49 protein-coding genes, 2 tRNA genes and 1 riboswitch (1 of these 52 running past the window's edge) are annotated in these 57,671 nt (G+C 67.0%); of the genes, 23 read left to right on the forward strand and 28 right to left on the reverse strand.

The genetic code is table 11. From position 1 onward, the window contains the following. Positions 1-9: 9 nt before the first annotated feature. The 6 genes from ABD024_RS10850 to ABD024_RS10875 form a co-directional block, all read right to left on the reverse strand. Positions 10-921, reverse strand: coding sequence for a DUF1684 domain-containing protein (locus ABD024_RS10850; protein ID WP_343852471.1), 912 nt, complete (start codon positions 919-921; stop codon positions 10-12). Beyond that, entirely contained in the window at positions 905-1,813 is a 909-nt protein-coding gene (locus ABD024_RS10855) for a DUF1684 domain-containing protein (RefSeq protein ID WP_343852473.1), read from the reverse strand. The genes ABD024_RS10850 and ABD024_RS10855 overlap by 17 nt, the downstream gene beginning before the upstream one ends. A gap of 34 nt (positions 1,814-1,847) precedes the next feature. Beyond that, the gene (gene mutL / locus ABD024_RS10860; RefSeq protein ID WP_343852475.1) at positions 1,848-3,647 is read right to left on the reverse strand and encodes a DNA mismatch repair endonuclease MutL; all 1,800 of its coding nucleotides are present in this window, start codon (positions 3,645-3,647) and stop codon (positions 1,848-1,850) included. A gap of 55 nt (positions 3,648-3,702) precedes the next feature. Further along, entirely contained in the window at positions 3,703-5,187 is a 1,485-nt protein-coding gene (locus tag ABD024_RS10865) for an N-acetylmuramoyl-L-alanine amidase (protein WP_343852477.1), read from the reverse strand. Between the two features lie 164 nt (positions 5,188-5,351). Further along, positions 5,352-5,834, reverse strand: a complete 483-nt coding sequence (tsaE, locus tag ABD024_RS10870) for a tRNA (adenosine(37)-N6)-threonylcarbamoyltransferase complex ATPase subunit type 1 TsaE (RefSeq protein ID WP_343852479.1) — start codon at positions 5,832-5,834, stop codon at positions 5,352-5,354. After that, positions 5,827-7,326, reverse strand: coding sequence for an NAD(P)H-hydrate dehydratase (locus tag ABD024_RS10875; protein WP_343852481.1), 1,500 nt, complete (start codon positions 7,324-7,326; stop codon positions 5,827-5,829). Before ABD024_RS10875 ends, tsaE begins: the two co-directional genes overlap by 8 nt. A gap of 140 nt (positions 7,327-7,466) precedes the next feature. Between ABD024_RS10875 and mug the strand changes: the two genes are divergently transcribed. Next, complete coding sequence (gene mug, locus ABD024_RS10880; protein ID WP_343852483.1) at positions 7,467-8,069, forward strand: G/U mismatch-specific DNA glycosylase; 603 nt, start codon at positions 7,467-7,469, stop codon at positions 8,067-8,069. Positions 8,070-8,239: 170 nt separating this feature from the next. After that, positions 8,240-9,340 carry a tRNA epoxyqueuosine(34) reductase QueG gene (gene queG, locus ABD024_RS10885; protein WP_343852485.1) on the forward strand — a complete coding sequence of 367 codons (1,101 nt, stop codon included), beginning with the start codon at positions 8,240-8,242 and terminating at the stop codon, positions 9,338-9,340. A gap of 4 nt (positions 9,341-9,344) precedes the next feature. Here the strand turns inward: queG and panD are convergent, their stop codons facing one another. The 5 genes from panD to pcnB form a co-directional block, all read right to left on the reverse strand. Continuing rightward, positions 9,345-9,737 carry an aspartate 1-decarboxylase gene (panD, locus tag ABD024_RS10890; RefSeq protein WP_343852487.1) on the reverse strand — a complete coding sequence of 131 codons (393 nt, stop codon included), beginning with the start codon at positions 9,735-9,737 and terminating at the stop codon, positions 9,345-9,347. Positions 9,738-9,837: 100 nt separating this feature from the next. Further along, on the reverse strand, positions 9,838-10,683 hold the full coding sequence (gene panC / locus ABD024_RS10895) for a pantoate--beta-alanine ligase (protein WP_343852489.1): 846 nt from the start codon (positions 10,681-10,683) through the stop codon (positions 9,838-9,840). A 19-nt stretch (positions 10,684-10,702) separates the two neighbouring features. Then, on the reverse strand, positions 10,703-11,533 hold the full coding sequence (gene panB / locus ABD024_RS10900; protein ID WP_343852491.1) for a 3-methyl-2-oxobutanoate hydroxymethyltransferase: 831 nt from the start codon (positions 11,531-11,533) through the stop codon (positions 10,703-10,705). A 57-nt stretch (positions 11,534-11,590) separates the two neighbouring features. Then, positions 11,591-12,070 carry a 2-amino-4-hydroxy-6-hydroxymethyldihydropteridine diphosphokinase gene (gene folK, locus ABD024_RS10905; RefSeq protein ID WP_343852493.1) on the reverse strand — a complete coding sequence of 160 codons (480 nt, stop codon included), beginning with the start codon at positions 12,068-12,070 and terminating at the stop codon, positions 11,591-11,593. Next, positions 12,067-13,413, reverse strand: coding sequence for a polynucleotide adenylyltransferase PcnB (gene pcnB, locus ABD024_RS10910; protein ID WP_343852495.1), 1,347 nt, complete (start codon positions 13,411-13,413; stop codon positions 12,067-12,069). Before pcnB ends, folK begins: the two co-directional genes overlap by 4 nt. A gap of 192 nt (positions 13,414-13,605) precedes the next feature. Between pcnB and ABD024_RS10915 the strand changes: the two genes are divergently transcribed. After that, a tRNA-Glu gene (locus ABD024_RS10915) sits at positions 13,606-13,681 on the forward strand. Positions 13,682-13,831: 150 nt separating this feature from the next. Next, complete coding sequence (fdxA, locus tag ABD024_RS10920; protein ID WP_056384867.1) at positions 13,832-14,155, forward strand: ferredoxin FdxA; 324 nt, start codon at positions 13,832-13,834, stop codon at positions 14,153-14,155. A 69-nt stretch (positions 14,156-14,224) separates the two neighbouring features. On the opposite strand, the gene ABD024_RS10925 is transcribed toward fdxA, so the two are convergent. Together ABD024_RS10925 and dapA are read right to left on the reverse strand one after the other, a co-directional pair. Next, a complete protein-coding gene (locus ABD024_RS10925) occupies positions 14,225-14,815 on the reverse strand; it encodes a hypothetical protein (protein ID WP_343852497.1) in 591 nt (196 codons plus the stop codon). Between the two features lie 33 nt (positions 14,816-14,848). Then, entirely contained in the window at positions 14,849-15,745 is an 897-nt protein-coding gene (gene dapA / locus ABD024_RS10930; RefSeq protein ID WP_343852499.1) for a 4-hydroxy-tetrahydrodipicolinate synthase, read from the reverse strand. A 126-nt stretch (positions 15,746-15,871) separates the two neighbouring features. Between dapA and ABD024_RS10935 the strand changes: the two genes are divergently transcribed. From ABD024_RS10935 to ABD024_RS10965, 7 genes are all read left to right on the forward strand, one after another. Further along, positions 15,872-16,447, forward strand: coding sequence for a glycine cleavage system transcriptional repressor (locus tag ABD024_RS10935; protein ID WP_425543141.1), 576 nt, complete (start codon positions 15,872-15,874; stop codon positions 16,445-16,447). A 233-nt stretch (positions 16,448-16,680) separates the two neighbouring features. Continuing rightward, positions 16,681-17,142: a peroxiredoxin gene (locus ABD024_RS10940; RefSeq protein WP_343852503.1), complete on the forward strand. Its 462-nt coding sequence runs from the start codon at positions 16,681-16,683 to the stop codon at positions 17,140-17,142. Between the two features lie 64 nt (positions 17,143-17,206). Beyond that, positions 17,207-18,589 carry a PhoH family protein gene (locus ABD024_RS10945; protein WP_343852505.1) on the forward strand — a complete coding sequence of 461 codons (1,383 nt, stop codon included), beginning with the start codon at positions 17,207-17,209 and terminating at the stop codon, positions 18,587-18,589. A 97-nt stretch (positions 18,590-18,686) separates the two neighbouring features. Then, positions 18,687-19,784: a class I SAM-dependent methyltransferase gene (locus ABD024_RS10950; RefSeq protein WP_343852507.1), complete on the forward strand. Its 1,098-nt coding sequence runs from the start codon at positions 18,687-18,689 to the stop codon at positions 19,782-19,784. Between the two features lie 62 nt (positions 19,785-19,846). Then, on the forward strand, positions 19,847-20,800 hold the full coding sequence (locus ABD024_RS10955; RefSeq protein ID WP_343852509.1) for an aspartyl/asparaginyl beta-hydroxylase domain-containing protein: 954 nt from the start codon (positions 19,847-19,849) through the stop codon (positions 20,798-20,800). Positions 20,801-20,857: 57 nt separating this feature from the next. After that, on the forward strand, positions 20,858-21,763 hold the full coding sequence (sigJ, locus tag ABD024_RS10960; RefSeq protein ID WP_343852511.1) for an RNA polymerase sigma factor SigJ: 906 nt from the start codon (positions 20,858-20,860) through the stop codon (positions 21,761-21,763). Positions 21,764-21,797: 34 nt separating this feature from the next. After that, positions 21,798-22,253 carry a carboxymuconolactone decarboxylase family protein gene (locus tag ABD024_RS10965; RefSeq protein ID WP_343852513.1) on the forward strand — a complete coding sequence of 152 codons (456 nt, stop codon included), beginning with the start codon at positions 21,798-21,800 and terminating at the stop codon, positions 22,251-22,253. Between the two features lie 91 nt (positions 22,254-22,344). Here ABD024_RS10965 and ABD024_RS10970 read toward each other — a convergent pair whose 3' ends face one another. From ABD024_RS10970 to grxC, 3 genes are all read right to left on the reverse strand, one after another. Next, positions 22,345-23,358, reverse strand: a complete 1,014-nt coding sequence (locus ABD024_RS10970; protein WP_343852515.1) for an isocitrate dehydrogenase — start codon at positions 23,356-23,358, stop codon at positions 22,345-22,347. Between the two features lie 195 nt (positions 23,359-23,553). After that, entirely contained in the window at positions 23,554-23,934 is a 381-nt protein-coding gene (locus tag ABD024_RS10975) for a carboxymuconolactone decarboxylase family protein (protein ID WP_343852517.1), read from the reverse strand. Next, positions 23,931-24,194 carry a glutaredoxin 3 gene (gene grxC, locus ABD024_RS10980; protein ID WP_343852520.1) on the reverse strand — a complete coding sequence of 88 codons (264 nt, stop codon included), beginning with the start codon at positions 24,192-24,194 and terminating at the stop codon, positions 23,931-23,933. Before grxC ends, ABD024_RS10975 begins: the two co-directional genes overlap by 4 nt. Before the next feature lie 111 nt (positions 24,195-24,305). Here grxC and ABD024_RS10985 point away from each other — a divergent pair, with 111 nt between their 5' ends. Continuing rightward, positions 24,306-25,928 (forward strand): M48 family metalloprotease, encoded by a 1,623-nt coding sequence (locus tag ABD024_RS10985; protein ID WP_343852522.1) that lies wholly within the window; start codon positions 24,306-24,308, stop codon positions 25,926-25,928. Between the two features lie 116 nt (positions 25,929-26,044). On the opposite strand, the gene ABD024_RS10990 is transcribed toward ABD024_RS10985, so the two are convergent. Then, positions 26,045-27,727 carry a ShlB/FhaC/HecB family hemolysin secretion/activation protein gene (locus tag ABD024_RS10990; RefSeq protein WP_343852524.1) on the reverse strand — a complete coding sequence of 561 codons (1,683 nt, stop codon included), beginning with the start codon at positions 27,725-27,727 and terminating at the stop codon, positions 26,045-26,047. A gap of 44 nt (positions 27,728-27,771) precedes the next feature. After that, positions 27,772-32,961, reverse strand: coding sequence for a YDG domain-containing protein (locus tag ABD024_RS10995; protein WP_343852526.1), 5,190 nt, complete (start codon positions 32,959-32,961; stop codon positions 27,772-27,774). A gap of 711 nt (positions 32,962-33,672) precedes the next feature. On the opposite strand from ABD024_RS10995, the gene phoB reads away from it, so the two are divergent. From phoB to ABD024_RS11030, 7 genes are all read left to right on the forward strand, one after another. Continuing rightward, positions 33,673-34,362, forward strand: a complete 690-nt coding sequence (phoB, locus tag ABD024_RS11000; protein ID WP_343852528.1) for a phosphate regulon transcriptional regulator PhoB — start codon at positions 33,673-33,675, stop codon at positions 34,360-34,362. Positions 34,363-34,435: 73 nt separating this feature from the next. Then, positions 34,436-35,704, forward strand: coding sequence for a phosphate regulon sensor histidine kinase PhoR (phoR, locus tag ABD024_RS11005; RefSeq protein ID WP_343852529.1), 1,269 nt, complete (start codon positions 34,436-34,438; stop codon positions 35,702-35,704). A gap of 133 nt (positions 35,705-35,837) precedes the next feature. Next, complete coding sequence (gene ppk1, locus ABD024_RS11010) at positions 35,838-37,940, forward strand: polyphosphate kinase 1 (RefSeq protein ID WP_343852531.1); 2,103 nt, start codon at positions 35,838-35,840, stop codon at positions 37,938-37,940. 85 nt (positions 37,941-38,025) lie between these two features. Next, complete coding sequence (locus ABD024_RS11015) at positions 38,026-39,543, forward strand: Ppx/GppA phosphatase family protein (protein ID WP_343852533.1); 1,518 nt, start codon at positions 38,026-38,028, stop codon at positions 39,541-39,543. A gap of 69 nt (positions 39,544-39,612) precedes the next feature. Beyond that, positions 39,613-40,332: a peptidylprolyl isomerase gene (locus ABD024_RS11020; protein ID WP_343852535.1), complete on the forward strand. Its 720-nt coding sequence runs from the start codon at positions 39,613-39,615 to the stop codon at positions 40,330-40,332. A gap of 7 nt (positions 40,333-40,339) precedes the next feature. After that, the gene (locus ABD024_RS11025; RefSeq protein ID WP_343852537.1) at positions 40,340-41,068 is read left to right on the forward strand and encodes a UDP-2,3-diacylglucosamine diphosphatase; all 729 of its coding nucleotides are present in this window, start codon (positions 40,340-40,342) and stop codon (positions 41,066-41,068) included. 37 nt (positions 41,069-41,105) lie between these two features. Further along, positions 41,106-41,939 (forward strand): class I SAM-dependent methyltransferase, encoded by an 834-nt coding sequence (locus ABD024_RS11030; RefSeq protein ID WP_343852539.1) that lies wholly within the window; start codon positions 41,106-41,108, stop codon positions 41,937-41,939. Positions 41,940-42,372: 433 nt separating this feature from the next. Here the strand turns inward: ABD024_RS11030 and ABD024_RS11035 are convergent. From ABD024_RS11035 to ABD024_RS11060, 6 genes are all read right to left on the reverse strand, one after another. Beyond that, positions 42,373-42,465, reverse strand: a tRNA-Ser gene (locus tag ABD024_RS11035). A gap of 77 nt (positions 42,466-42,542) precedes the next feature. After that, positions 42,543-42,749 carry a carbon storage regulator CsrA gene (gene csrA, locus ABD024_RS11040; protein ID WP_343852541.1) on the reverse strand — a complete coding sequence of 69 codons (207 nt, stop codon included), beginning with the start codon at positions 42,747-42,749 and terminating at the stop codon, positions 42,543-42,545. Positions 42,750-43,018: 269 nt separating this feature from the next. Then, entirely contained in the window at positions 43,019-45,646 is a 2,628-nt protein-coding gene (alaS, locus tag ABD024_RS11045) for an alanine--tRNA ligase (protein ID WP_343852543.1), read from the reverse strand. An 84-nt stretch (positions 45,647-45,730) separates the two neighbouring features. Next, positions 45,731-46,267: a regulatory protein RecX gene (locus ABD024_RS11050; protein ID WP_425543142.1), complete on the reverse strand. Its 537-nt coding sequence runs from the start codon at positions 46,265-46,267 to the stop codon at positions 45,731-45,733. A 32-nt stretch (positions 46,268-46,299) separates the two neighbouring features. Beyond that, positions 46,300-47,337, reverse strand: a complete 1,038-nt coding sequence (gene recA, locus ABD024_RS11055; protein WP_343852548.1) for a recombinase RecA — start codon at positions 47,335-47,337, stop codon at positions 46,300-46,302. Between the two features lie 150 nt (positions 47,338-47,487). Then, positions 47,488-47,997, reverse strand: coding sequence for a CinA family protein (locus ABD024_RS11060; RefSeq protein ID WP_343852550.1), 510 nt, complete (start codon positions 47,995-47,997; stop codon positions 47,488-47,490). A gap of 90 nt (positions 47,998-48,087) precedes the next feature. On the opposite strand from ABD024_RS11060, the gene mutS reads away from it, so the two are divergent. Next, entirely contained in the window at positions 48,088-50,664 is a 2,577-nt protein-coding gene (gene mutS, locus ABD024_RS11065) for a DNA mismatch repair protein MutS (RefSeq protein ID WP_343852552.1), read from the forward strand. Between the two features lie 89 nt (positions 50,665-50,753). On the opposite strand, the gene ABD024_RS11070 is transcribed toward mutS, so the two are convergent. From ABD024_RS11070 to ABD024_RS11085, 4 genes are all read right to left on the reverse strand, one after another. Then, positions 50,754-51,410 (reverse strand): response regulator, encoded by a 657-nt coding sequence (locus ABD024_RS11070; protein ID WP_343852554.1) that lies wholly within the window; start codon positions 51,408-51,410, stop codon positions 50,754-50,756. Between the two features lie 98 nt (positions 51,411-51,508). Continuing rightward, positions 51,509-51,907: an RNA-binding S4 domain-containing protein gene (locus ABD024_RS11075; RefSeq protein WP_343852556.1), complete on the reverse strand. Its 399-nt coding sequence runs from the start codon at positions 51,905-51,907 to the stop codon at positions 51,509-51,511. 35 nt (positions 51,908-51,942) lie between these two features. Then, a complete protein-coding gene (locus ABD024_RS11080; protein ID WP_343852558.1) occupies positions 51,943-52,533 on the reverse strand; it encodes a response regulator in 591 nt (196 codons plus the stop codon). Between the two features lie 75 nt (positions 52,534-52,608). After that, a complete protein-coding gene (locus ABD024_RS11085) occupies positions 52,609-53,502 on the reverse strand; it encodes an AEC family transporter (protein ID WP_343854647.1) in 894 nt (297 codons plus the stop codon). A gap of 143 nt (positions 53,503-53,645) precedes the next feature. On the opposite strand from ABD024_RS11085, the gene ABD024_RS11090 reads away from it, so the two are divergent. The 3 genes from ABD024_RS11090 to pnuC all read left to right on the forward strand — a co-directional run. After that, on the forward strand, positions 53,646-54,779 hold the full coding sequence (locus tag ABD024_RS11090) for a phosphotransferase enzyme family protein (RefSeq protein WP_343852560.1): 1,134 nt from the start codon (positions 53,646-53,648) through the stop codon (positions 54,777-54,779). A 32-nt stretch (positions 54,780-54,811) separates the two neighbouring features. Continuing rightward, a riboswitch (TPP riboswitch) is annotated at positions 54,812-54,907 on the forward strand. 55 nt (positions 54,908-54,962) lie between these two features. Continuing rightward, positions 54,963-57,146, forward strand: coding sequence for a TonB-dependent siderophore receptor (locus ABD024_RS11095; RefSeq protein ID WP_343852562.1), 2,184 nt, complete (start codon positions 54,963-54,965; stop codon positions 57,144-57,146). Between the two features lies 1 nt (position 57,147). Then, on the forward strand, positions 57,148-57,671 hold the 5' portion of the coding sequence (gene pnuC / locus ABD024_RS11100; protein WP_343852564.1) for a nicotinamide riboside transporter PnuC. 64 nt of this gene lie beyond the right edge of the window; only the first 524 of its 588 coding nucleotides appear in the window; it begins with the start codon at positions 57,148-57,150; the stop codon falls past the right edge of the window.

The following is a 57,671-nucleotide window of genomic DNA, read 5'->3' on the forward strand; positions in this document are numbered from 1 at the left end:
TCCTACACGCTAGTCGTTGTCATGTCCGTGGAACTTCATCTCGCCCGCGGTCACCGGCAGTTTCAGGCGATTCTCCGGCGGCGCCAGCGGACACACCACGTGCGGGGTGATCGCGCACGGCGGGTTCTCGGCCAGGTTGAAGTCCAGCAGCACCTTGCCGTCCTTCGGCGCCGCGGCGTACAGGAAGCGTGCGCCGCCGTAAGTCAGCCGCCCCGCCGTGCGGTCGCTGAACACGAAGAACAGCCGGCCGTCCTCATCGATCGGCAACAGCTCATAAGTGTGGCCATCGCGGCGGAACACCGCCTTGCCCGCGATCGGCGTGTCGCTTTCGGTGCCGGTGACGTAGGCGATCTTCAGCATGTGCGGTGTGGGGAACGGCACCCAGTCCGCCTCGATCCGCCACGACGGGTCGATCGGGAAATAGTCGAACCCGGGGAAATGCGTGCGCAGCGGCGCATCGTTGTTCTTCGCGCGCAGGCCGCGCTGCGTGCCGTTCTCGATGACGTACAGGTAGCTGCTGCCAAAACCCACGCGGGTCGGCTGCTGCTTGCCGTCAGGGCCTTGCGTACGCAATACGTCGACAGCTGCCGCCGGCTGGCCGTCGATCGTGATCCCGCGGGTTTCAACCAGGTGCAGGCCGACCTGTCCGTCCGCCGCCAGCTGCAGCGTGCCCAGGTGTGCGGGTGCACCGGGGATCTCGAAGCGATTGCCTGCCGCGCTGCCCACGCTGTTCGCGCCGGGCTGCAGCCAGCCCGAGGCGGTCAGCGCAAGATAGCCGTCCACTCGCTTCAGCTGCTCGACGCGCTCGACGCGTGCCCTGGTCACCGCGGCGGCGTAATTCTCCGGCGTCGCGGCCGGGGCGGAGAACGGAACCAGCCACATCAGCGCGGCGACCGCGCACCACTCAGCGATGCGAGCCACGGTAGTTCTTCTCGCCGGCGGTGGCGCGCAGGTCCAGTCGGTTTTCCGGCGGTGCCAGCGGACAGGTGGCGAACGGAGTGAAAGCGCACGGCGGGTTGTAGGCCTTGTTGAAATCCAGCACGACCTTGCCGTCTTTCGGCGGGTCGATGTACAGGAAACGCGCGGCACCGTAGGTTTCCTTGCCACTGGTGCGGTCGGCGAACACGATGAAGTACTGCGCGTCGCCGGGCACCTCGATCACCGGCAGGATCTCGAAGTGCTTGCCGTCGCGGGTGAATTCCAGCTTGCCCGGCACCGGGTACTTGTCGATGGTGCCGATCACCGAACCCATCTCCAGCGTCTCGCCCGGTGCTGCCGGCACCCAGGTCGCCTCGATCCGCCACGACGGATCAATCGGGAACGCATCGATGCCGACGAAATGCTTGCGGGTGGGCGCTTCCGTGTCCTTCACGCGCAGGCCCTTGCGGCCGTCACGATCGATCACGTAGAAGCTCGCCGTGCCGAAGCTCACCCGGGTCGGCGCAGCGTCCGCGCCGGCGTGCAGGTCATCTACCAGCACGGCTTCCATCACGGCCTTGCCGTCGATGGTGGCGCCGCTGTCCTTGTCCAGCGCGATGCGCATGCTGCCGTCGTGGGCCAGCGTGACCACACCCAGATGCGTAGGGCCGGCGCTCAGCACGATGTCGTTGTCGGCGGCACTACCGACGCGGTTCGCACCTTCCTTCAGCCACTCCAGTCCGATCAGGCTCAGCCAACCATCGGGCGCCGTCAGTCGTTCGACCCGGCCGGCCTGCCACTGCTCGATGCTGTGCTTGTAACTATCGATGTCGGCGGCTTGCACGGTAGCGACTCCCAGGATGGCGGCGGCAACAAACAGGCTGGTACGTATCATCAATATCTCCAGCGAAACGTTTCTTGAAGGCGCGTCAACGGCCGCGCATGAACAACTTGTCGAGCTCGGCCAGGCTCAGCTGGACCCAGGTCGGACGCCCATGATTGCATTGTCCGGAGCGTTCGGTCGCCTCCATCTCGCGCAGCAGCGCATTCATCTCGGGAATCGTCAGGCGTCGGCCTGCGCGCACCGAGCCGTGGCAGGCCATCGTCGAAAGCAGCTCGTTCTCCAGCTCCTGCAGGCGACGCGAGCTGCCGTGCTGAGCCAGTTCGGACAACACGTCGCGGCTGAGCTGGCCCACGTCGGCACCTTCCAGCAACGCTGGAATGCGCCGCACCACGATCGTCGCCGGGCCGCTGCGCGACAGTTCCAGGCCCCATTCGGCCAGTGCCTCGGCATGCTCCTCGGCGGCGGCCGCTTCCTTCGCGCTGACCGCGATGGAAAGCGGCACCAGCAGCACTTGCGAGCGCAGGTTGCTGGTGACGCGGCCGGCCTTCAGCTTCTCGTAGGTGATCCGCTCGTGCGCCGCGTGCATGTCGACCAGCACCATGCCGTGCGCATTCTCGGCCAGCACGAAGATGTTCTTCAGTTGGGCGATCGCGAAACCGAGCGGCGGTGCCTCGCCCTCTGCCGTTTCCGGCAACGCCGCGGGCACGCTGGCAATGGATGGCGAGGCACCGAGCAAGGCGGCGTAATCGGCCAGCGGCGCCTCGCGCGTGCCCAGGCTCAGCCGGCTCTGGCTGGACGGGCTGGGCCAGGCCAGCGGAGCGGGCGACGCATACGAGTAACCGTCCATCGGCGCCGGCTCCGTCGCCGGCAGCGTACCCAGTCCTGCGCGCGTCTGCGCCAGTGCCTCGTGCAAGGTGCGGAACAGGAAATCGTGCACCAGCCGCTGCTCGCGGAAACGCACCTCGTGCTTGGCCGGATGCACATTCACGTCGACACCCGCCGGGTCGAGTTCCAGGTACAGCACGAACGCGGCGTGGCGGCCGTGGAACAGCACATCGGCGTAGGCCTGGCGCACCGCGTGGGCGACGATGCGATCGCGCACCAGCCGGCCGTTGACGTAGAAATACTGCGAATCGGCCTGCGCGCGCGACGCGGTCGGCAAGCCGACCCAGCCGGACAGGTGCAGACCGGCCGCAGCGTGGTCGATGCGCAGGCTCTGCGCAGGGAACTCGTCGCCGAGCACTTCGGCTACCCGCTGCAACTGAGCCTGTTCGTCGCGCGCCGCCTTCCAGATACGCACCGGCTTGCCGTTGTGGCTGAGCCGAAACTCGACCGAACCGCGCGCCAGCGCCAGCGATTTCAGCAGGTCGTCGATATGCGCGAATTCGGTGCGCTCGGCGCGCATGAATTTCCGTCGCGCCGGCACGTTGTAGAACAGGTCGCGCACCTCGACGCTGGTGCCCTGCGGATGCTGCGCCGGCCGCGCGGCCTGCAGTTTGCCGCCGTCGACTTCGATGCGGAACGCGGCGTCCTGGTCGCGTGCGCGCGAAGTCAGCGCGAAGCGCGCCACCGACGACACCGAAGCCAGCGCCTCGCCGCGGAAGCCCATGCTGGCGACGTGTTCCAGATCGTCGAAGCTGCCGATCTTGCTGGTGGCATGCGAAGCCACCGCCAGCGGCAGCTCGTCGACGTGGATACCGCCGCCGTCGTCGCGCACGCGAATCAAGCGCGCGCCGCCGGCCTCGATATCCACCTCGATGCGCGTGGCGCCGGCGTCAAGGCTGTTCTCGACCAGTTCCTTGACCACCGAGGACGGGCGTTCGATGACTTCGCCGGCAGCGATCTGGTTGATGAGTTCGGGGGGAAGCAGGCGGATGACGGTCATCCGCGAACTTTAGCAGCGAACGCGGCAAAGCCGTCGGCGCGCGAACCGGTCGAGGTCAGCTGGTGGGGATGGTCAGCGTCGTGCCGGCGCGGACCGTGTTGCTGTTTATCCGGTTCGCACTCTTCAGCGCACCGACGCTGACCCCGTACTGCTGCGCGATGCTGCTCAGGCTTTCGCCGCGACCGACCTTGTGCACGTCGCGCGCATGCGTTCCCGCCCGCGACGCGACCGCCTTGTCGGCACCGGAACCCGAACTGGATGCCAGCTGGACGCCACTGCGACGCGCGGCCTCGGCGGCAAACCAGGTACCGGGCGGCGGCGTGGATTCGAAATAATTCCGCACGCCGTCCGTCACTGCTTCAGCGAGCTTCTTCTGGTGCGTCGGATCGCGCAGCCTGCGCTCTTCGGCCGGATTGCTGATGAACGCGGTCTCGACCAGGATCGACGGCACGTCCGGCGAGCGCAGCACCACGAAGTTCGCGCGCTCGACATAGCCGCGATGGGTCGGGCCCAGCTGGCCCAGCGCCTTCAGCACGTTGCCGGCGACCACGTCGCTGGCCTGCATCGCCCAGCCCTGTTGCAGGTCCAGCAGCACCTTGGCCAGGCTGTCGTCCTTGTCGTCCAGCGTGGTGCCGCCGATCAGGTCGGCGCGGTTTTCGCGATCGGCCAGCCAGCGCGCGGCCTCGCTGGTCTTGCCGCGCGGCGAGAGCACCCACACCGACGAGCCGCGGGCGTCGTCATTGGTGAACGAATCGGCGTGGATCGAGACGAACAGGTCCGCGTTGTTCTCGCGGGCAATCTGGTAGCGCTGCTTGAGCGGGATGTAGAAATCGTTGTCGCGGGTCAGCACCGCCTTCATGCCGGGCTGGCGATTGATCTGCGCTGCCAGCTCGCGCGCCACCGCCAGCGTCACGTTCTTCTCGAGCGTGCCACCGGGGCCATGCGCGCCCTGGTCCTTGCCGCCGTGGCCGGCGTCGATCGCCACCACCACCTGGCGCTGGCCATTGAGCATCGCCGCCGCCTGCTCGGCCGCCACCCGCCGGCTGTGCGTGGGGTTGCTGTACGACGAAACCGGTGTGGGCGCCCGGACGACAGGCGCCGGTGCGGCCTCGACCGGCGCGGCCGAGGCGACGCTGGCGCTGGTGTCGGCGGGATACAGGTCCAGCACCAGCCGATAGTCCGTGCCGCTGGCCGGCTTCAGCACGAAACTCTTCAGGCGGCTGGCCGGGTCGACCTTCGCGGTCAGTTGCATGCCGGCGCCGATCCGGGCGTGGCTCATGCCGCGGTACAGGCCTCGCGCGGATGGACTGGAAAAACTGCTGGTAGTGCGGCTATCCGGCAGATCGACCACGACCTGGCCGTCCTTCTGGCTGATCGTGTAACGCAACGGGCCGGAGGCGTCGAGCACCACGCGGGTGTATTCGGGGCCCGCCCAGACCCGCGCATCCTTCAAGTCTGCTGCCCGCGTCGCGCACAGCGGCGCCGCCGCCAGGATCGTGACGACAACCCACCCACCCCAACTGTTCAGATAACCCCTCATGAGCCGCATTGAAACGCAGCGGTGTGTGGAATGCAAGAGTTTTTCCTTTGAATATCCATAACCTGCAAACCATTCATCAGGTTGGGTCAAGTTATGGGCCGCAAGTCACGCATTCCGAACAGATCCTTGCCAGAATCGCGAGCCGGCAATTTTTCCAAGAAGAGTCAGTACTTAGCTAGCCGCGCCTGCAGCCGCTCGCCCCGTGCGGTGAACGCGTGCAGCGACGCCTGGCGGCCCTGACCGGCATAGTCCAGCTGCAGTTCGAGATCCGCTGCCGGCAACGCGCCGGCGCCACGCTCGGGCCACTCCACCAGAACGAGCGCAGCCGGGTCGGCCAGTGCGTCCAGACCCAGCCACTCCAGTTCACCGGGATCGGCGATCCGGTACAGGTCCAGATGCCAGGCCGGCCGGTCCCGCGCCATATAACCCTCGACCAGACTGTAGGTGGGGCTTTTGACCCGCTCGCCCACGCCCAGTGCGGTCAGCAGGGCGCGCGCGAAACTGGTCTTGCCGGCGCCCAGCGGGCCATGCAGGTACAGCACCAGGCCGTCGCCATCCAACGCGCTGGCCACGCGCGCGGCCAGCGCCGCGGTGGCAGCCTCGTCGGGCAGCGCCCACGCCAGATCGATATCGGCCGGCTCAGTCATGTTCACGTTCGTAACCCGTCATGCCGTTGCCCAATGCCCGCAAGGGGGCCAGCAGGTCGCTGGCCAGCAGCCCGCGCTCGCCTTGCTGGGCGGCGCGATCACCCGCCCGCGCATGCAAGCCGACGCCGAGGCAGGCGGCCTGCCATGCGCTGCAGCCCTGCGCCAGCAGGGCCGCCACGATACCGGTGAGCAAGTCGCCCATGCCGCCGGTGGCCATCCCCGGGTTGCCCCACGGACAGACGTCCAGACGTCCATCCGGGTCGGCGACCAGGCTGCCGGCGCCCTTCAGCACGACGACCGCGGTATGACGCCGGGCCAGTTCGCGCACCGCGGCGAAACGATCCTGCTCGACGGCGGCGGTGGCCACCCCGAGCAGCCGCGCCGCCTCGCCCGGATGCGGTGTCAGCACAGTCGGCGCACCGAACCGGCGTGGTTCGCGCACCAGCAGGTTCAGGCCGTCGGCATCGAGCACCAGCGGCTTGTTCGCGTCCAGCGCGGTCAGCCACAGCGCATGCCCCCAGGCAGCCTGCCCCAGGCCCGGCCCCAGGGCCAGCACGCTGGCCCGTTCGAGCAGCGGCGCCAGTGCCTGCGGTCCGTCGACGCCATGCGCCATCAGTTCCGGCCGCGCGGCGTTCAGTGCGAACACGTGCCCGGCGCGGGTCGCCACGCTGACCAGACCAGCACCGGCGCGCAGCGCCGACTCGCCGGCCAGGCGTGCCGCGCCGGCCATGCCGTGCTCGCCGCCGATCACCAGCACGTGACCGTAATTGCCCTTGTTCGTGTAGCGCGCGCGCGGCGGCAACGCCTCGGCGGCCAGCAGTTGCGCGTCAGGCAGCGTGTCGGTGTAGACGTTGTCCGGCACACCCAAGGTGGCCAGTTCGAGCACGCCAACCTGATCGGCCGCGCGTCCGGTGTGCAGTCCGCGTTTGCCGGCGATGAAGGTGATCGTGACATCCGCGCGGATCGCCGCGCCGGGACAGTTACCGGTGTCCGTATCCAGACCGCTGGGCACGTCCAACGCCAGCACCGGCCGGCCGCTGCGGTTGATCGTTTCGATCAGCCGGGCCGGCACCGGCTCGGGCGCACGGTTGAGGCCGATGCCATACAGCGCATCGACATGCAGCTCGGCTTCGGGCAACGCCGCTTGCGCGTCCCACAAGCGCACCCGGCCGCCGCCCGCTTCCCACGCCGCGCGTGCCGCCGCGGCGTCGCCGTGCGAGGTCGCCGTCAGTGCCAGCACTTCGACCTGCAAGCCCGCCTCGCGCGCCAGCACGCCGAGCAGAAAACCGTCGCCGCCGTTGTTGCCGGGGCCGCAGTGGATGCAGATCTGCTGCAGTTGCGGCCAGTGCCGGCGCAGGCTGTTTAGCGCGGCGCTGGCCGCGCGACGCATCAGCTCGGGGCCGGAAATGCCCAGTGCCGACAGCGCCGCGCGTTCCATCACGCGCAACTGTTCGACGGTATGCAGATTGCGGCTGTACGGGTGGGCGGGCATGCGCGGATTATAGGCATGCGCCGCCTCTACAATAGACGGATGTCCAGTCTGGAGCGCCCAGGGGCGCCGACCGAAACACATTCGAAGCCCGGCCAGATTACGCTGCGCGCCAGAGGGCGCATACGCATGAGGGCAACGCCATGATCGCTGCGCGTCGGCGGCTTCCGACGGTGAAGATGGATCCTTCCGTTGAGGCCAACGCCCTTCCCGACATCCTTGCCAGGAATCTCTCTGTCGTCTTTTGCGGCATCAATCCGGCGCTGACGGCAGCAGTGTCGGGCAAGCATTTCATGAGCGGGACGAACCGCTTCTGGCGCGCGTTGCACCTTTCCGGATTCACGCCGGAGTTGATCCGGCCCGAGAACGATCGCTCCGTCCTGAAATACGGCTATGGGTTGACCACCGCGGTGGCGCGCCCCACGCGGCGCGCGGGCGAGCTTTCGCGCGATGAACTCGTTCGCGCCGGCGCGGCGCTCGAATACAAACTCACGGCGTACAGACCACGACACATCGCCTTCCTCGGCAAGATGGCCTATACCGCCATCGCCCGGAATCCCAAGCTCGATTGGGGACCGCAACCGACGACATTCGCGGGTGCGTCGGTATGGGTGCTGCCCAATCCCAGCGGTCTCAATCGCGCCTTCCAGCTCGATGCGCTGGTCACCAGCTATCGCGAGATGCGTATCGTGGTTCTCGGACTGGAAGGGGATCGTCAGCCGGATCGGCGGGATGTCGGGAAGTAGGATTGCACGCCATGAACACACCGCCAATTGCTGTGCCGAAAGAATGAAATGCTGCGCGTGAGCAGATGCTTGCGAAGGAAGAGGTTTGGATCCGGCCCCGCGATACACTGAGCGTCGAACGCCGGCGCATGCCGACATCGTGCGTCTGAAAACGCGGGTGGATTTGAAAAATGCCGCGGAACACCAACACCGACAACTTCGATGCCGACTCCATTGTTAAGGCACCTGATTACCTCGCGCTCGCGCGCGACATCAAGCGCTGGGCGATCGAACTGGGCTTCGCCGACGCCGGCATCAGCGGCACCGAGCTGGGCGAGGACGAGCAGCACCTGCAGCGCTGGCTCGCGGAAGGCCATCACGGCGAGATGGAATACATGGCTCGGCATGGCACCAAGCGCACCCGCCCGGCCGAACTGGAGCCGGGCACGCAGCGGGTGATCTCGGTGCGCATGGACTACATCCCGCCCGGCACCGCGAATGCCTGGGACGTGCTGGGCGATGCCCAGGCCGGCTACGTGTCGCGCTACGCGCTGGGGCGCGACTACCACAAGCTGATGCGCAGCCGTCTGCAGAAGCTGGCCGAGCGCATCCACGGCGTGGTCGGCGACTTCGGCTATCGCGCCTACGTGGACTCCGCGCCGGTGCTGGAGAAGGCGTTGGCGCGCAACGCCGGCCTGGGCTGGATCGGCAAGCACACGGTGCTGATCAACCGCCACGCCGGCTCGTACTTCTTCCTCGGCGAGCTGTACACCGACCTGCCGCTGCCGGTCGATGCACCGGCCAGCGCGCACTGCGGCAGCTGCACGCGCTGCATCGAGGTGTGCCCGACCCAGGCGATCCTGGGACCGTATCGGCTCGACGCGAAGCGCTGCATCTCGTACCTCACGATCGAGCTGAAAGGCAGCATCCCGGAAGAGCTGCGCACACCGATGGGCAACCGCATCTTCGGTTGCGACGACTGCCAACTGGTGTGTCCGTGGAACAAGTTCGCGCAGGCCACCACCGAGCCGGATTTCGCGCCACGGCATAGCCTCGACGGCGCCAAGCTGGTCGAGCTGTTTGCGTGGAGCGAAGAGGAGTTCCTCAAGCGCACCGAAGGCATGGCGATCCGCCGTACCGGCTACGAGGGCTGGCTGCGCAACATCGCGGTGGCGCTGGGCAATGCGCCGAAGTCAGCGGCAGCGATCGCGGCGCTCGGCGCCCGCGCCGATCACCCGTCGGCGGTCGTGCGCGAGCACGTGGCGTGGGCGCTGGCGAAACAGCGCGGCTGAGGACTCAGGCCGCGGCCATCTGCTTGGGGATGGACCGGTTGGTGTGGCTGATGCGGTTGCCCGGGCCCGGCGCGATGTAGACGCAAGTGGGCTGGTATTGCTCCAGTTCCGCTTCGCTCAGCTGCACGAAGGCCGCGATGATGACGACATCGCCCGCCTGCGCGCTGCGTGCAGCACTGCCGTTGACCGAGATGATGCCCGAGCCTTCCTCGGCGCGCAGCGCATAGGTGACGAAACGCTGGCCGGTATTGACGTTCCAGGCGTGGATCTGCTCGTACTCGCGAATGCCCGAGGCATCCAGCAACAAGCCGTCGATCGCGATCGAGCCTTCGTAGTGCAGCTCGGCGTGGGTCACCGTGGCACGGTGGATCTTGGCCTTGAGCATGTTCAGGTGCATGACATTCTTTCCAGCAGGGACATCCTGCAAAGTCGGCAATTATCGAACCGATGACGTTGCACCGCAACATCAGCGGCAACGGCCCCGATATGCGGGCAACTCAGTCGAACAGCAAGTTATCGATCAGGCGGGTGTTGCCCAGGCGGGCTGCAACCAGTGCCACCAGCCCCGCGTGCTCGCCTTCGGCCGGCTCGGCCAGGTCCCCGGCGCGGCGGATCGCCACGTAATCGGCCACGAAACCCGCCCGCGCCAGTCGCGCGGCGGCGGTCTGCTCGATGGCCTGCCACGGATGCCCTTGCGCCAGCAATTCGCGCATCTTCTGCAAGGTGTCGTGGATCAGCGGCGCGCGTGCGCGCTCTTCCGCGCTCAGGTACTGGTTGCGCGAACTCAGCGCCAGGCCGTCGTCGGCGCGCAGGATCGGCGCCGTCACCACTTTCACCGGCAGCCCCAGGTCGCGCACCATCCGCTCGACCACCTTCAGCTGCTGGAAATCCTTCTGGCCGAACACCGCCACATCCGGCTGCACCAAGTTGAACAGCTTGCACACCACGGTGGCCATGCCGTCGAAATGCCCCGGCCGGTGCGCGCCCTCCAGCGTGTCGGTGATCCGGGGCACGCGTACGCTGACGCTGTGCTCCGGGCCGAACGGGTACATCGTGGCCACGTCCGGCGCGAACAGCAGGTCGCAATCCTGCTCGGCCAGCACCGCCTGATCCTGCACCAGGGTGCGCGGATAACGGTCGTAATCCTCGTTCGGGCCGAACTGGGTGGGGTTGACGAACACGCTGGCGACCACCCGCTCGGTGCGCGCCCGCGCCAGCCTGATCAGCGACTGATGACCGGCGTGCAGGTTGCCCATGGTCGGCACGAAGCCCACCGTCTGGCCCTGCGTGCGCCAGCCACGGATCGCGGCACGCAGTGCCGGGACGTCTTGTACGGTCTGCATGGGCTGTCGACTCGCCGGGTCAGTTGAAACAATGCTCGGGAGCCGGGAACGCGCCGCTGCGCACGTCCTCGGCATAGGCGGCGATCGCCGCGGCGACGGAATCGCGCCCGATCAGGAAATCCTTGCTGAACTTCGGCCGCTTGCCCGGGGTGATCCCGAGCACGTCGTGGATCACCAGCACTTGGCCATCGCAATGCGGCCCCGCGCCGATGCCGATCACCGGTATCGTCAGCGCCGCGGTCACCCGCTGACCCAGTTCCACCGGCACGCCTTCCATCACCAGCAGGTCCGCCCCGGCCGCCTGCACCGCCAGCGCCTCGGCCAGTACGCGGTCGGCGGCAGCCTGTTCGCGACCCTGGATGCGGAAGCCGCCGAATTTGTGCACCGACTGCGGGGTGAGCCCCAGGTGTGCGCAGACCGGGATCGCGCGCTCGTTCAGCGCTGCGATCACTTCGAGGATATGCGGCGCGGCGCCCTCGATCTTCACCATCGCCGCGCCGGCTTCGCCGACCAGCCGCGCACCCGCTTCCAGCGCATGCGCCACGTCGCGGTCGGCCATGAACGGGATGTCGGCCACCAGCAGCGTGGCCGACAGCCCGCGCGCCACCGCGGCGGTGTGGTAGACCATGTGGTCGAGCGTCACCGGCAGCGTGCTGCGATGCCCCTGCACCACCATGCCGAGCGAATCGCCGACCAGCGCAATATCGACGCCAGCCGCCTCCAGCTGCCACGCGAAGCTGGCGTCGTAGGCGGTGAGCATCACGATGCGCCGTCCCTGCGTCTTCATCGCAAGCAGGCCTGGCACGGTCACCGGCTTGCGGTCGGGGACACTGGCGTTCTGCACGTACACGGCAATTCTCTGGAATGGGGGTGGGCCGCCGATTATCCGGCGCGCCACGGTGTTGGCTCAAGCCACGCGTTCACACCCGGTCAAATCGAGCCGGGCCAGCAGCTCCGCCACCGTAGCCTGTCCGGGCAGCCGCAGCGTGGGCGCGATGTCGTGCAAGGGCAATAGCACAAACGCGCGTTCGGCCATGCGCGGATGCGGCAAGGTCAGCTGCGGGTCGGCGAGTTGCACGCCGTCGACGTGCAGCAGGTCCAGGTCCAGCGTACGCGGGCCGTTGCGTTCAGCGCGCACGCGCCCGGCGCGCTGCTCGATCGCCAGCATGGCGTCCAGCAAGGCGTGCGGCGACAGCGCGGTATCCAGTTCCACCGCGGCGTTGATGAACGGCGGTTGCTCCAGCATGCCCCACGGCGGCGTGCGATACAGCCGCGAACGCTGCAGCAGGCGGGTACTGGGCAGGTTCGCCAGGGCCTCCATGGCGTCGAGCAACTGTTGCCGCGGGTTGCCGAGGTTGCTGCCCAGCGCGACGTAGGCCAGGGTCACGCGGAGCCTGATTTGTCGCCCGGCCGACGTCGCCGCCGGCGCGGACGCGGCGGCTTGGCGACTACCGGCGCCGCCACGTAATCACCGCCACCGGCCGGCAGCGCAGCCGCCAGCACGTCTTGCGGCAGCTGTTGCGCATGTGCCCACCACTGGCCCAGTTCGCGCATCGCCGGCGACTCGCCGGCGCGCAGCAGCAGGAAGTCGAACGCGGCACGAAAGCGCGGATGCGCCAGCAGGCGGAACACCCGCTTGCGCTGGATCTGCTCGAAACGCGGCTGCAGCGACCAGATCTCCTCCATGGTGAAGGTGAACCGGCGCGGGATCGCCACCCGCTGGCACTGCTCGCCGACCACTTGGCCGGCGGCGCGCGCCCACGCCTCGTTGCCTTCGACGCCGCGACCGATCAGCTGGTGCGCCACGTCGCGCACCTCGCCCCACAGCAACACCGCGAACAGGAACGCCGGAGTCACCGACTTGTCCTCGGCGATCCGTGCATCGGTATTCGCCAGGCCGCGTTCGACCAGCGCGCGCAGCGCCTCGTCGCCGCGCCTGAGCGCGCGCGCGGTGGCCGGGAACAGGAACTTCAACAGGCCGCACTGCTCCAGCATGCGAAAGCTCTTCAGGCCGTTGCCGGCCAGGAACATTTTCAGCGACTCGTCAAACAGCCGCGCCGGCGCGGCATCGGCCAGCAGCGGCCCTAGCGTCTCGAACGGCGCCATCGCGGCAGCGTCGATACGCATGCCGAGCTTCGCCGCCAACCGCGCAGCGCGCAGCATGCGCACCGGGTCCTCGTGATAGCGGGTGTCCGGATCGCCGATCAGACGCAGCACTCGGTCCTCGAGATCCTGCATGCCGCCGACGTAATCGCGCACCGAGAAGTCGCTGATGTCGTAATACATCGCGTTGACGCGGAAGTCGCGGCGTACCGCATCCTCCTCGATCGAACCCCATATATTGTCGCGCACGATGCGGCCGTCGATGATGTGGCGGTCGCCCTCGATGCCCTCCTCGCCGGTGCCGCGAAAGGTGGCCACCTCGATGATTTCCGGGCCGAACACCACATGGGCCAGCCGGAAGCGGCGACCGATCAGGCGGCAGTTGCGGAACAGCTTCTTCACCTCGTCCGGCGTGGCATCGGTGGCCACATCGAAGTCTTTCGGCCGCAGCCCCAGCAGCAGGTCGCGCACCGCACCACCGACCAGGTAGGCGGTGTAGCCGGCCTCGTTCAGGCGGTACAGCACACGTAACGCCGCCTTGCTGATGTTCTTGCGGGAGATGATGTGCTGGTCGCGCGGAATAACCCGCAGCGTCGGCGTGGCGTCGGTCCTCGATTCGAGATTCAAGCGGTCGGAATCCTTGCGGGCGAAGCTGCCCTTGGGTTGCAATATATCGCGGCGCGCGGCCCCGCGAATCTGTCCCGCGGGGACGCAGGACGCGTGCACCGGCGGAGTCTGCTTCGAACGGTGCAAGCCGATGCGTGCCAAGCATTGCCGGGCGAAACAATTCCGCTATACTAGCGCGCCTCGCAGGATAACGCTCCCTTCGTCTAGTGGCCCAGGACACTGCCCTCTCAAGGCGGGAACACGAGTTCGAGTCTCGTAGGGAGCACCATCTGCCTGTGCGATCATCCATGATCGCGGTTGTCTGGAAGGGCCTCGATCGCTTATGGTTGCTGGCCGTCGGCCAGTTCAGAAGCGGCCATCCATGGCCGCACTCTTCACAAGAGCTTCCGACCGCCTCCTTTACAGCTGAATTGCCTCCATGACTTTCGTTGTCATCGACAACTGCATCAAGTGCAAGTACACCGATTGCGTCGAGGTCTGCCCGGTCGACGCCTTCCATGAAGGCCCCAATTTCTTGGTGATCGACCCGGACGAGTGCATCGACTGCACCCTGTGCGAACCGGAGTGCCCGATCAATGCGATCTATCCGGAAGACGACGTGCCGGCCGGCCAGGAAGCGTTTGTGGCGCTGAATGCCGAACTGGCAAAGGACTGGCCGGTGATCACCGAACGCAAGGATGCCCTGCCCGACGCCAAGGCATGGGAAGGCAAGCCGGACAAGCTCGAGCTGCTGCAGCGCTGAGCTCACCCGCCAGACAAAAAAGAACGCCGCCTTGAGGGCGGCGTTTTTCTTGGTGTCGCGGCCCGGGGATCAGCCGCCCAGACGCGACTTCAACGCGTCGATCACCTTGCCGACGGCCGCGGCATTGCCTTCGGCGCGCACTTCGCTGGCCGCCGTGCCGCTGCCGCTGATGCTGACCTGCACCTGGTGCGAGCCGGCGCCGGGAGCACGCGCGGAGCTGCCCTTGTCGCGCCCGAACAGGCGGCCGAAGAAACCCTTTTTCTTCTGCTGTGCCACGGCGTCGGAAACATTCAGCGTGTAGCTGCGCGTGGCGTCATCATGGCCGACCACCTCGCCCAGGTTGCCGCTTTCCAGCACCTGGCCGACCCGGCGATAGGCATTGTCGACACTATCGGCCAGCACAAAGCCATCGGTGATCTGGCCGCCGGCCGAGCCGACGCTGGCGGTGGCGCCATTGGCAGTCGGCAAGTTCGCGCCCGGCGGCGGAATCACCAGCGCGTCGCTGGTCGACGGCCGGTCGAGGCTCGGCGGGATCTCCAGCGGGGCTTCCTGCTGAGCCGTGTCCCACGCCTTGTGCGAGCGGAACGCACCGCAGCCGGAAAGCAGCAGGCCACTGAGGGCCACGGCCGGCAGGGCCACGAGGAGCGAAGTTTTCTTCATGTAATCGGATTCCGTGAGTAAGTCAGTCAACCGTCAACCGGCCGCAGTCGCCAAGGATGCCAGACTGGACAGCGCTTGGTGCAATCTGGCGCGATCCGGACCGTCGTTCAGTTCCACCAGCGGCAATCTCGGCAGCGCCAGTCCCAGCCCCAGAACAGGCAGACCAGCCTTGACCGCGATCGGGTTCGGCGCGCAGTTGAGTGCCTGCAGCAGCGGCTCCAACGCGGCATGACACCGCGCCGTCGCCACCCGGTCGCCGACGGTAGCCGCATCGCACAGGGCACGGAACGCCTGCGGCACCAGGTTGGCTACCACCGAGATGGTGCCGGCCGCCCCGGCCAGCATCGCCTCGCCGGCGCTGCCGTCGTCGCCGGACAGATAGACGAAATCTTCGCGCACAAGTTCCACCAACGCCGAAATCCGCTCGCGATCGCCCCGCGCCTCCTTGATTCCGACGATTGCCGGATGCTCGCGCAGCGCAGCCACGGTCGACGGCAGCAGGTCGCAACCGGTGCGGGTCGGCACGTTGTACAGCAGTACCGGCAGGCCGCCGTGCTCGGCCACTTCCAGGAAGTGCCGGCGCAGGCCTTCCTGGGTCGGGCGTACGTAGTACGGCGTCACCACCAGTGCCGCATCGGCACCCAGGGTCCTGGCGCGCCGGGTCAGCGCAACCGTCTTGGCGGTACCCGCCTCGCCGGTACCGGCGATCACCGGTACCCGCCCCGCCACGTGCTCGAGCGCGAACGCCAGCAGGCGGTCGAACTCGTCGTGCTCCAGCATGTGCGCCTCGCCGGTGGAGCCGGCCACCACCAGTGCCTGGGTACCGCCGGCCAGCTGATGGTCGAGCAACCGGCCGAACGCATCCAGGTCGAGTGCACCGTCGGCCGCGAACGGGGTGGCCAGCGCGCAGATGCTACCGCGAATGTTCAAGACTCGATTCCGCTACAAGGCAAGCCCCGCATGTTACTTGCCGCCTCGCGAGGCGGGCAAGTAAGCTCGACCGGAGTAATCTCATGGCTCCGCGTCGCGCGGGCTGACGTCCACAGGCAGACCCTTTTGAAACCTTCCCCCGGCCCTTCTTCCGCCTCCACGCGTTCTGGCAACGACAACCAGTTGCTGATCCACGCGCTCACCCCGGCGACCAAATCGCCACTGCTGGCGCTGGCCAAGCGCATCGCCGACGCCGGCTGCAACCTGTCCGAGTCGCGCGTCTCCACCATCGGTACGGAAATCTCGCTGATGCTGCTGGCCACCGGCGCGTGGGATGCGCTGGCCAAGCTGGAAACCGCTCTGGCCAAACTGACCCGCGACGAGGGCATGCGGCTGGTGCACTACCGTACCGGCCCGCGCCAGAACAGCTCGCATTTGCTGCCCTACCTGGTGGAAGTGGTGGCGGCCGACCGGCCTGGCATCGTGGCGCGCATCGTGGATTTCTTCAGCCAGCACGGAATCAGCGTGGAGCAGCTGAACTCCACCCGCTACCAGGCGATGCAAACCGGAGCGGAGATGTTCCAGGCCCAGTTCACCATCGGCATCCCGGCGGAAATCCATATCGCCGCGTTGCGCGACGACTTCCTGGAACTGTGCGACGGCCTGAACCTCGACGCGATCATGGACCCGGTCAAATTCTGAAGCCGGGCAGTCTCCCGAGCATCGCGCGATCGCGCCCCTCTGACAAGGACTGTCATCCGCCGCCCCGCCCGCGCTAGTCTGTGCCCGTGACCCTGCCGGAGGGACGTTGCATTGCAGCCAGCGTGTCGATTCATGCCGATCGCTCCGGGCGCCATGACGCCCCTCGTCCGAACCGCGTCACCCTTCGCTTTCCACCAACGATCACGGCGCCGCACCGCCGTGCAGGATCCGTCATGCCCGATATCGGCAAGAAGCTGCCCCCGCTGAAAGGCACCACCGGCGATGGCAGCGAACTGAAGCTGGCCAGCCTCAAGGGCCAGTGGCTCGTGGTGTATTTCTACCCCAAGGACTCGACGCCCGGCTGCACCAGCGAAGCCAGGGATTTCCGCGACCTCTACCCGGCCTTCCTCGAACGCCATGCGCAGGTCATCGGCGTCTCACGCGACTCGCCGAAATCGCACGCCAACTTCGCCACAAAACAGGAGCTGCCGTTCCCACTGGTGTCCGATGCCGACGAAACCTGGTGCCACGCGTTCGACGTGATTCACGAGAAGGTGCTGTACGGCAAGCGCCACCTGGGCATCGTGCGCAGCACCTTCCTGATCGACCCCGACGGGAAGCTGGCGCGCGAATGGCGCGGCGTGAAAGTCCCGGGCCACGCCCAGGCCGTGCTCGACGCCATCCCCGCCCAGTGACCATCCCGCCGTCCATGGCTTCCATCCGCCTGTTCCTTCCACCCACCAGCGAGGACACTTCCGCATGACCGGAAGCAAGCGCATCTACGCTCTCGACACCAACGTCCTGCTGCATGACCCGACCTCGCTGTTCCGCTTCGAGGAACACGACGTCTTCATCCCGATGACCGTTCTGGAGGAACTGGACGAAAAAAAGAAAGGCGCCTCGGAAGTCTCGCGCAACGGCCGCCAGGTCAGCCGCTTCCTCAACGAGTTGATCGAACTGGGCAAGCAGCACGACCTCGGCGACGGGCTCGAGCTGAGCAACCCGCAAGGCATCAAGCTCAAGCGCGGCGCCTCGGTGGGCCGGCTGTATTTCCAGCACCGCACCAGCAGCAACGGTCACGCCAAGGCGGACAACCAGATTCTGGCGGCGGTGATCGAACTGCGCGACCAGAACCCCGGCCGCGACGTCATCCTGGTCACCAAGGACATCAACCTCCGGATCAAGGCCAGCATCAACGGCATCGTCGCCGAGGACTACGAGAACGATCGCGCGCTGGACGATTTCTCCCTGCTCTACACCGGCTCCGCCCAGCTGCCGGAAGATTTCTGGGAGCGGCATCCGGAAGTGCGCTCGTGGACCGAACGCGGCCGCACGTTCTATGAAATGAATCGGCGCGAGGAGGATGACTGGCACCCCAACCAGTGCCTGTACCTGCCCGGCGAAAATGCGGTCGAGCTGCGCGTGCTGCACGTCGATGACACCAGCGCCACCCTGGTCCTGCTGGACGATCACTCGCACGCGAACCACCATGTGTGGGGCATCGGTGCACGAAACCGCGAGCAGAATTTCGCACTCAACGCGCTGATGGACCCGGACGTCGATTTCGTCACCCTGCTCGGCAACGCCGGCACCGGCAAGACACTGCTAGCGCTGGCCGCCGGCCTGGCCCAGGTGATGGACCAGCAGCGCTACCGCGAGATCATCATGACCCGCGCCACCGTCTCGGTGGGCGAGGATATCGGCTTCCTGCCCGGTACCGAAGAGGAAAAGATGACGCCGTGGATGGGCGCGCTGACCGACAACCTCGAAGTACTCACCAACCCCGAGGACGGCGGCAGCTGGGGCCGCCAGGCCACCAACGACCTGCTCGCCTCGCGCATCAAGATCCGCTCGCTGAACTTCATGCGCGGGCGCACCTTCCTCAACCGCTACCTGATCATCGACGAGGCGCAGAACCTCACCCCGAAACAGATGAAGACCCTGATCACCCGCGCTGGCCCCGGCACCAAGATCGTCTGCCTCGGCAACGTCGAACAGATCGACACGCCCTACCTCACCGAGACCACCTCGGGCCTCACCTACGCGGTGGACCGCTTCAAGAACTGGGCGCACTCGGCACACATCACCCTGCGCCGCGGCGAACGTTCGCGGCTGGCGGATTTCGCGGCGGAGACGCTGTAACGTCAGGGCCGTGGCAAGCCGCGGGGCCTGTCGCAAGCCGGCAGGCCCCGCCACTCCCGCGCCCCGTCCCCCAGCCATGCCCGACTGACGCCACCCCATGCCGCTGAAGAATTTCGCTTACCGTCACCGGCTTCCGGTCAAGCGCGCCATTGCATGGCTGGCACGCTCGCTGCCGGCGCCGGCTCGCCGCCGGCTGCTGGCTATGGCCGAGCGCGTCGCGTTCAGCGTCACCCCGCAATACCAGGGCGAAACGCTGCCGCCGATCTTCGCGTACTGGTCAGGGCACTTCCTGGCGCCGGACGCGCAGCGGCTGGGCATCGGCTCGCCGGAAAGCTTCTTCCTCGATCACATCCGGCGCAGTGCGACCGGCGCAAACGTACCCGTGCGCGTGCTCAGCGTCGGCACCGGCTCATGCGGCATGGAGATCGAACTGGCTGCACGACTGCACGCAGACGGCAGCGCGGTACACATCACCTGCCTCGACTTCAATCCCGCGCTGATGCGCCATGCCGCCGCCGCAGCGCAGGAACGCGGCGTCGATGCGCTGATGACGTTCGAGGCGCGCGACTGCAACCTGCCGTTCGCACTGCCCGTACAGGACGTGATCATCGTCAACCAGTTCTTCCACCACGTCACCGAGCTGGAGACCTTCTGCGGATCGCTGCGCCGTTCACTGGCTGCGCAAGGCGTGTTGCTCAGCTCCGACATCGTCGGCCGCAACGGCCACCAGCTATGGCCGGACGTGGAGACCGTGGTGCAGGAAGCATGGGCGACCCTGCCGGCGAACAAGCGCCACGATCGCCATTTCAATACGGCATCGTCGCGTTACCGCCCGATCAATCATGCCGCGTATTCCAACGAGGGCGTGCGCGCACAGGACGTCGTGGGTTGCCTGCTGGCCGAATTCGATTTCGAGCTGTTCTTCAGCTTCGGTGGCGCCATCATGCCGTTCGTCGAACGGCGGATCGGCTTCAACTTCGACCCGCAGCTGGCCGAAGACCGCGAATGGATTGACCACGTGCACACACTTGACACGGCCGCCCTCGCCGCCGGCCGCTACCCCGCCGCCAACATGATTGCCGCGCTGCGCCACAAGGGTGGTGTCGTACGGCCCGTGTTAGATCCGATCAGCCCGCAGCAGCACGTCGAGCTGACCCGGCAGCAGCAGGTGAAGGCCGTGGCAGCTTCGCGATAACGGCGGCAGTCAAACGAGTAGAATGCCGGTCTGACAGTCATTTCACGGTTGCAAGCGTCGACATGCTCCTCACCCCCCGCCTCGTCCTGCTGGCCCTGTTTGCCTTCTTCGCGTTGTGCGTGCTGCTGGTGCACCTGCGCGGGCGCGTGCGGCTGCGTTTCGACCGCCAGCTGGTCGACCACTCGGCGGTGTTCGCGCCGTACAACCTGCTGATGTATGCCTTTTCGGCGGTACCGGCCCGGCCCATCCTCGACCGCCGCGGCTTCCCGCAGCTCGACCTGCTGCAGGCGAACTGGCAGACCATCCGCGACGAGGCGATGCATCTGTTCGACGAAGGCTATATCCGCGCCGCGGCGAAGAACAATGACGCCAGCTTCAACAGTTTCTTCAAGCAGGGCTGGAAGCGCTTCTACCTGAAGTGGTACGGCGAGCCGCTCGCCTCGGCCGAGGCGCTGTGCCCGAAAACGGTGGAACTGCTCAACTCCATCCCCGGCATCAAGGCGGCGATGTTCGCCACGCTGGCGCCGAACAGCAAGCTCAACCCCCATCGCGACCCGTTCGCCGGTTCGCTGCGCTACCACCTGGGCCTGATCACCCCGAACTCGCGCGACTGCCGCATCTTCGTCGATGGCGAGGAACATGCCTGGGGCGACGGCAAGGACGTGGTGTTCGACGAGACTTTCGTGCATTGGGTGGAGAACAAGACCGACCAGACCCGGGTGATCCTGTTCGCCGACGTCGAGCGGCCGCTGCGCACGCGCTGGATGAGCGCGATCAACCATCGGGTCGGCGCGTTCATGGGCAGGATCACCGCCTCGCCGAACGATGACGGCGCAGCGGAGAAGACCGGTTTCGTGAACCGCCTGTACGCGCTGAGCCAGCGCAAGGGCGCCACGCACGCATGGAAGGCGGCGTTCAAACGTCGCCACAAGAAGCTTTACAAGGCCTGCAAGTACGTCGGCATCCTGCTGCTGGCCTGGCTGATCTTCCTGGCGCCGTGGCCGATCTTTCGCTGAGCGGTCACATCGCCTGATTCCCGTGCGTCCTTGTTGAAGACCTCAACGGAGAACGCCGTGGACCCGCAAACCGCCCTGTTCCAGCAGCATCGTTCGCGGCTGTTCGGCTTGGCCTACCGCATGCTCGGCACGCCCGTCGACGCCGAAGATGTGTTGCATGACGCCTGGCTGCGCTGGCACGCGCAGGATGTCGACGCGCTGGACGACCCGGAGGCCTGGCTGGTCACCGTGACCACGCGCATCGCACTCGATCGCCTGCGTCGCGCCAAGACCGAACGCGCGCACTATCCCGGGCCATGGCTGCCGGAGCCGCTGGCCACCGAATCCGAGCAGCCCGAGGTGCAACTGGAACGCGCCGAAAGCCTCACCCTTACCTTCCTTCTGCTGCTGGAGCGGCTGAGCGCGGAGGAGCGCGCCGCCTTCCTGCTGCGCGAGGTGTTCGATTACAGCCATGCCGAGACGGCCGCGATGCTGGAGATAAGCGAGGACGCCTGCCGCCAGCGCGTGCATCGGGCGAAGCAGCGGCTGCGCGAGGATCGACCGCGCCAGGCGATGCCGAACATCGACACCCAGCGGCGCCTGCTCGAACGCTTCATGCAGGCGCTGCAGCAGCCCGACATGCCCACGCTGCGCGCCCTGTTTGCCGAAGATGCCATGAGCGTTTCCGACGGCGGCGGCCTGGCGCGGGCCACCCTGCACCCGTTGCACGGCGCCGAGCGGCTGGCCCGGTTGTACATGCAGATTGCGCTGCAGCAGCAGCGGTACGGCGGCGTGCGCCACGAGATCCGCCAGCTCAACGGCACGCCGGCCCTGCTCGGCTGGCATGGCGACACGCTGATCTCGGCCAGCTGGATCGACGACGACGGCGAACGCATCACCGCGGTGCACGCCCTGCGCCACCCCGGCAAGCTCGCCCGGCTGGCCGCTGTCACGAAATCGACGACGCCCACGTCCTTGCATTGAACGGCCGCCCCGGCCGCCCCCCACGGAGAACCCCATGTCCCGTTTCAATGTCACCAGGCGCCCCGACGCCATCAAGCCGCTGCTCGCCCTGGGCGAATACGTCAGGAACTGCGGCCTGGAACAAAACCTGATCGAACTGGTGCTGATGCGTGCCTCGCAGCTCAACGGCTGCGCCTACTGTCTGGACATGCACAGCAAGGACGCCCGCGCCGCCGGCGAGACCGAACAGCGCCTGTACGTGCTGCAGGCCTGGCGCGAGGCGCCGTTCTACAGCGCGCGCGAACGTGCCGCGCTGGCCTGGTGCGAGGCGGTGACCCGGCTCGACCCGATCCATGGAGTGCCCGACGACGTCTACGAGCAGGCCCGCGCCGAGTTCGACGAGGCCGAGTTGATCGACCTCAACATGGCGGTCATCCTGATCAACAGCTGGAACCGCATCGCCATACCGTCACGAGCGGACGTGGGCAGCTACAAGCCGGCGAAGCACTGAATCGACCATGCCGTCCAGATCACCCGGTCACGCCTGACCCAACAAAAAAGCCGCGGAGCGACCGCGGCTTTTTTTGTTGACTCGCACCCACTCAGGCGGCGAGGCGTTTCACGATCGCATCGGCGAAGCTGTCGGTGCTGCCCTTGCCGCCCAAGTCCGGCGTCACGCTGTCGCGGTCGTTGGTCATGGTGTCGCGGATCGCCCGGCGCAGCCGGTCGCCCTTGGCCACCATGTCCAGGTAGTCGAGCATGTCGGCCGCGGCCAGCAGCAGCGCGCACGGATTGGCGATGCCCTTGCCGGCGATGTCCGGCGCCGAGCCGTGCACCGCCTCGAAGATCGCCGCGTGCTCGCCGATGTTGTCGCCCGGGGCCAGGCCGAGGCCGCCGACCAGACCGGCGCACAGGTCGGACAGGATGTCGCCGAACAGGTTGGTGGTGACGATCACGTCGAACTGCTCGGGCTTCATCACCAGCTGCATGCAGGTGTTGTCCACGATCATCTCGTTGAACTCGATCTGCGGGTATTCCTTCGCGATCTCGCGCGCCACGTTGAGGAACAGGCCCGAGCTGGTCTTCAGGATGTTCGCCTTGTGCACCGCGGTGACCTTCTTGCGGCCCTTCTTCACCGCCAGCTCGAACGCGTAGCGCACGATCCGGCTGCTGCCCCTGCGCGTGTTGCGTGCGACCGACTCGGCGATCTCGCCGTCGGCGGACAGGGTCTGCCCCTCGGAGCGGTACGCGCCTTCGGTGTTCTCGCGCACGGTGATGATGTCGATGTTCTCGTAGCGCGACTTGGTGCCGGGGAAGCTCACCGCCGGACGCACATTCGCGTACAGGTCGAAATGGCGGCGCAAGGTGACGTTGACCGAGGTGAAGCCACCGCCGATCGGCGTGGTCAGCGGGCCCTTCAGCGCCACCTTGTGCTCGGCGATCTTGTCCAGCGTGGCCTTGGGCAGCAGGTCGCCGTGCTTGTCCAGCGCGACCATGCCGGCGTCGACGAAGTCGTAGGAAAGGCCGCAGTCCAGCGCGTCGAGCACGCGCAGCGTGGCAGTCATGATCTCCGGGCCGATGCCGTCGCCGGGGATCACGGCAATCGTCTTGCTCATGGGGGAACTCCTTGAAACGAAAACCTGCAGGCGGCGCGCACGCATGGGGATGAGTACGTGCCGAAACCGGTCAATTATCGCCGATAAGCCCCCGCGCGAACAGGGCGAACGCCCCGCAAGACGTTGAAAATACTCGCACGCAGCATGGCAAAAAGCCGCAGGCGGCCGCGTTTCAGGCGGCCGTGGCAGCGGCGCTCAGGCGTGGTCGGCGCAGGCGGCCGGGGCGTTCCCGGCATCCGATTCGAGCTGGTCGAGCAGGTCCACCGCGCGGCGCAGGTGCGGGATCACGATCGAGCCGCCCACCACCAGGCCCACGCTGAATACCTCGAAAAACTCGTCGCGCTGCACGCCGGCGTCCTTGCACTGCGCCACGTGGTAGCTGATGCAGTCGTCGCAGCGCAGCACCATCGAAGCGACGAGGCCCAGCATCTCCTTGGTCTTCACGTCCAGCGCGCCGGCCTTGTAGGTCTGCGTGTCCAGCGCGAAAAAGCGCCGCACGACCTGGTTGTCCTCGGCCAGGATGCGCTCGTTCATGCGCTGGCGGAATGCGGTGAATTCGGCAAGCTTGTCGCTCATGCCACCTGCTCCAGCAACGCGGCCAGCTTGCCGCTGCGGTCGGCGGCCACGAGGTCGTCGTAGCCGCCCACGTGTTGGTCGTTGACGAAGATCTGCGGCACCGTGCGGCGGCCGCCGCTGCGCGCCAGCATCGCGTCGCGTTGCGTCGCGTCGGTGTCGATGCGCACCTCGGTCCACTCCAGCCCCTTGGACTTGAGCAGGTTCTTGGCCGCCACGCAGTACGGGCACGCCACGGTGGAATAGACCTCGATCTTGGGCATCACGACACTCCGCAACTTGGGAAAGGCCATCATCAAATGGGGTCGCGCGCCGGCAGCTCAAGCGGAACCGACACGGCAGGCCACGGTCACAATGCTATTGTCACCCACCTGATGAGCATGGCACCACGACGACTCGCACCGCGCCTGCTGACGGCGCTGATCACCGCCGGACTGGCTTGCGCCGCCGGCGCCCAGCAGGACGTGCGCCTGCCCGACCTGGGCAGTTCGGCGAACGCGCTGATCTCGCCGCAGGAAGCGCAGGATTACGGCGCCTCCATGCTGCGCCAGATGCGTGCGCTGGACATGGTGGTGGACGACCCGCTGCTGGACGACTACGTCAACGACCTCGGCTACCGGCTGGTCGCCAGCAGCGACAAGCCGAAGGAACACTTCGCGTTCTTCATCGTCAGGGACCAGGAAATCAACGCGTTCGCCGCACCCGGCGGCTACATCGCGGTGAACGCCGGGCTGATGACGATCACCCGCGACGAGAGCGAGCTGGCCGGCGTGGTCGCGCACGAGATCGGCCACATCACCCAGAATCACCTGCAGCGCGCGTTCGAGGATTCGAAGAAGGATGCGCCGCTGATGGCGCTGGTGCTGCTGGGCGCGATCGCCGCCGGCGCCAGCAGCCACAGCGGCGACGCGCCGATGGCGGTGCTGGCCGGCGGCCAGGGCCTGATCGCGCAGAAGTCGATCAACTTCACCCGCAAGGACGAGATCGAAGCCGACCGCGTCGGCATCCAGACGCTGGCCAAGGCCGGCTTCGACCCGAACGCGATGGCCGGCTTCTTCCAGCGCATGCAGGACGTCATGAGCGCCGGCGCCGGTGGCGAGGACGTGCCGGCCCTGCTGCAGACGCACCCGGTAACGACGATGCGGATCAGCGACGCGAAGGCGCGCGCCGACGCGCTGATCGCCGCGCAGAAGCTGCGCCCCTCCGGCAGCATCATGGACAAGTTGCAGTGGGAGAAGAACACCGCACCGATCGCGTTCGTGAAGGACCCCGCCACGCTGTTCCAGCCACCCGCCCGCGGCCACCTGGACAGCTACGCCCTGATGCGCGAGCGCGTTCGCGTGCTGGCCGGCGATGCGACCAAGCTGGCCACCTACTACAGCGCCAGCCTGCAGGCCCGGCAGGACTTCGACACGCCGGCGAACCACTATGGCTACGCGCTGGCGCTCACCCGCAGCGGCCGCGGCACCGCGGCGATCGAGCAGTTGCAGCCGTTGCTGCAAGCCCACCCGGAAAGCCTGATCCTGAAGCTGGCGCTGGCCGACGCCCGTCTGCAGGCCGGGCAGCGCGCCGCGGCCCTGGCGACGTATGCCGCGCTCAACACCCAGTCCCCACGCAATCGCGCCGTCGCGCTCGCCTACGCCAAGGCACTCACCGCCGGCGGCGACAAGGAACAGGCCCATCTCGCTGCCAACCTGCTGCGGCCCTTGCTGGACAATGCCAGCGAGCCGGAGATCTACAGCACCTACGCACGCGCCAGCGACAAGGCCGGCGACAGCGTGCGTGCCGGCGAGGCGTTCGCCGATGCCAGCTACTACTCCGGCCGGCCGTTCGATGCGATGGAGCAACTCAAGCGCCTGCTCAAGCGCGACGACCTGGATTACTACGCGCGGGTGCGCATCCAGGCGCGCATCGCCGAGTTGACCCCGCTGGTACTGGAGCTGCACAAGCGCAAGATCCAGACCGAGGACAATCCGGACGGCCGCAGTCAGGAATGATGCAAGGCGATGAACGCATGGCGAGGGCGGCACAGGCTGCCGGCCTACGCTGCGTCACCCGACAGGAACCGATGGACTGTTCTGTCCTCGCGAGCGTCCGGGGCGGGGCGACCGGCTCAGAACCCCTTGGCCACCTGCAACCACAACCGCGCCGAGCTGCGCTTGCCCAGCAGGGTCGGTGCGGTGCCCAGAGGCGCGGCCAGTTGCACCTGCGCCTGCCAGGCCCGCGTGCCGATCCAGCTGAAGCCCACACCGGCGCTGTGGAGATCGACGCGGTTGCGCCCGGCGGCCCAGGGATCGGCATTGATGCGCAAGCTGCCGTGGTCGACAAACACGCTGCCTTCGCAGCGGCCGGCGCAACCCCAGTTGAGATCGTGGCGCAGCTCCAGGGTGCCCAGCCAGCCACTGGAGCCGGCCACGCTGGCGACGTCGTAGCCGCGTACGCTACCCGGGCCGCCTAGCAGGAACTGCTCGGAAGTATCGAGGTTGCGGTTGCTGTGCTGGCCGCTGACGCTCGCGTACAGACGCGTGCCGGCGCTCAGCGACTGCAGTCGCGCGAGGCTGGCGTTCCAGTGCGTGTAGCTGCCCTGGGTACGTGCGGTTGCGGCATCGGCGGCAGCCGCCGCGGCAGCACCCTGATCGAAACCGAGCTGACCATGACCGAGGCTGAGGTTGGCGCTGGTGAAGCCGCCACCGGCCAGGTCGTCGCTGCGCTGACCATACACGCTGGCCGTCCAGTGATTGCTGTGGCGATCATTGCGCAGTGCGGTGGTATCGATGCGATCGCGCAGTTGCTTGCGGTCAAATTGCAAACGGACGTCCATACTGCTGCTGCGGGTACGCAGCAGCGGCTGCGCCAGCCATGCACTGGCGACCTGCGCGGTGCCGTGCGCATCCAGCGCATCCAGCGGGCCACCCAGCGCATAGGCCAGTGCCGAGTACGCCACGCCCAAGCGGGTGCCTTGACCATTGAGGGTGTACTGATAACCCAGCCGTCCGTAGCGCATGCCGTGACCGGCGGTGAACGCGCTGAGATTGAGCTGGTCGCCGTGATGCAGCGGGCTGTTGATGTCGAGGTTACCGCCCACGCGCATACGACCGGTGTAACGGCTGCCGGCATCGTCCACGACCAGGTTGCCCTGCATCAGAGGCGTGGCATCGGCGACCACACCCAAGGTCGAGGTACCGGCGGCAGCGCCAGGACTGAGCGTGGCGCGCGGTGAAACGCCCGGCAGTTCGCCGAGCAACAGCAGGCTGCGATCGAGCGGTGACTGCGTCACCACATCGCCAGAGCGCAACGGCGACAACGTGGCGCGCAACAGACCGTCGCTGACGCGGCTGCGGTTGTCCAGTTGCACCTGGTCGTAACGTGCCTCGACCACGGTGATATGCACGGTGCCATCGCTCAGCGTCTGCGCCGGCACCAGCGCGCGCGCCAGCGGATAGCCGTGGGCGTGGTAGTAGTCGGTGATGCGCTGCGCCAATGTGTTGAGTTCGGTCAGGGTCAGCGTGCGCCCTTCCCCATCAGCAACCAGCGCGTGCAGGGTGGCGCTGTCGAAGACAGTGTTGCCATCGAGCTGCAGGTGCGTCACCACGAACGGCGTGCTGTCGACGGCGGTGGACGAGGCTGGCGATTCGATCGCCAGGCCCGGTTTGGCCTGGGGTCGCTCCGACGGCTTCGGCTGCACTTGCTGCAGGATCTGGCCGCTGTTGGGAATCGCCTGCGCCAGCGCGCCCAGTGGCAAGGCGACCAAGGCCAGCGCCAGCGGCGAGAGATGGAAGCGGGAAGACACAGACATGCGGCGATCCTTGCGGTGGGCGGATAACGGGCGGAGGGAAAGGTTCACGGCAGACGTACCCCGCCGCCGACGACGCGTACATCCGGCGCACGCCGCGTGGCCACGCCGCTGTCCGGCGCCACCTCGTCCTGTTGCAAGCCGGCCACGACGGCGCCGACGACGGCGGGCACGCTGCTATTGGCCACCCGCAGCGCCATGGCATTGCCCGGTGCCTGCACAAATACATAGTTGACTGCGGACAAGCCGCTGCCGTCGATCGCGTACTGTCCGGCCGGACTGGCCGAGGTCGCTGGCGTACTCCATATCAGCGTCCCGTCGGTGGCATCGATCAGCGTATCGCCCCCGACCAGACCGGTCACCGCGCCACCCAGATCGCCCGGAATCTGGCCGGTCCAGAAGAAGGCGCCATCCGCACGATAGGTCAACGTGGCGGGCGTGATATCGGCGGTGGTACCGGCGGCGGTGTTGTAGCTGTAGTTGCCGGCATCGGCGCCGCTGGCGGCGATGTCACTGACGCTGACTACCTTCGCGGTACCGACGTGCTTGTCGGCGAAGCTGCCGGTGCCGGTGAAGACCACGGTGTCGCCGGCAAGGATGCCGCTGCTGGCCAGGCTCACCGCATCGGCGGTGCTGCCGTCGTAGATGCGGTCGGTACCGGTGGCATCGACCCTGATGCCGAGCTGGCTGATATCAGCCGTCGTGCTCGCCGTGGCGTTGTAGCTGTAGTTGCCGACGTCGGCGCCGCTGGCGGCGATGTCACTGACGCTGACTACCTTCGCGGTACCGACATGCTTGTCGGCGAAGCTGCCGGTGCCGGTGAAGCTCACCACGTCACCTGACAACACGCCGGCACTGGCCAGCGCGACCACATCCGCCGTCGTGCCGTCGTAGACCTTGTCGCTGCCGGTCGCGTTGACGGTGATGCCGAGTTGGCTGATGTTCGCGGTGGTGCCGGCGCTGGTGTCGGCCAGAAGGTAATTGCCGGCGTCGTCCCCGGCCAGGGTGATGCCGTTGATGGTGACGGTCTTGCCGATGGCCGCGTTCTTGTCGCTGAAGTTGGCGGTGGCGGTGCCCACGCTGAGGTCATCGCCAGCGATAATGCCGGCGAACAAGGTTCCGCTGAGGTCGAGCGTGGCGCTGGTGTTGCCGTCATAGATCTTGTTGAAGGCACCGAGGCCGGCGACGCTGGTGATGGCCTTGGCGAGGATGGTGCTGGTGATGTTGTCGATGTAGCTGATGGCATAGTTGCCGCCGCCGTTGCCATCGTTCGCGGTGACGCCGGAGACGGTGACGTGTTTGCCGGTGCCGGCGTTCTTGTCGGCAAAGCTGAAGCTGCCGCCGCTGAGGCTGTCGCCGCCGAACAGCATGCCGTTGCTGATGATGAGCGTGCCGCTGGCGGCGGCGGTGCCGTCGTAGGTTTTGCTGACGTCGCTGCTGGAGATCGTCAGCGCCGCCGGATTGATGGTCAGGGCGCCGCCGGTAAACATGATGTCGTAACCCATCTGACCGGAATACAGGCCGCTGTCCAGGGCATAGCTGCCGGCGTTGATGGCCGGGGCGGTGGTATTGGCGGTGCCGGATAGCAGGCCGGAATTGATGCTGCTTGATGGCAGCCATTGGCTCGGGTTCAGTGCGCCGAACGTGTAGTCGGTACTGCCAGAAAATGCAGTGCCGTTATAGGTTGTAGTGACATCATTGGTGGTGACGGACAGATTCGTCATGAAACTGCGCAGCAACGGTGTGGTGTGGCCTTCGTAGATGCGCCAGACGGCGTTGCTGCCACCCGTATTGGCGATATCCAGGTTACTGAAGCTGGCCAGCTGCATCATTTCGGCCGTGGTCAAGCCGGTCGCGCCGGTTGTATTGCCGCTGCCGATACCGGGCAGTCCGGCATTGGCGGTAGTGTTCCAGTAACTGTTGGTGATGGCGCTAAAACTAATGCCCACCAGTCCACCGACATTCGAAGTTCCCGTTACCGCTCCAGTCGAATAACTATTGCGGAGGGAGGCGCTGTAGACGAAGCCCACCAATCCGCCAATGGTATCCGCTCCATTGATCACGTCCCCGGTGGCATAGCTGTTGTTGATATCACCGTAGTGGAGCACCCCAGACAATCCGCCAAGATAGACGTTGGTGCCGTTCCCCGTTACCGCGCCCGTCGCGTAGCTATTGTCTATCGCGCTATAGATGTCGTCGCCGTTTGCACCAACCAGTCCACCTGCAGCATTGCCCGTTGCGGTCACGGTCCCGGTGTTATAGCTCGTGCTGATGCTGCCGTTGTTGGATCCAACCAGTCCGCCGACAGCATCCTTGCCCGTCACACTGCCATCGACCAATCCGACGTTGCGGATGGTGCTTCCCATGGTCCAACCGAATAGCCCCACATACTGCGTCGCAGGCAAGTTGATTGTCAGGTTGCTGATGGTGTGTCCCTGCCCGTCAAACGTGCCGGTGAATTTGGTGCCGCTATTGCCAATCGGCACAAAACCGCTGCTGCTCCACATATCGGAACCAACCCCGGCGACGGATCCTGTAACCGCGGCGTCGATGTTGCTCCCCAACGTGTAACTGGCCCCGAGGTTCATCGCCATCAACTGCAATTGGTGTGTGTTGCGGATGGTGGTGCTGTATTCGGACTGCAGGAACGGCCGGGTACCACCATCGAGCATGAACCATGCACCCGTGCCTGGAGTGAAATCAAAGCCGGTGTAAGCGCTTTGCCTGAAGGCGTAGTCAACGGCACCGGATTGGCTCGGATCGCTGGTAACGGCTGTGGTGCCGGGATCGACGTAGCCGTAAACACTCTCCGATTGACCGCTGCTGTAGCTATCCCAATAACTATTGGTGATAGACCCATAATTGTCTCCGACCAGCCCTCCAACCACATCACTGCCGCTGACCGCACCAGAGGCATACGATGCGACGATGGCTCCCGAACTGACTCCGACCAGGCCACCAACGTAATAATCGCCACTGACCGCACCCGTGGCATACGATCCCGTGGTCGTCCCCCTCCCACTGAAGAAATCGATAAAACCGATCAGGCCGCCCACCTGGGAGCCTCCCGTAACCGCACCTGTTGCATAACTGTCGGACAGTTCAACCGCCCGAAGCTGTCCGATCAAACCACCGACATTGGTCGCGCCGCTTGCGCTTACATTGCCCGTGGCATAGGAGTCGGAAACGGCTCCATAAAAACGCGCCTGCCCGATCAACCCTCCTACCAATTGGGACGTTCCGACCACTTCCGCGGATGAATGCGCCTGGGTGACGTAGCCACCGTTGTGGAGACCAATCAGACCGCCGACCCAGGAATAGCCGCCGACAGCTCCACTGGACCATGCGTTCGTGGTTGTGCCGCCTTGACTATTCGCCACCAGGGCACCGACGTAGGTCCGACCCGTGATGTTGCTGCCAGGCAGGCCAACATTGCGAATATCCGCGTTCGACGTTTGCGCGAACAGGCCAACTTCATTTTCGCTCGGGCGATTGACGGTCAGCGTGGATATGGTGTGTCCGAGGCCGTCGAAAGCGCCACTGAAATTGGTGCCGCTGCCGCCGATCGGATCAAAACCGGCGCCACCGTTCCAACTGCTGGTGGCGCTGGCGTCGATGTTCGCACCGAGCGCGTAATTGCCGGCCAGGTTGCCACCGACGCCCTGCAGGTCGGCGCCGGTAGCCGAACCCTCCGCGCCCAGGCGAGTGATGACCTGGTACGGCACCACCACGCCGTCGCTACCCAGCAATGTGCTGAAGTTGTTGCCTTCCGCGAGATCCACGGGCGCATCGATCTGATAGGTGGCCGTGTTGGCAGCGGCGACGGCGCCCTGGCCGTATTTCAGTGCCAGCTTGCCAGTGCCGGAGCCGAGCAGTGGCGCATTGATGGCGATGTTGCGTTCGGCATTGAGCGTGAACGTGTTGCCACTCCAGCTCACCGTGTCGTTGACGAAAATATCGCCATGGCCGCCCGCCGTACCCATGGACGCTGTCGCGATTTCAAAATCGTTGCTGGCAAGCGCACCACTCACGGCTGCGCCGGTCATGTTGCCTCCACTGCTGGCGATGGTGAAATCATTGGGGTCGATCAGCCATTTGCCGATCTGACCGGAAGCCGCAAGCGTCGTGACGTTGGCGTCGTTGGCCACATCGACGTACGCGGCCGAGGTTTCGATGAAACCGCCGTTGCCGCCATTCGGTGCCGACGCATCCAGCGTGCCGGCAACCTGTGTGGTGCCGGCGGCCATGCCACCGAGCAGCACGATTTTTCCGGCGCGGTTTTCGACCGTCTGCGCCTGGATGGTGCCGCTGTTGTTGACTACGCTGGCCAGCAGCGAATCTTTCGCGCCAGCACTCATCAGCACCTGGCCACCGTCGGCGACGATCAACTGCCGGTTGTCGGCCAGCGCGTTCAGCGTGCTCTTGTCCACCTGCAGGCTGAGCAGACGGTTGCCGTCGAAACTGAGCGTGACCGCGTTGCCGCCGGCCAGCGCTACGGTGCCGCCGGGCGCATTGAGCGTGCCCTGATTGGTCACTTGCGGCCCCAACAGGGCGACATAGCCACCCTTCGCGGCGTTTATCGTGCCCCGGTTGACGACGCTGCCACGACCGCTGTCGTTGCCGCCGAAATGGCGCGTGCCGCCGGCCAGTTGGCCGTCATCGATGTCCAGGGTGGAGGCAACCAGGCCGCCGACATTCACCTGCGCGCCCTGCCCGAACAGCACGCCGTTGGGGTTGATCAGGAACACCTGGCCGTTCGCGTTCAAGCGGCCGAGGATCACGCTGCCATTGGCGTCGGCGATGCGGTTGACCGCAATGGACTGCGCGTTGGGTTGCACGAAATTGACTGTGCTGTCCGCGCCGATGTTGAAGCTCTGCCAGTTCAGCGACAGGTTCTGGCTATGCTGGTTGATGGTGGTGGTCAGGCCGCTCTGGCTGATGTTGCCGCTGCCAACAGTGACTTGCCCACCGCTGGGGCTGGCTGTGCTGCTGACGATGGCTGTCGCGACAGGCGGCGTGGGCAATGCCATCCGCGGCATCGGCATCGCGGCGCTTATGGCCACCGGTGCGGCCGCCATGCCCAGCATCGGTGACAGACTCAACGGCAGCGCCGCCAGCCATGCCAGATGGCGCGCGCGGACCGTGCGACCCGCCTTGCCACGTCCGTGCGAAACCTCAGAGGCCACCACAAACACCTGACACGCCCGGTTCCAGACCAGACGGTAGCAACGATTCATAAACAGATCCCCTGATTTTTACGAACAAACTCGGCAGTACTGCCGGCGCAACGTGGATGCCGATGCGCGTTGTTGCATCGGCACTTCAATGGTCATCATCAAGGCAACGACCCTACGAATGATAGTTGCGGCACCAGCACTAATCGTGCCGCGATGTGAAATCCGCGGCGATGGGACTCGCGTCTGCTGCCATTCGCGCACGGCGCGATCTGAATTTGAGGCCGAATCTCGACCTGGACCCCACCTCCATCCGCCTCCGGATCGAGTCCCGTGGCAGGCTCTGAGCGTCAGCGCGACGCGTCGCAAGCGGAGAGCCACCATGAATGACCGCGGCTTTGATGAGCGGGGAAGTCGAAGACATCGCCAGCAAGACGCTTCGACTTCGATGGCTGATGCAAGCTACGCTCAGCACGAATGGACTCCACGAGCCGAGATTCGCCAACAATCAGGTGACTCGAAGCAAAAAAAATCAGCATGCCATCATGCAGGTGATGCCGAACAGACGCGAACTCTCGGTGGCGCCAAATAAAAGCCGGCGAACGTGCCACGCTCCGCAAGCATCGCTGACGGAGTCCTCGCTTCAAGCCCCTCCCCCGTCACGGCGGATGGCAGTGCCGTGACACGACCTAGACATCCACAAGGGCAATGTCACAGCGCGGTAACATGCATGCGCTGCAATACCTTCGTCATACACCACCGGCAGACCACGGCGTGCACAAACGCATCCTGATCGTTGAAGACGAGACCTCGATTCGCGAAATGATCGCCTTTGCCCTGCGCAAGGCCGGCATGGACGCGATGCAGGCGGCCGACGCCCGCGCCGCCCAGCTGGCGCTGGCCGAACAGGTGCCCGACCTGATCCTGCTCGACTGGATGCTGCCGGGCATGAGCGGCCTCGAACTGGCCCGACGCCTGCGCAAGGAAGAACTCAGCCGCGAAATCCCGATCATCATGCTCACCGCGCGCGGCGAGGAAATGGATCGCGTCAACGGCCTCGAGGCCGGCGTCGACGACTACGTGGTGAAACCCTTTTCCACCCGCGAGCTGGTCGCCCGGATCAAGGCCGTACTGCGGCGCAGCCAGGGCGACGACGGCTCCGGCGTGGTCGAACTGGGCGGCCTGCGCATCGACGGCCCGGCACACCGGGTGTTCGCCGGCGACGAGCCGGTGCCGATCGGCCCGACCGAATACCGCCTGCTGTACTTCTTCATGACTCATGCCGAACGCGTCTACTCGCGCACGCAGCTGCTCGACCACGTCTGGGGCGGCAGCGTGTACGTGGAAGAGCGCACCGTCGACGTGCATATCCGCCGCCTGCGCAAGACGCTGGAGCCGTGGAAGCTGGACGAGCTGGTGCAGACCGTGCGCGGCACCGGCTACCGCTTCTCGATCAGCACCTGAGCCGGCGCGGGCAAGCTTGCGGTATTCGCGGCTTTTGCCGATGCTGGCTCGCCTTCCACACTCCGGCGCCAGCATGACTCCGCCCTTCACGCCTTCCTGGAAACTGCCCGCGGCACTCGCCGCGGCGCTGTGCGCCGGCGCCGTGCTGGGCTGGCTCGTCGGTGGGCGCGTGGCGGCAGGCGTCGCCCTGGTCGCCGTGGCCGAAGTCGTCTTGCTGCTGACCCGGATCCGTCATCAAGCGCAGGCCATGATGGCCGCATCGACTGCCGTCAGCCCTCTCCAGCATGACCGCTTCATGACGCGTTCCCGCCGCATTGCCTCCTCCCTGCGCGATCTTCGCAACGCCGCCGGCCAGCTGCCGGATGCGGTGGTGCTGCTCGACCGGCAGCAGCAGATCCGCTGGTTCAACCACGCCGCCGAGAACCTGCTCGGGCTGCGCCGCCCGGATGATCGCGGCGCGTCGCTGCAGCAGCGACTTGCCGGCTCGGAGCTGGCCGCCTGGTTGCGCGACGGTGCGCACGAGCAGCTCACCGACGCCACCGCTCCCGGCCGGGCGGACAGCCAGCTCAATGTCAGCCTGCTGCCGTTCGGCGATCAGGAGCAGTTGCTGCTGGCGCACGACATCAGCCATCTGAACCGGCTCGAACAGGTGCGCCGCGACTTCGTGGCAAACGTGTCGCACGAATTGCGCACGCCGTTGACGGTGATCCACGGCTACCTCGAACTGCTCGACCCGGAGGACGTGCCCGAGCTGGCGGCGGTGCTGGGCGAGATGCGCACGCAGTCGAAACGGATGGGCCAGATCGTGGAAGACCTGCTGACCCTGTCGCGGCTGGAAACCCAGCACGAGGTCATCGACGAACGCGTGCCGATGGCGGCGCTGCTGGCCACTGTGCGCAAGGAAGCCGAGGCGCTCAGCCAGGGCCGCCATCGCATCGTGCTGGAATCCACCGCCGAGGCGGATCTGCTCGGCTCGCCGAAGGACCTGCACAGCGCGCTGTCGAACCTGGCCAGCAACGCGGTGCGTTACACCCCGGCCGGCGGCAGCATCACGATCCGCTGGCAACGTGAACCCGACGGCGCGGTGTATTCGGTCAGCGACACCGGCTTCGGCATTCCGGCCTCGCACCTGGCGCGGCTCACCGAACGTTTCTACCGGGTCTCCTCCAGCCGCTCGCGCGACAGCGGCGGCACCGGCCTGGGCCTGTCGATCGTCAAGCACGTGTTGAACCTGCACCGGGCACAGCTGCGCATCGAGAGCACGCCAGGCGTCGGCTCCACCTTCTCCTGTCATTTCGGCGCGGCCCGCCTGCTCACTCCCGGCAGCAGCGACGAAATCTGACGGCAGTCAGGCGCCACGCACTACCACCTGACGGCCACTCGATGACAACGCGCGGTACCCGGGGACATTGAACAGGCTCTGAAGCCGCGGCGACGCGGCATGCAATGGCCCAAGCCATGCGCCAGAATGCGGCATGGCCCAGCCCTTCCCCACATCGTCCGCAACGCCCGACGCCAGCGACCTAACCACTCCCGGCCTGTACCTCAGCCGCGAACTGGCCGCGCTGGAGTTCAACTTCCGCGTGCTGGCGATGGCCCGCGACACCGCCGTGCCGCTACTGGAGCGGCTGCGCTACCTGAGCATCGTGGCGAACAATCTCGACGAGTTCTTCGAGGTGCGCGTGGCGATGCTCAAGCATCACCATGCCTACGGCTCGGCCGCGCCGGGGCCCGATGGCGTGCCTTCCGGCGAGTTGCTGGCGCGCATCCGCAGCCGCGTGCTGGATCTGGTCGCCGAGGTCTATGCCGCCTGGCAGGAGCAGATCGGCCCGCAGCTCGACGCCGAGCAGATCCACATCCTCACCCGCAAGCGCTGGAACCCGCGCCAGCATCGCTGGCTGCGCGGCTACTTCGAGCACGAGGTACTGCCGGTGCTGTCGCCGCTGGGACTGGACCCGGCGCACCCGTTCCCGCGCATCCTCAACAAGACGCTGAACATCGCGGTGGTGCTGCGCGGCCGCGACGCGTTCGGCCACGAGGGCCACATGGCGCTGGTGCGGGCGCCGCGTTCGCTGCCGCGGATCATCCGCGTGCCGGCCGAGGTCAGCGGCCCCGGCGAGCACTTCGTGTTCCTCGCCGAACTGCTGCAGGCCTTCGTCGACCTGATGTTCCCCGGCCTCAAGGTGGTCGGCTCGTACCAGTTCCGGGTTACCCGCAACAGCGAGCTGATCGTCGAGGAGGCCGAGGTGGAGAACCTCGCCCTCGCGCTCAGCGAGGAACTGCTCGGGCGCGGCTATGCGCGCCCCGTGCGGCTGGAGATTGCCAACGATTGTCCGAAAGCGATCACCGCGATGCTGACCGAGAACTTCCAGTTGGACGACGCCGACGTGTACCGCTGCGACGGCCCGGTCAACATCATCCGCGCGGGCCTGATCTACGACTGGCTGGACCGGCCGGAACTGAAGTTCCCGCGCTTCAACCCGCAACTGCCGCCAGCGCTGGAGAGTGGGCGCAACAAGTTCGACCTGATCGGCCAGCGCGACGTGCTGCTGCACCACCCGTACCAGAGCTTCGCCGCGGTGATCGACCTGCTGCGCCAGGCCACCGCCGACCCGCAGGTGCTGGCGATCAAGCAGACCCTGTACCGCGCCGGCGAGGACACGCCGCTGGTCGACCTGCTGGTGGAGGCCGCGCGCAACGGCAAGGACGTCACCGTGGTGATCGAGCTGCGCGCGCGCTTCGACGAGGAGGCCAACATCCGCCTGGCCACGCGCCTGCAGGAGGCCGGCGTGCAGGTGGTCTACGGCGTGGTCGGCTACAAGACGCATGCCAAGATGATGCTGATCGTGCGGCGCGAAGGCGACGCGCTGCGCCGTTACGTGCACCTGTCCACCGGCAACTACCACCAGGCCAACAGCCGGATGTACACCGACATCGGCCTGATGACGGCGAACCCCGAGATCGGCGAGGACCTGCACAAGGTCTTCCAGCAGCTGTCCGGCCTGGGTCCGATCATCGAACTGAAGCGGTTGCTGCATTCGCCGTTCACGCTGTATCCCAGCGTGCTGGCGAAGATCGAGCGCGAGACCGCACACGCGCGGGCCGGCCGCCCCGCGCGCATCGTCGCCAAGCTCAACGCGCTGAACGAGGCGCGCGTGATCGAGGCGCTGTACCGCGCCTCGCAGGCCGGCGTGGAAATCGACCTGATCGTGCGCGGCGCGTGCACCCTGCGCCCCGGCCTGCCCGGCATTTCCGAGCGCATCCGCGTGCGCTCGATCGTGGGGCGCTTCCTCGAACACAGCCGGGTGTACTGGTTCGCCAACGACGGCGATCCCGAAATCTACTGCGCCAGCGCCGACTGGATGGAGCGCAACCTGATGCGGCGGATCGAGGTGGCGTTCCCGATCCTCGACCCCGAACTGGCCGCGCGCGTGTTCGAGGAAACCCTGGCCAACGGTCTGGCCGACAACACCCAGGCCTGGCTGCTCGGCAGCGACGGCCGCTACGTGCGCGCCGAGCCCGGTGACAACCCGCCGTACAGCGCGCAGTCGGGCCTGCTCGAACGCTACTGCCAATGAACCGGGCGATCCGCATGAGCCGCCGTTTTCCCCCTTTCGCGCATGCATGCGAGAATCCGCGCTTTGCCGTCGCGGGAGCCCGGGCGTGAGTCCAGCCGAACAGATACCGATCCGCGACGGCGAACTGATCGCCGCCGTGGACATGGGCTCGAACAGCTTCCACCTGGTGGTGGCGCGCATGGAACACGGCGAGCCGCGCGTGATCGACCGCCTGCGCGACACCGTGCGCCTGGCCGCCGGCCTGCGCGCCGACGGCACCCTGGATGCGGAACGGCGCGCCCGCGCGATGGCCTGCCTGGCCCGCTTCGGCCAGCGCATCGCCGGCCTGCCGTCGATGCGGGTGCGCGCGGTGGCCACCAACACGGTACGCCGGCTGGCCTCGCCGCAGACTTTCCTGACCACTGCCGAGGCCGCGCTCGGCCACCCGATCGAGGTGGTCTCCGGGCGCGAGGAAGGCCGCCTGATCTTCCTCGGCGCAGCGCACGACCTGCCCGCCTCGCGCGAACCACGGCTGGTGATCGACGTCGGTGGCGGCAGCACCGAGTTCGTCATCGGCCGCGGGTTGGCGCCGCTGCACACCGAGAGCGTGCAGGCCGGCTGCATCGCCTCGACGTTGCGCTTCTTCCCCGGCGGCAAGCTCACCCGCAAACGCTGGCAACGCGCACGCAGCGAGATCGGCGTGTTGCTGCAGCAATTCGCCGAGGACTTCCGCGAGTCGGGCTGGCAGGATGCCTATGGTTCCTCCGGCACCGCCAAGTCGATCGGCGCGGTGGTGCAGGCAATGAAATTCTCCGACGACGGCATCACCCCGGCTTCGCTCGCCGCGCTGCGCGACGTGCTGATCGAGCACGGCCAGATCGGCACACTGAAGCTGCCCGGCCTGGTCGAGGACCGCGCACCGGTGATCGCCGGCGGCGTGGTGATCTTCGAGGCGGCCTTCGCCGCGCTCGGCATCGAGCGGCTGCGCGTGTGCGAAAGCTCGATGCGCGAAGGCCTGCTGTGGGATCTGCTCGGCCGCGCCGGGGGCAGCGATCCGCGCACCGCCAGCATCGACGCGCTGGCCACCCGCTACGGCGTGGATCGCGCCCAGGCGCGCCGGGTCGAGTCGACCGCACTGATGCTGTTCGACCAGGTCGCGCGCGCCTGGAAACTGGATGCCGATGCCCGCGAGTGGCTGTCGTGGGCCTCGCGCGTGCACGAGATTGGCCTGGCCATCGCGCACAGCCAGCATCACCACCACGGCGCCTACATCCTGCGCCACGCCGACCTGGCCGGCTTCTCGCGGCAGGAGCAGCAGTTGCTGGCGGCCGTGATCGAGATGCATCGGCGCAAGCCGGACAAGACGGTGGTCGCCACCCTGCCGCAGCGCTATCGCCAGCTGGCCCGCTACACCACCGCACTGCTGCGCCTGGCGGTGCTGTTCCGCCGCGCGCGCCGCGCCGAGTCGTTGCCGCAAATGCGCCTGGCCGCCAGCAGCAAATCGCTGCGGCTGACCCTGCCGCTGGCCTGGTTCGAGCAGCACCCGCTCAGCGAGGCCGATCTGCAGCAGGAGCAGGCACCGATGACCGAGTTGGGCATCAAACTGGATATCTCCAGCAGCTGAGCACGCCGACAAACCAGGTTCCGCCGCGGCCGCGTATCATGTCCGGACGCCCAGACAGTCTTGATGCCCATGTTGAAATCCCTGCTCGCCACGCTGCTCCTGATCCTGCCGCCGACGTTGGCGGCACAGACCGCCAAACCGGCGCCAACTGCCGCCGCCACGCCACAGCCGCAGGTCGTGCTGCGCACCTCGCAGGGCGACATTACGCTGGAGCTGTACCCGGACAAGGCGCCGAAGAGCGTGGCCAATTTCCTGCAGTACGTGCGTGACGGTTTCTACGGCGGCACCCTGCTGCACCGTGCCATCCCCGGCTACCTGGTGCAGGGCGGCCTGTACACCCGCGACCTGCAGCCCAAGCGCACGCGATCGGCCGTCGCCAGCGAGGCGGACAACGGCCTGTCCAACTTGCGCGGCACCGTCGCCGTCGCCCGTGGCGCCGATCCGAATTCCGGCACCGCGCAATTCTTCTTCAACCTGGTCGACAACCGCCGGCTGGATTTCGTCGGCAACCAGAGCGGACTGACCTGGGGCTATACCGTGTTCGGCAAGGTGACCAAGGGCATGGACGTGGTCGACAAGATCGCCGCGCTGCCCACCCACGCACTCGGCCCGTTCGCCGGTGACGTGCCGAACCCGCTGGTGCTGATCGAAAGCGCGCACGTGATCGGCGAGGAAGCCCCGGCCCCCGCCGCCAGTGCGGAAGCACCGGCCAAGGCCGCGTCGGCGGCCACCAAACCCGCCGCCGCCAAACCGGGCAGGAAAGCCGCCAAACCGGCCAGCAAGGGCTGACCTCGCGATGGCCACCCTGTTCATCGCCGACCTGCACCTGGACCCCAGCCGCCCGCAGATCACCGATCTGTTCGAACGCTACCTGGCCGGCGATGAAGTCCGTCATGCCGCCGCGCTGTACATCCTTGGCGACCTGGTCGAGGCGTGGATCGGCGATGACGATGACGCCGAGCTGCCCGCACGCATCGCCGCCGCCACCCGTGCCGTGCGCGGCGCCGGCGTGCCGGTGTACTTCATGGTCGGCAACCGCGACTTCCTGCTCGGCCAGGCGTTCGCCGAACGCGCCGGCCTGACCCTGCTCGACGACGGCACCGTGCACGACATCCACGGCCACCGCACCCTGCTGATGCACGGCGACGTGCTGTGCACCGACGACGTCGCCTATCAGGCCGTGCGCAAACAGGTGCGCACGCCCGAGTGGCAGGCGCAGATTCTGGCGATGCCGCTGCAGGCGCGCCGCGCATTCGCCGCCAAGGCACGCGAGGACAGCAAGGCGCATACCGGCAGCACGATGGAAAGCATCATGGACGTCAATGCCGACGCCGTGGCCGAAGCCATGCGCAAGGCAGCTGTGACCCGACTGATCCACGGGCATACGCACCGCCCGGCGGTGCACGATTTCCAGCTCGACGGCGCACCGGTGCAGCGGATCGTGCTGGGCGACTGGTACGAGCAGGGGTCGGTGCTGCGGGTGAATGCGGACGGGGTCGAACTGCGCGGGCTGGCAGTGAAATGAAGCATCGCGTGCAGGACAACCGGGGCATGGTGACTGAATGAGTGCATCGCCAGGCCTCCTCGGCGACACGGCGGCTCGCGACTACTCGCACAAGCTGCGGCTGTTCAATGCCTTCGCGGAACCCGAACTTCGCCGGGTCATCGCCGGCCTGGAGCTGCAACCCGGGGCACGTGTCCTCGACGCGGGATGCGGCACCGGCGAGGTGTTGCGCTGGCTCGCCGATGAGGTGGGGCCCGATGGTGCCATCGTCGGCATCGATCTGGCGACGGCACACGCGGCCGCTGCCCACGCGAGCGCCCCGTCGACGGCGCTGGTACTGCAGGCGGATCTGCTGAAGACGCCGCTTCGCAACGAGAGCCTCGATCTGATCTGGTGCATGAACACGATCAACCACCTGCACGATCCGGTCGCCGGAACACGGCTGCTGGCCTCCCTGCTGCGTCCCTCAGGCCGTATCGCGCTGTGCCAAAGCTCGCTGCTGCCCGACATGTACTTTGCCTGGGACGCGCGGCTCGAACGCCTGGTCAACGAGGCGGTACGCCAGTACTACCGCGACCGTTACGGCGTCAGCGAGCGGGATCTGACAGCGGTCCGGGCCATGGTCGGCGTGCTGCGCCAGGCGCAGTTGCGCAACGTTGGCGCGCAAACGTTCGTGATCGAACGCGTCTCCCCTCTTGGAGCGGCGGACGAGGCCTATCTGACCGAGGCCATTTTCCGCAACACCTGGGGAGCGCGGTTGCAGCCGTACCTGTCCAGCGACGACTACGACGAGCTCACGCGCCTTTGCGATCCGCAGCACCCGCAGTTCGCGCTGCGCCGAGCGGATTTCCATTTTCTGCAGACTTTTACGGTGGTGGTTGGGGAGCGGTGAGAAATATCCAAGGACACACGGCAGCGCATGGATTCAAGACGTCTGCTTCTTCGATGGGTAGCACGGCTGCACGGGGTCTGCGTGGGATTGTGAACCCCATCCATGGGGTTCACCCCTGCGCGCTGCGCGCTCCGGGGCCGACCTTCGGTCGTCCAAATTCGTTCCAGACGAATTTGTCGAACCGGTGGGTTCGTCCACCACCTCTCTCCGCCAGATACGCAAAACGCCGCTTCGATGAGGTGCGCGGTGGTGTGGAGTCTGCGCGGGATTGTTCGGCCCATCCATGGGCCTCACCCCTCCGCGCTGCGCGCTACGGGGCCAGCCTGCGGCTGTCCAAAATTGTTCCTGACAATTTTGTCGAACCGTAAGGGTTCGTCCACCACCTCTCTCTGCCAGATACGCAAAACGCCCCTTGCGGGGCGCTTTGCGTATCTGGCGGAGAGAGAGGGATTCGAACCCTCGATAAGGTTTTTGACCCTATACTCCCTTAGCAGGGGAGCCCCTTCGGCCACTCGGGCATCTCTCCGGGGTTTTCTTCGCATTGCTGCGGAGCCGGCAAGGATACCGACCGACGCGGACGAGGTAAAGCCTTAATTCACGCGATCAATGCTCGGCGGAGTCGTCGGGCGTTGCGCTACCGGTATCGTGCTCGCCCTTGATCCGCTGATAGATCTCTTCGCGATGGACGGCCACGGTTTTCGGTGCATTGATGCCGATCCGCACCTGATTGCCTTTCACGCCAAGAACGGTAACGGTCACCTCGTCGCCGATCATCAGGGTTTCACCGACCCTGCGGGTCAGAATCAACATGATTGCTACTCCATAAATGCTGTTGGTCACAGGCCTGTGGATTGACGGTGCCTCACCCCTGAGCGTCCGTCCGTTCACAGTTCGACGATTGATCCGCCGAAGGCCCTACCGCCTTCCCGGCTCACAGCCAAAACACTCCTGAGCGTCCTGACTGGCGACACCACCGTTACCGATGGCGCCGACACTTGGTCGATAGTAACTGAGCCGGATTCTCCTGTGCAATGCGCCCGAATCGTGACAAATGGCGCGTTCAGGTTACTTCGCGCAGCCTACCGGGTCGACACCCAATCAGGCAGTGTGGCCAGGATCGCGGGCAGGTTCGGAACATCGGTTCCGCCGCCTTGGGCCATGTCCGAACGGCCACCACCCTTGCCATCGATTTGCGTGGCGACGTGCGCCACCACATCGCCCGCCTTGATCCGCCCCAGCGCCTTGCCGTGCACGCCGGCGATCAGCGAGACACGGCCGTCGACCGCACCGGCCAGCAGGATCACGCAGTCGCCCAGCTGCTGCTTAAGTTGATCCACACTGTCGCGCAACGACTTCGCGTCGAGCCCTTCCAACCGCGCGGAGACCACCTTGATGCCATGGACGTCCGTGGCGGAACCGGCCAGGTCGGCAGTTGCGGAACCGGCCGCCTTGCTGCGCAGCGATTCCAGTTCGCGCTCGAGCTTCTTCTGGCGGTCGAACAGCTGCCGCAGCTTTTCCACCGCCTCGTCGCCGTTGCTGGAAAGCAGTTGCGAGAATTCGGCCAGGCGACGCTCCTCGTCGGCTACCCAGGCCAGCGCGCCGGCACCGGTGACCGCCTCGATGCGGCGCACGCCGGAAGCCACGCCGGCTTCGCTGACGATCTTGAACAAGCCGATGTCGCCGGTGCGCCCCACATGGGTGCCACCGCACAACTCGGTGGAGAAGTCGCCCATCTTCAGCACGCGCACTTCGTCGCCGTATTTCTCGCCGAACAGCGCCATCGCGCCGAACTCGATCGCCTGGTCGTAGCCCATGTTGTGCACTTCGGCGGCCGCGTTGCGGCGCACCTCGGTATTCACCAGTGCCTCGACCCGGGCGACCTCGTCATGGCTCATCGGCTTGAAGTGTGAAAAGTCGAAACGCAGCCGCTCCGGCGCCACCAGCGAACCCTTCTGCGTGACATGGGTGCCCAGCACCTTGCGCAGCGCCGCGTGCAGCAGGTGGGTGGCCGAATGGTTGAGCACGATCGCCTGACGCCGCGCGGCGTCTACCAGTGCGTCGACCGCGTTGCCGGCGCGCAACGGCTGCGTGCCGTGCCAGCGGCCGGCATGGCCGAAGAACACGCCGCCCATTTTCAGCGTGTCGCCGACCTCGAAGCGGCCGGCGGTGTTGGACAGCGCGCCGGTGTCGCCGACCTGACCGCCGGACTCGGCGTAGAACGGCGTGCGGTCGAGGATCAGCAGACCCTCCTCGCCTTCGCCCAGCTGATCGACCTGCCGGCCGCCGCGTACGATGCCGAGCACCTTGCTGCCTTCACTCTGCAGCGCCTCGTAGCCGAGGAAAACCGTGGGCTTGAGCTGGCTGGCCAGCTCGGCCGGCATCTGCCCCTTGGCCTCGAACTTGCCGGCGGCGCGGGCACGCTCGCGCTGTTCGTTCATCGCCTGCTCGAAACCGGCCATGTCCACCTCGAGGCCGCGCTCGCGCGCGATGTCGGCGGTGAGGTCGACCGGAAAACCGTAGGTGTCGTAGAGGCGGAACGCATCGACGCCGGGAATGGTTTTCCCCGACTTCGCCGCTACCTCATCGAACAGCCGCATGCCGTGCTCCAGCGTCTCGCCGAAACGATGCTCCTCGGTGCGCAACGCGTCCTCGACAAATGCCTGCTTCGCTGCCAGCTCCGGATACGCCTCGCCCATTTCCTCGACCAGCGGCTGCACCATCTTCCAGAAGAAGTCGCCGCGCACGCCGAGCATCCAGCCGTGCCGCAGCGCGCGGCGGATGATCCGGCGCAGCACGTAGCCGCGCCCCTCGTTGGACGGCAGCACGCCGTCGACGATCAGGAACGAGCAGGCGCGGATGTGGTCGGCGATCACGCGCAGCGACTTGTTCGCCAGGTCCTTCGTACCGGTCAGTTCGCCGGCCACGCGGATCAGGTGCGCGAACAGGTCGATCTCGTAGTTCGAATGCTTGTGCTGCAGCACCGCGGCGAGGCGCTCCAGGCCCATGCCGGTATCCACGCACGGCGCCGGCAGTGGACTCAGCGTGCCGTCGGGCGCGCGGTCGAACTGCATGAACACCAGGTTCCAAATCTCGATGTAGCGATCACCGTCCTCGTCCGGCGAACCGGGTGGGCCGCCGGCGACCGCCGCGCCGTGATCGTAGAAGATCTCGGTGCACGGGCCGCACGGGCCGGTGTCGGCCATCTGCCAGAAATTATCGGACGCATACGGCGCGCCCTTGTTGTCGCCGATGCGCACGATGTGCTCGGCCGGCACGCCGATCTGCTTGTTCCAGATGTCGAACGCTTCGTCGTCGGTGTGGTAGACGGTGACCCACAGCTTGTCCGCCGGCAGCTTGAACACGCCGGTGAGCAATTCCCACGCATAGACGATCGCGTCGTGCTTGAAGTAATCGCCGAACGACCAGTTGCCCAGCATCTCGAAGAAGGTGTGGTGGCGCGCGGTGTAGCCCACCGCATCCAGATCGTTGTGCTTGCCGCCGGCGCGCAGGCAGCGCTGCACGTCGGCCGCGCGTACGTAGGACAGCTTCTCGCTGCCCAGGAACACGTTCTTGAACTGCACCATGCCCGAGTTGGTGAACAGCAGGGTCGGGTCGCTGGCCGGCACCAGCGAGCTGGACGGCACGATGGTGTGCCCCTTGGAGCGGAAGTAGTCGAGGAAGGCGGAGCGGATTTCGGAGGTTTTCATGCGGATCAAAGGTGGCAGGCGATAAAGGCCACGCCGCGGCCAGGCCGCCCGACCCGTCAATCCATCATCTGCGGATGATGGATTTCAGGAAATATCGTCGGCTTCGTCCACATCGGCGTGGGTAACACTTCGTACTGTGGCGGCGGCAAAGCCGCGGCGCAAGAGGAATTGCGCCCGCCGGGTGCGTTCGGCGGGGTCCGCCGTGCCCGCGCCACCGTAGCGGCGACGCAACTGGGCGGCGGCCGAAGCAGCCCAATCGACGTCGGCCTCGTCCAGCAGCTCGCGGATGCGCGCATCGGCCAGGCCATGGCTTTTCAGCTCCACGCGCAGGCGCAGCGGGCCGTAGCCCTGGGCGATCCGGCTGCGTAGCAGCACCTCGGCGAAGCGGTCGTCGTCCTGGTAATGCTGCTCACCCAGCCGATCCAGCGCGGCGGCGGCTTCGTCGCCCTCGTAACCGCCCTGGCGCAGTTTGGTTTTCAGTTCCTTGCGCGAGTGCTCGCGGCGCGCCAGCAGGCCCAGCGCCTTGTCGTACGCGCTGCGCTTCGGCCTGGCCGGGTCGTCCTTGCCGGGCGGGCGCTTCATGACCACGCAAACAGACATGGCCCGGGCGAGCCGGGCCATGTCTTCCGCCAGAGACGATCAACGCTCACAAATCAGACTTCCTCGAGCGCCTCTTCCGGCGCGGCCGCGGCGGGCTTGCCGACCGGCACCAGCAACCGCTCGCGCAGCTGCTTGTCGATCTCGTTGGCGATCGCCGGGTTGTCGCGCAGGAACTGGCGCACGTTCTCCTTGCCCTGGCCGATGCGGTCGCCGTTGTAGCTGTACCAGGCGCCGGATTTGTCGATCAGGTTCTGCGCCACGCCCAATTCGATGATCTCGCCTTCGCGCGAGGTGCCTTCGCCGTACAGGATCTCGAACTCGCACTGACGGAACGGCGGCGCCACCTTGTTCTTGACCACCTTGACGCGGGTTTCCGAACCGATGATCTCGTCGCCCTTCTTCACCGCGCCGATGCGGCGGATGTCCAGCCGCACCGAGGCGTAGAACTTCAGCGCGTTGCCGCCGGTGGTGGTCTCGGGGCTGCCGAACATCACGCCGATCTTCATGCGGATCTGGTTGATGAAGATCACCAGGGTGCCGGACTTCTTGATGTTGGCGGTGAGCTTGCGCAGCGCCTGGCTCATCAGGCGGGCGTGCAGGCCGACGTGCGAATCGCCCATCTCGCCCTCGATTTCCGCCTTCGGCGTCAGCGCGGCGACCGAGTCGACCACGACCATGTCCACCGCGCCGGAGCGCACCAGCATGTCGGCGATTTCCAGCGCCTGCTCGCCGGTATCCGGCTGCGACACCAGCAGGTCGTCGACCTTGACGCCGAGCTTTTCCGCGTAGGTCGGATCGAGCGCATGCTCGGCGTCGATGAAGGCGGCGGTGCCGCCGGCACGCTGGCAACTGGCGATCGCCTGCAACGTCATGGTGGTCTTGCCGGACGATTCCGGCCCGTAGATCTCGACCACGCGGCCGCGCGGCAGGCCGCCGACGCCGAGCGCGATATCCAGGCCCAGCGAGCCAGTGGAAACCGTCTCGATGGCTTCGTTGACGCGGTCGCCCATGCGCATGATCGCGCCCTTGCCGAACTGCTTTTCGATCTGGCCGAGGGCGGAGGTGAGCGCCTTGCGCTTGTTGTCATCCATCGTCTGTATTCCGGTTGGGCTGTGAATGGGAGGCATGATGCCCGGATCGAATCTCACCGGCTGCGATCAAGCTGGCGCGATCGCGGATGATCGGCGCTGACACGGCCAGTATCCCACACCGGTCAAGCCGGTCTGGCGGCAGACTGCGCGTCATTCCGTCAGCGTTCTACGCAAACCGATGAGCGCCGCCGCCACGGTCTGCCGGCGCACCGCCTCGCGATCGCCCAAAAAATGGAACAACTGCGCATGGCCGTAGCCGCCACGGCGCTTCCAGCCGATCCAGACCGTGCCGACCGGTTTGTCCGGGGTGCCGCCGGACGGCCCGGCGATGCCGGTCACCGCCACCGCCACGCCGGCGCCAAAGCGTGCCAGCGCGCCGGACACCATCTCCAGCACGGTTTCCTCGCTGACCGCGCCGGTGTGCTCCAGCGTGCGCGGGTTGACCCCGAGCAGTGCCTCTTTCGCCTCGTAGCTGTAGGTCACCACGCCGGCATCGAACCAGGCCGAGCTGCCCGGCAGGTCGGTCAGCGTCTTGGCGATCCAGCCGCCGCTGCAGGACTCGGCCGTCACCAGCATCAGCCGGCAGCGTTGCACCTCGTCGGCCACCTCGCCAGCCAGTACCAGCAACTCGGCATCGGTAGGAACAGACGACAACTCCATGCGAGACTCCCGGACTTGAACGAAACTTTGCGCCACGCGCAGAGGCACCGTTCTACCTGTTCCGCGCGACCACGCCAAGACTTGCATTGCATGAACCAAGACGATCTCACCAAGCACACCCCGTTCATGCGGCAGTACCTGTCGGCCAAGGCCGAGCACCCGGACGTGCTGCTGTTCTTCCGCATGGGCGATTTCTACGAGCTGTTCTACGACGACGCGCGCAAGGCGGCGCGATTGCTCGACATCACCCTGACCCAGCGTGGGCAGTCAGGCGGCGCGCCGATCCCGATGGCCGGCGTGCCGTACCACGCGGTGGAAAACTATCTGGCGCGGCTGGTGCGGCTGGGCGAGTCGGTGGCGATCTGCGAACAGATGGGCGACCCGGCGCTGGCCAAGGGCATCGTCGAACGCAAGGTGGTGCGCATCGTCACCCCCGGCACGGTGACCGACGCGGCGCTGCTGGAGGAACGCCGCGACAACCTGCTGCTGGCGATCGCCGCCGGTGCGCATGGCGCCTATGGGCTGGCCTGGGTCGACCTCAGCAGCGGCCGCTTCCTGCTCAGCGAGGTGCCGAACGCCGAAGCGCTGGCCGCCGAACTGGCGCGACTGCAGCCGGCCGAGACCCTGGTCGGCGAGGACGTGGCATGGCCGAAACTGGTCAGTGCCCTGCCCGGCCTGCGCAAGCGGCCGCCGTGGCACTTCGACGGCGATGCCGCAAAACGCGAACTGAACCGCTTCTTCGGCACCCGCGACCTCGGCGGCTTCGGCGTGGACAAGCTGCCGCTGGCGGTCGCCGCCGCCGGCTGCCTGCTCGGCTACGTCGAGGAAACCCAGAAAAGCGCGCTGCCGCACCTCACCGGCATGGCGGTGGAAAGCGCCGGCGAGACGATCGCGCTGGACGCGGCCACCCGCCGCAACCTGGAACTGGATACCCACCCCAGCGGCCGCACCGAACACACCCTGCTCGGCGTGCTCGACGAGACGGTGACGCCGATGGGCGCGCGAGCGTTGCGCCGCTGGCTGACCCGACCGCTGCGTTCGCGTGAAGTGTTGCGCCAGCGCCACCAGGCGATCGGCACGCTGATCGACAGCCGCCGCTACGACAGCCTGCGCGAACAGCTGCGCGGCATCGGCGACCTCGAACGCATCCTCGCCCGTGTGGCGCTGCGTTCGGCGCGTCCGCGCGATCTCTCCACCCTGCGCGACGGCCTGGCCGCCGCGCCGATGTTGCGCGAACAGATCGCCACGCTGGACAGTCCGCTGCTGCATGCCCTGGTCGAACGCATCGGCGATCACGCCGACAGCGCCGCCCTGCTCGCCCGCGCCGTGATCGAACAGCCGCCAGTATTGCAGCGCGACGGCGGCGTGATCGCCGACGGCTACGACGCCGAACTCGATGAGCTGCGCCGCCTGTCCACTCACGCAGACCAGTACCTGGTCGAGCTGGAGGAACGCGAGAAGGCCGCCAGCGGCATCACCACGCTGAAGGTCGGCTACAACCGCGTGCACGGCTACTACATCGAGATCACCAAGGCGCAGTCGGACAAGGCGCCCACGCATTACACGCGCCGGCAGACGACAAAAAACGCCGAGCGCTACATCACCGAGGAACTGAAAACGTTCGAGGACAAGGTGCTGTCGGCGAAGGAGCGCTCGCTGATGCGCGAACGCGCGTTGTACGAGGCATTGCTCGACACGCTCACCGAGAAACTCGAACCGCTGAAAACCGCCGCCGCCGCGATGGCCGAGCTGGACGTGCTGACCACCCTGGCCGAGCGCGCCGAGGCACTGGACTGGAGCGCACCGCAGCTCACCGACGAACCCGGCATCGCGATCGAGCGCGGCCGCCATCCGGTGGTCGAGAAGGTTCGCGACGAGCCGTTCGAGCCGAACGACCTGAAGCTCGACGACACCCGCCGCATGCTGGTGATCACTGGCCCGAACATGGGCGGCAAGTCCACCTACATGCGCCAGAACGCGCTGATCGTGCTGCTCGCGCACATCGGCAGCTACGTGCCGGCGGCGAGCGCGGTGATCGGCCCGATCGACCGCATCTTCACCCGCATCGGCGCCGGCGACGACCTTTCGCGCGGCCAGTCCACCTTCATGGTGGAAATGAGCGAGACGGCGAACATCCTGCACAACGCCACCGCCGACAGCCTGGTGTTGATGGACGAGGTCGGCCGCGGCACCAGCACTTATGACGGGCTGTCGCTGGCCCGCGCCGCCGCCGTGCACCTGGCGCGCAACAGCCGCGCCTACACGCTGTTCGCCACCCATTATTTCGAGTTGACCGAACTGGCCAACGAGTTCGCCGCGATCGCCAACGTGCACCTGGACGCTGTGGAGTACGGCGAGCAACTGGTGTTCATGCACGCGGTGAAGGACGGCCCGGCGAACCGCAGCTTCGGCCTGCAGGTGGCGGCTCTGGCCGGCCTGCCGAAATCGGTGATCGCCGACGCGAGGCGTACCCTGGCCGAACTCGAGCGCGGCATGCACCAGCATGCCAGCACGCCCGCGCCGGCCGCCGAATCCTCACCGCAGTTGGGCCTGTTCGCTCCGGCACAGCCTTCCGCCGCCGAGCGCGCGCTGGAACAAATCGACCCGGATGCGCTGACCCCGCGCGAAGCGCTGGAAGCGCTGTACCGGCTCAAGTCGCTGGGCTGAGCACCGGGCGGGGCGAGCCACGCGCCCCAGCGGTTCCGCCAGGTGCTGGCGCACCGGCTCGACTTCGCAGAACGCCCGCGGCCCGACTGTCAGCCGATGCCGTGAACCACCTGCAAGGTGGCTTGCGGCATCGCGGCCGCGCCGGCCAGGTGCGGCGTGGCGTCCGCATCGGGCATCGCGATATCGGGAATGTCGGCCAGCTCGTCGGCCGACAATTCCTCGGCCAGTACCGGCAGCGTCTCGACGGATGCCGGTGCCGACGGCAGCCGGCCGTCCAGACGTCCGGAACGCACCAGCTGGCCGATGCGCAGGTATACCTCGTCGCGATCGAAGGGCTTCTGCATGAAGTCATCCGCACCGAAGCGCTGCACGTAGAACTGCTCGGTCGCCTGCGGGTTGCCGCTGATCATCACGATCGGGATACCCCGGGTCAGCGGGTCGTGGCGCAGCGCGCGCAACACTGCAAAGCCGTTCATGCCCGGCATCACGATGTCCAGGAAGATCAGCGCCGGCTGCTCGCTGCGCGCCAGCTCGATCGCATCCTTGCCTTCGGTGGCCTTCAGCACGGCGTAGCCGTCCTGACGCAGCATCTTGCCGAGCACGGCGCAGATGGTGGGCGAATCGTCAACCACCAGCATGCGCGCGCCCAGCGCAGCCTGTGGCTCCACCCGATGTTCGACGGCGGCGTGGTTGCCCAGCAGGCGTTTGAAGAAACCAATGCCATTCATCAGCGCGTGTCCGTCCATGCAAGCCTCCCGGCCCTGTGGGATGGCGCAGCGGCGCCAAGCCCGTGGATTTACATGGATATTCCCGCAGATCCGGCCGGTATTCTGCGATGCACTGCTCAGCGCTGATCCTTGAGCCGCCGCAATTCGCGCCGCACCTGCTTGTCCGGCCGTTTCAGCGGCCCGCTCGCGCCGACCAGCCGATGCTGTTCACGCATCGCTTCGCGCGCGATGCGGCTCGCCTCGGTCTCGCGATACAGCGTCTGCGCCACATTGGCCGGGCCGCGCCGGTCGGACAGCACCAGCAGTTCGACTTCCAGCCGCTCCTCGCCACGGCTGATCTTCAGCCGGTCGCCCACGTGCAGCGTCTTGGCCGGCTTGCAGCCCAAGTCGTTGACATCGACGCGGCCGCCGTCGATCGCCTGCCTGGCCAGGCTGCGTGTCTTGAAGAAACGCGCCGCCCACAGCCATACGTCGGCGCGGGTATCGGTCATCGGGATGGTGGGTGGCTTGTTCATCGCGGGGATTATCGCGTCCCCCGCGAGCGCGGTACTCATGCCTGCCCGGTGGGCGGCACGATCAGGTCCTGCGGGTCCGGCATCGCGATGTCGGGGATCGCCGCGTGTTCGGCGGCGGTGTGTTCGGGTTCTGTCGGCAACGATTCCTCTGCCGTGCGCTGGCGCACCACCAGCCGGCCGCGGCGCGTGAGGTGCTCGATGCGCGCGAATACCTCGCTGCGACCGAACGGCTTCTTCATGAAGTCGTCCGCGCCGAAACGCTGCACGTAGAACTGCTCCGTCGCCTGCAGATTGCCGCTGATCATCACGATCGGGATGTCCCGGGTCAGCAGGTCGTGGCGCAGGGCGCGCAATACCGCGAAGCCGCTCATGCCGGGCATCACGATGTCGAGGAAAACCAGGTCGGGACGTTCCGTGCGCGCGATCTCCAGCGCACTTTCGCCATCGGCCGCCTTCAACACCACGTGACCGTTCTGCGCCAGCATCTTGCCGAGCACGGCGCGGATGGTGGCCGAGTCGTCCACCACCAGGATGCAGGCTTCCTTCGGCTCGCCGCTGCGGGGCACTGCGCGACGCTCGCCATGTTCGCTGCCGAACAGGCGCTTGATCAGTTCGAAACCTGCCATGACACGAGCTCCCCCTGCCCATGAGATTCGGCCGCTAGTCTCGGTGTAGCGCAGGTCGGACGCAAGCTGCGCGGATCAGGCACCCAACAGCCAGTTGCCCAGGGGAATGGTGAGCAGCGACAACACGATGCCGGCGCCGAGCACGGTGTTCGCCAAGGCCGGCTCCAGCCCGTACTCGTCGGCCAGGATCGTCGCCGACACCATCGGCGCCATCGCCGCCTGCAGCACGCCGACGGTGAGCACCAGCCCGTCGACCCCGGCGGCCACGCCTATCGCCCAGCACAGCAACGGCGCCAGCAGCAGCTTCCAGCCCAGCCCCCAACCGGCCGCGCCGAGTTGCCGCTGGCCCGGATGGAACTTGAACTGCAAGCCGACCGAGAACAGCGCCAGCGGCGTCAGCGTGGCGCCGATCGGCGCGAACACGCCATTCAACAGCTCGGGCCAGCCACCGCACAGGCCAACGATGATGCCCACCACCAGTGCGATGAAAGCCGGAAACGTGACGATGCGCCGGACGATCAGGCGCGGCTGCAGCGTGCGCCCCGAATACACCGAAGCCACCACGATGCCGGCCGACGCCAGCACCGGAAACGCGCCGATCTGATCGGCCACCACCGCCAGCGCCAGGCCCGCCTTGCCGTGCAGGGCCTCGATCATCGGATAGCCCATGTACGCCGTATTGCCCAGCCCGCACACCAGGATCAACGCCCCCGTGCGCTGCCGCGACCAGCCCAGCCGCGGCCCGAGCAGGCCGAACAGCAGCCACGCACCGCCGAACGTGAGCCACATCGCCGCCACCGGAAACCACAACTGCGGATCGAACTTCACCTTCGGGATCAGTTCCAGCACCAGCGCCGGCAACGCCACATTGAGCACCCACCAGTTGATGCCCGGCACGATCCCCGCCGGCGGCTTCGCGTAGCGCGCCACCAGGGTGCCGAGGATCAGGCAGACGAACAGCAGCAACATCGCACTCATCGAAGGCGGCACCGCAGGGAAAGTTGGCCATTATAGGGATGGCGCATCGTGCGCCGATGGCGGCCGGACGCGGTGCTTCACCCTTTCGGGGATAATCCACGGCCTGCCCTGCCTGCGGACACCTTGCCATTCCGATGAACGACCCGCTCCACCTTGCCCACGGGCTGGCCGGTGACAACACGCCGCCGGACTGGCCGCCGCTGACCCTCGGCGAGGTCGAGGCGCTGCTGCGCGGCTACCCGGCACTCGGCGCGCCGATCCGCATCGACTGGCACAGCCCACGCCCGCTGTCGGCCGCCTGCCTGGTCGAGACCGAGCACGCCACCGTCTTCGTCAAGCGCCATCACCGCAGCGTGCGCTCGGCCGCCACGCTCGCCGAGGAACATCGCTTCATCGCACACCTGCGCGATCGCGGCATGCCGATCCCGGCGGTGCTGCGCGATGCGCGGGAACGGACCGCGGTGGCGATCGGCGACTGGGTCTACGAGGTGCACGAACGCGCCGCCGGCATCGACCTGTACCGCGAGGCGATCTCGTGGGAGCCGCTGCCGAACCACGCGCACGCGTTCAGCGCCGGCCGCATGTTGGCCACGCTGCACGACGCGGCCGCGGACTACCGCGCGCCCCAGCGCGACACCCACATCCTGGTCGCGCGCTGCGAGCTGATCGCTGCGCCCGATCCCGCCGCCGCGCTGCGCGCGCAACTGCCGCAGCGCCCGGGCCTGGCCGATTACCTGCGCGATCGCGACTGGCCACATGACTTCGCCGAACTGCTCGCTCCCTGGCACGCTGCCGCCCAGCCACAGTTGGCGCAGCAGGCGCGGCTGTGGACGCACGGCGACTGGCACGTCTCCAACCTGTGCTGGAGCGACGGCGGCAGCGCGCGGATCAGCGCCGTACTCGATTTCGGCCTCGCCGCCGCCAACTTCGCGCTGTTCGACTTGGCCACCGCGATCGAGCGCAACGCGATCGCCTGGCTCGCGCTCGACACCGGCCTTGATGCCGCCCACCCCGACATCGCCCGCGCGCTGATCGAGGGCTATCGCCGGCAACGTCCGCTGGATGCGGCCGACCTGGACCTGCTGGCGGACCTGCTGCCGCTGGTGCACGTGGATTTCGCGTTGTCCGAAGTCGAGTACTACCACGCCATCACGTACTCGCGCGCGAACGCCGACGTGGCCTACGACACCTTCCTGCGCGGCCACGCCGCGTGGTTCCGCACGCCGGCCGGCCAGGCCATGCTGCAGGCCATCCGCGAGCCCGGCTGACCCCGTCGCGGCGATTCGTGGTTCAATAGACGTTCTTGAAGCGGGGGTGCCCGGCGTTGCCGGGCTGAGAGAGTCCCTTGGAACCTGACCCGGTTAGTACCGGCGTAGGGAGCTTGCAGATCCGGCATGTCCTCGCGACAGCCGGATCGCCGTCGCTTCGTCCGTACCCCCTTGACGACGACGATGACGATGCCTCTCTCCCGCACTCCCCTGATCCTCGCCCTGCTCGCGGCGATGGCGCCCGTCCATGCCGGCGACACCGCCGACAAACCGCAAACCACGCGGCTGGCGCCGGTGCACGTACAGGCCGACAGCGCCAAGGGTTACCACGCCGACAACTCGCAGCTGGACACCTTCGGCAGCTTCGGCAACGCACCGCTGCAGGACACGCCCGCTGCGATCACGGTGATCACCCGCGACCAGATCGACGACCGCCAGCCGCGCACGCTGAGCGAACTGGCGCGCGCCGACGCCGCGCTGGGCGACAGCTACGCGCCGGTCGGCTACTACCAGGACATCGCGATCCGCGGTTATGCGCTGGATCCGGCCACCGGCTTCCGGTTCAACGAAATGAGCATGGCCGGCGAACAGCTGCAGCCGCTGGAAGACAAGCAGCGCGTGGAAATCCTCAAGGGCCTCGGCGGCCTCGAAGCCGGCGTGGTCGCGCCGGGCGGACTGATCAACTACGTCAGCAAACGCCCCGCCGACGTGCGCACCGCCACCGTCGGCACCGACTCGCACGGTTCGCGTTACCTCGCGATGGACGTGGGCGGCTGGCTGACGCCCGCCTTCGGCGTGCGCGTGAATGCCGCCCACGAGGACATGAACTCCGATGTGCGACACACCGATGGCCGCCGCACGTTCCTCTCGCTGGCTGCCGACTGGAAGATCAGCTCGAACGCCACGCTGCGGCTGGACACCAATTACCAGACCAGCGGACAGCGCTCGGTCTCCGGCTACCAGCTGCTCGGCGGCAGCATGATTCCGGCGCATCCCAGCCGCACCCGCATGCTCGGCTTCCAGCCGTGGCAGCAGCCGGTCGGCATCGACGCCAGCAACAGCACGCTGCGCTTCGACTACCGCGTCAACGACGCCTGGAGCGTGCAGCTCTCGGCCGGCCACAGCCACGTGGTGATCGACGACAACGTGGCGTTCGCCTACGGCTGCTTCTACTCGTCCGACTGCGCCAGCGGCGCCACGCCGGGCTGGTTCTTCGCGCCGAACGGCGACTACGACATCTACGACTACCGCAGCCCCGACGACACCCGCGTCAACGACGAGGCGCGCGCGGTGCTGAAGGGCGCGTTCGACACCGGCGCGCTCAGCCATGAGGTCAGCGTCGGCACCAGCGCGTTCCGCCGCAGCATCGACCGCCGCCCCTATGTCTACGACTACGTCGGCACCGGCAACATCGACCAGGTGGATCCACCGGTGTTCGCGCCGTCGCCGAACCAGCCGGGCGCGTCGGCACGCCGGCTGACGAGTTGGCAGCATTCGGTGTTCGCGCTGGACCGCGTGCATCTCGGACCGCAGTGGCAGGTGCTGCTCGGCGGCCGCTTCGTGCGCCTGCACGAGCGCGCCTACGACGACACCGGCGCCCCCGAACGCGACACCCGCCTCAGCAAGGCGCTGCCGCAGGCCGCCGTGCTGTGGCAGCCCACCACGCACTTGACCACCTACGTCAGCTACAGCGAAAGCCTGTCGCTGGGCAACGAAGCGCCGTACTGGACCTCGAACGGCGGCACCACGCTGGCCCCGCTGCTGGCGCGCCAGACCGAGGCCGGCGTGAAGTACGCCTGGAGCGACGCGTTGAGCCTTTCGGCCGCGCTGTACCGCCTCCGCCAGCCGTACCAGTTCGCCCGGCCGGACAGCACCGCCGAAGGCTTCACCTTCGTGCAGCAGGGCAACGAGGTGCACAGCGGCCTGGAATTCAACGCCGCCGGCCAGGTCACCGACAACCTGCGCCTCACCGCCAGCCTCAACCTGATCCGGGCGCGCGCCGAGAGCACCGGCGCCCCGACCTACGAAGGCCACCAGGTGGTCAACGTGCCGCGCCTGCGCAGTGCGTTGTATGTCGACTATCGCCTGCCGTTCGCGCCCCGGCTCGGCCTGCTCGGCGGCTGGCGCTACGCCAGTCCCAACGTGGCCACGCCGAACGGTCTGACCCGCGTGCCGGCGTACAACGTATTCGATGCCGGCCTGCGTTACGCCAGCCAGTGGAACGGCCATGCGCTGACCTGGCGGCTCAGCGTCGACAACGTGTTCAACCGTTTCTACTGGCGCGACACCGGCAGCTCCGGCGGCGACAGCTACCTGTTCCCGGGCGCGCCGCGGCTGGCCCGGCTCTCGCTGACTGTCGCGTTCTGAGATGACCTGGGTCGAACTCATCGCGGCGCTGGTCAGCGCCTGGGGCGTCTGGCTCACCACCCGCCGGCGCCCGTGGTGCTGGCCGGTGGGGCTGATCTCGGTGCTGGTCTACGCGTGGGTGTTCGTCCACGCGAAGCTCTACTCCGATGCGCTGCTGCAGTTGGCGTTCGCGGTACTGATCGGCTACGGCTGGTACCGCTGGCTGCAGCACATGGGCGAGGACGGCCTCGTCGAAGTGGCCGCGCTGCCGCGACGGCAGGCGATCGTGCACCTGGCGATCGGCAGCCTCGGCGCGCTGGCGCTGGGCGCGTTCATGCACTACCGCACCGACGCCGCCCTGCCCTGGCTGGACGCGGCACTCACCGCCTTCAGCCTGGTCGCGCAGTGGTGGCAAGCCAAGCGGCACGTCGCCGCGTGGTGGCTGTGGATCGTGGTGGACGTGATCTACGTGGGCGAATACGTCTACAAGCACCTGCTGATCACGTCGGTGCTGTATGTGGGGTTCGTGGCACTGGCAGTGATCGG

Source organism: Rhodanobacter soli (assembly GCF_039523495.1).
Taxonomy (GTDB): Bacteria; Pseudomonadota; Gammaproteobacteria; order Xanthomonadales; family Rhodanobacteraceae; genus Rhodanobacter; species Rhodanobacter soli.

Bases quoted from the DNA above. Each gene is read 5' to 3' on its own strand.
- ABD024_RS10975 (WP_343852517.1), bottom strand. From the start codon at position 23,934: ATGAGCGACAAGCTTGCCGAATTCACCGCATTCCGCCAGCGCATGAAC.
- ABD024_RS10925 (WP_343852497.1), bottom strand. From the start codon at position 14,815: ATGAAGAAAACTTCGCTCCTCGTGGCCCTGCCGGCCGTGGCCCTCAGT.
- ABD024_RS10875 (WP_343852481.1), bottom strand. From the start codon at position 7,326: ATGCCCGCCCACCCGTACAGCCGCAATCTGCATACCGTCGAACAGTTG.
- ABD024_RS11070 (WP_343852554.1), bottom strand. From the start codon at position 51,410: ATGGACGGACACGCGCTGATGAATGGCATTGGTTTCTTCAAACGCCTG.
- ABD024_RS10985 (WP_343852522.1), top strand. From the start codon at position 24,306: ATGAGCATGGCACCACGACGACTCGCACCGCGCCTGCTGACGGCGCTG.
- ABD024_RS11085 (WP_343854647.1), bottom strand. From the start codon at position 53,502: ATGTTGCTGCTGTTCGTCTGCCTGATCCTCGGCACCCTGGTGGCGCGC.
- ppk1 (WP_343852531.1), top strand. From the start codon at position 35,838: ATGGCCCAGCCCTTCCCCACATCGTCCGCAACGCCCGACGCCAGCGAC.
- ABD024_RS11080 (WP_343852558.1), bottom strand. From the start codon at position 52,533: ATGGCAGGTTTCGAACTGATCAAGCGCCTGTTCGGCAGCGAACATGGC.
- ABD024_RS10865 (WP_343852477.1), bottom strand. From the start codon at position 5,187: ATGAGGGGTTATCTGAACAGTTGGGGTGGGTGGGTTGTCGTCACGATC.
- recA (WP_343852548.1), bottom strand. From the start codon at position 47,337: ATGGATGACAACAAGCGCAAGGCGCTCACCTCCGCCCTCGGCCAGATC.
- ABD024_RS10940 (WP_343852503.1), top strand. From the start codon at position 16,681: ATGCCCGATATCGGCAAGAAGCTGCCCCCGCTGAAAGGCACCACCGGC.
- mug (WP_343852483.1), top strand. From the start codon at position 7,467: ATGATCGCTGCGCGTCGGCGGCTTCCGACGGTGAAGATGGATCCTTCC.
- ABD024_RS11020 (WP_343852535.1), top strand. From the start codon at position 39,613: ATGTTGAAATCCCTGCTCGCCACGCTGCTCCTGATCCTGCCGCCGACG.
- ABD024_RS10855 (WP_343852473.1), bottom strand. From the start codon at position 1,813: ATGATACGTACCAGCCTGTTTGTTGCCGCCGCCATCCTGGGAGTCGCT.
- ABD024_RS11090 (WP_343852560.1), top strand. From the start codon at position 53,646: ATGAACGACCCGCTCCACCTTGCCCACGGGCTGGCCGGTGACAACACG.
- ABD024_RS10955 (WP_343852509.1), top strand. From the start codon at position 19,847: ATGCTCCTCACCCCCCGCCTCGTCCTGCTGGCCCTGTTTGCCTTCTTC.
- ABD024_RS10945 (WP_343852505.1), top strand. From the start codon at position 17,207: ATGACCGGAAGCAAGCGCATCTACGCTCTCGACACCAACGTCCTGCTG.
- ABD024_RS11060 (WP_343852550.1), bottom strand. From the start codon at position 47,997: ATGGAGTTGTCGTCTGTTCCTACCGATGCCGAGTTGCTGGTACTGGCT.
- fdxA (WP_056384867.1), top strand. From the start codon at position 13,832: ATGACTTTCGTTGTCATCGACAACTGCATCAAGTGCAAGTACACCGAT.
- phoR (WP_343852529.1), top strand. From the start codon at position 34,436: ATGACTCCGCCCTTCACGCCTTCCTGGAAACTGCCCGCGGCACTCGCC.
- panC (WP_343852489.1), bottom strand. From the start codon at position 10,683: ATGCAGACCGTACAAGACGTCCCGGCACTGCGTGCCGCGATCCGTGGC.
- alaS (WP_343852543.1), bottom strand. From the start codon at position 45,646: ATGAAAACCTCCGAAATCCGCTCCGCCTTCCTCGACTACTTCCGCTCC.
- ABD024_RS10965 (WP_343852513.1), top strand. From the start codon at position 21,798: ATGTCCCGTTTCAATGTCACCAGGCGCCCCGACGCCATCAAGCCGCTG.
- mutS (WP_343852552.1), top strand. From the start codon at position 48,088: ATGAACCAAGACGATCTCACCAAGCACACCCCGTTCATGCGGCAGTAC.
- ABD024_RS11025 (WP_343852537.1), top strand. From the start codon at position 40,340: ATGGCCACCCTGTTCATCGCCGACCTGCACCTGGACCCCAGCCGCCCG.
- csrA (WP_343852541.1), bottom strand. From the start codon at position 42,749: ATGTTGATTCTGACCCGCAGGGTCGGTGAAACCCTGATGATCGGCGAC.
- tsaE (WP_343852479.1), bottom strand. From the start codon at position 5,834: ATGACTGAGCCGGCCGATATCGATCTGGCGTGGGCGCTGCCCGACGAG.
- ABD024_RS10990 (WP_343852524.1), bottom strand. From the start codon at position 27,727: ATGTCTGTGTCTTCCCGCTTCCATCTCTCGCCGCTGGCGCTGGCCTTG.
- queG (WP_343852485.1), top strand. From the start codon at position 8,240: ATGCCGCGGAACACCAACACCGACAACTTCGATGCCGACTCCATTGTT.
- mutL (WP_343852475.1), bottom strand. From the start codon at position 3,647: ATGACCGTCATCCGCCTGCTTCCCCCCGAACTCATCAACCAGATCGCT.
- ABD024_RS10950 (WP_343852507.1), top strand. From the start codon at position 18,687: ATGCCGCTGAAGAATTTCGCTTACCGTCACCGGCTTCCGGTCAAGCGC.
- panD (WP_343852487.1), bottom strand. From the start codon at position 9,737: ATGCACCTGAACATGCTCAAGGCCAAGATCCACCGTGCCACGGTGACC.
- ABD024_RS11030 (WP_343852539.1), top strand. From the start codon at position 41,106: ATGAGTGCATCGCCAGGCCTCCTCGGCGACACGGCGGCTCGCGACTAC.
- ABD024_RS11050 (WP_425543142.1), bottom strand. From the start codon at position 46,267: ATGGCCCGGCTCGCCCGGGCCATGTCTGTTTGCGTGGTCATGAAGCGC.
- ABD024_RS11095 (WP_343852562.1), top strand. From the start codon at position 54,963: ATGACGATGCCTCTCTCCCGCACTCCCCTGATCCTCGCCCTGCTCGCG.
- ABD024_RS10970 (WP_343852515.1), bottom strand. From the start codon at position 23,358: ATGAGCAAGACGATTGCCGTGATCCCCGGCGACGGCATCGGCCCGGAG.
- grxC (WP_343852520.1), bottom strand. From the start codon at position 24,194: ATGCCCAAGATCGAGGTCTATTCCACCGTGGCGTGCCCGTACTGCGTG.
- ABD024_RS11075 (WP_343852556.1), bottom strand. From the start codon at position 51,907: ATGAACAAGCCACCCACCATCCCGATGACCGATACCCGCGCCGACGTA.
- ABD024_RS10995 (WP_343852526.1), bottom strand. From the start codon at position 32,961: ATGAATCGTTGCTACCGTCTGGTCTGGAACCGGGCGTGTCAGGTGTTT.